Annotated in this window: 46 protein-coding genes and 1 pseudogene (1 of these 47 running past the window's edge); 18 read left to right on the top strand and 29 right to left on the bottom strand. The window is 57.7% G+C overall.

Annotated features, from left to right (window positions below):
* The first annotated feature begins 214 nt into the window (after positions 1–214).
* From VEG30_09750 to VEG30_09760, 3 genes are all read left to right on the top strand, one after another.
* Entirely contained in the window at positions 215–619 is a 405-nt protein-coding gene (locus tag VEG30_09750; protein ID HXZ80202.1) for an energy transducer TonB, read from the top strand.
* Positions 620–658: 39 nt separating this feature from the next.
* The gene (locus VEG30_09755) at positions 659–1,501 is read left to right on the top strand and encodes an amidohydrolase family protein (GenBank protein ID HXZ80203.1); all 843 of its coding nucleotides are present in this window, start codon (positions 659–661) and stop codon (positions 1,499–1,501) included.
* A gap of 142 nt (positions 1,502–1,643) precedes the next feature.
* A complete protein-coding gene (locus VEG30_09760; protein HXZ80204.1) occupies positions 1,644–2,030 on the top strand; it encodes a VOC family protein in 387 nt (128 codons plus the stop codon).
* Positions 2,031–2,117: 87 nt separating this feature from the next.
* Here the strand turns inward: VEG30_09760 and VEG30_09765 are convergent, their stop codons facing one another.
* Positions 2,118–4,232: a S46 family peptidase gene (locus VEG30_09765; GenBank protein ID HXZ80205.1), complete on the bottom strand. Its 2,115-nt coding sequence runs from the start codon at positions 4,230–4,232 to the stop codon at positions 2,118–2,120.
* A gap of 235 nt (positions 4,233–4,467) precedes the next feature.
* Between VEG30_09765 and VEG30_09770 the strand changes: the two genes are divergently transcribed.
* The 3 genes from VEG30_09770 (at position 4,468) to mnmA (ending at position 8,102) form a co-directional block, all read left to right on the top strand.
* Positions 4,468–5,607, top strand: a complete 1,140-nt coding sequence (locus VEG30_09770; GenBank protein HXZ80206.1) for a citrate synthase — start codon at positions 4,468–4,470, stop codon at positions 5,605–5,607.
* A 143-nt stretch (positions 5,608–5,750) separates the two neighbouring features.
* Entirely contained in the window at positions 5,751–6,920 is a 1,170-nt protein-coding gene (locus tag VEG30_09775; protein ID HXZ80207.1) for a cysteine desulfurase family protein, read from the top strand.
* 63 nt (positions 6,921–6,983) lie between these two features.
* Positions 6,984–8,102, top strand: coding sequence for a tRNA 2-thiouridine(34) synthase MnmA (mnmA, locus tag VEG30_09780; GenBank protein ID HXZ80208.1), 1,119 nt, complete (start codon positions 6,984–6,986; stop codon positions 8,100–8,102).
* Positions 8,103–8,266: 164 nt separating this feature from the next.
* Here the strand turns inward: mnmA and VEG30_09785 are convergent, their stop codons facing one another.
* The 3 genes from VEG30_09785 to VEG30_09795 form a co-directional block, all read right to left on the bottom strand.
* Entirely contained in the window at positions 8,267–8,770 is a 504-nt protein-coding gene (locus VEG30_09785) for a hypothetical protein (protein HXZ80209.1), read from the bottom strand.
* A gap of 43 nt (positions 8,771–8,813) precedes the next feature.
* Positions 8,814–9,110 (bottom strand): YtxH domain-containing protein, encoded by a 297-nt coding sequence (locus tag VEG30_09790; protein ID HXZ80210.1) that lies wholly within the window; start codon positions 9,108–9,110, stop codon positions 8,814–8,816.
* 115 nt (positions 9,111–9,225) lie between these two features.
* Positions 9,226–9,957 (bottom strand): SDR family NAD(P)-dependent oxidoreductase, encoded by a 732-nt coding sequence (locus VEG30_09795; protein HXZ80211.1) that lies wholly within the window; start codon positions 9,955–9,957, stop codon positions 9,226–9,228.
* 333 nt (positions 9,958–10,290) lie between these two features.
* Between VEG30_09795 and VEG30_09800 the strand changes: the two genes are divergently transcribed.
* On the top strand, positions 10,291–11,613 hold the full coding sequence (locus VEG30_09800; GenBank protein ID HXZ80212.1) for a hypothetical protein: 1,323 nt from the start codon (positions 10,291–10,293) through the stop codon (positions 11,611–11,613).
* A 95-nt stretch (positions 11,614–11,708) separates the two neighbouring features.
* Here VEG30_09800 and VEG30_09805 read toward each other — a convergent pair whose 3' ends face one another.
* The 4 genes from VEG30_09805 to smc form a co-directional block, all read right to left on the bottom strand.
* On the bottom strand, positions 11,709–11,990 hold the full coding sequence (locus tag VEG30_09805; protein HXZ80213.1) for a helix-turn-helix domain-containing protein: 282 nt from the start codon (positions 11,988–11,990) through the stop codon (positions 11,709–11,711).
* A gap of 76 nt (positions 11,991–12,066) precedes the next feature.
* The gene (locus VEG30_09810; protein HXZ80214.1) at positions 12,067–12,642 is read right to left on the bottom strand and encodes a CvpA family protein; all 576 of its coding nucleotides are present in this window, start codon (positions 12,640–12,642) and stop codon (positions 12,067–12,069) included.
* 52 nt (positions 12,643–12,694) lie between these two features.
* A complete protein-coding gene (locus tag VEG30_09815) occupies positions 12,695–13,606 on the bottom strand; it encodes a phosphoribosylaminoimidazolesuccinocarboxamide synthase (protein HXZ80215.1) in 912 nt (303 codons plus the stop codon).
* 269 nt (positions 13,607–13,875) lie between these two features.
* Complete coding sequence (gene smc, locus VEG30_09820) at positions 13,876–17,826, bottom strand: chromosome segregation protein SMC (protein HXZ80216.1); 3,951 nt, start codon at positions 17,824–17,826, stop codon at positions 13,876–13,878.
* Positions 17,827–18,342: 516 nt separating this feature from the next.
* Between smc and VEG30_09825 the strand changes: the two genes are divergently transcribed.
* Positions 18,343–19,584: a serine hydrolase domain-containing protein gene (locus VEG30_09825; protein ID HXZ80217.1), complete on the top strand. Its 1,242-nt coding sequence runs from the start codon at positions 18,343–18,345 to the stop codon at positions 19,582–19,584.
* A gap of 67 nt (positions 19,585–19,651) precedes the next feature.
* Here VEG30_09825 and VEG30_09830 read toward each other — a convergent pair whose 3' ends face one another.
* From VEG30_09830 to thiO, 4 genes are all read right to left on the bottom strand, one after another.
* Positions 19,652–21,061 carry a dipeptidase gene (locus VEG30_09830; GenBank protein ID HXZ80218.1) on the bottom strand — a complete coding sequence of 470 codons (1,410 nt, stop codon included), beginning with the start codon at positions 21,059–21,061 and terminating at the stop codon, positions 19,652–19,654.
* Between the two features lie 202 nt (positions 21,062–21,263).
* Complete coding sequence (locus VEG30_09835) at positions 21,264–21,668, bottom strand: tetratricopeptide repeat protein (protein ID HXZ80219.1); 405 nt, start codon at positions 21,666–21,668, stop codon at positions 21,264–21,266.
* A gap of 203 nt (positions 21,669–21,871) precedes the next feature.
* Positions 21,872–22,255 (bottom strand): hypothetical protein, encoded by a 384-nt coding sequence (locus VEG30_09840; GenBank protein HXZ80220.1) that lies wholly within the window; start codon positions 22,253–22,255, stop codon positions 21,872–21,874.
* Positions 22,256–22,498: 243 nt separating this feature from the next.
* A complete protein-coding gene (gene thiO / locus VEG30_09845) occupies positions 22,499–23,587 on the bottom strand; it encodes a glycine oxidase ThiO (protein HXZ80221.1) in 1,089 nt (362 codons plus the stop codon).
* Between the two features lie 188 nt (positions 23,588–23,775).
* Here thiO and VEG30_09850 point away from each other — a divergent pair, with 188 nt between their 5' ends.
* A complete protein-coding gene (locus VEG30_09850) occupies positions 23,776–24,621 on the top strand; it encodes a hypothetical protein (GenBank protein HXZ80222.1) in 846 nt (281 codons plus the stop codon).
* Between the two features lie 24 nt (positions 24,622–24,645).
* Here VEG30_09850 and VEG30_09855 read toward each other — a convergent pair whose 3' ends face one another.
* The 5 genes from VEG30_09855 to VEG30_09875 all read right to left on the bottom strand — a co-directional run bounded on the left by VEG30_09855 (position 24,646) and on the right by VEG30_09875 (position 31,329).
* Entirely contained in the window at positions 24,646–24,993 is a 348-nt protein-coding gene (locus VEG30_09855; protein ID HXZ80223.1) for a hypothetical protein, read from the bottom strand.
* A 111-nt stretch (positions 24,994–25,104) separates the two neighbouring features.
* Positions 25,105–25,947: an ATP-binding cassette domain-containing protein gene (locus VEG30_09860; protein HXZ80224.1), complete on the bottom strand. Its 843-nt coding sequence runs from the start codon at positions 25,945–25,947 to the stop codon at positions 25,105–25,107.
* Positions 25,947–26,729 (bottom strand): ABC transporter permease, encoded by a 783-nt coding sequence (locus VEG30_09865; protein ID HXZ80225.1) that lies wholly within the window; start codon positions 26,727–26,729, stop codon positions 25,947–25,949. The genes VEG30_09860 and VEG30_09865 overlap by 1 nt, the downstream gene beginning before the upstream one ends.
* A gap of 252 nt (positions 26,730–26,981) precedes the next feature.
* The gene (locus VEG30_09870; GenBank protein HXZ80226.1) at positions 26,982–28,433 is read right to left on the bottom strand and encodes a sigma-54 dependent transcriptional regulator; all 1,452 of its coding nucleotides are present in this window, start codon (positions 28,431–28,433) and stop codon (positions 26,982–26,984) included.
* Entirely contained in the window at positions 28,426–31,329 is a 2,904-nt protein-coding gene (locus tag VEG30_09875; protein ID HXZ80227.1) for an ATP-binding protein, read from the bottom strand. Before VEG30_09875 ends, VEG30_09870 begins: the two co-directional genes overlap by 8 nt.
* Before the next feature lie 332 nt (positions 31,330–31,661).
* Here VEG30_09875 and VEG30_09880 point away from each other — a divergent pair, with 332 nt between their 5' ends.
* From VEG30_09880 to VEG30_09890, 3 genes are all read left to right on the top strand, one after another.
* Complete coding sequence (locus VEG30_09880) at positions 31,662–32,546, top strand: alpha/beta fold hydrolase (GenBank protein HXZ80228.1); 885 nt, start codon at positions 31,662–31,664, stop codon at positions 32,544–32,546.
* A gap of 38 nt (positions 32,547–32,584) precedes the next feature.
* Positions 32,585–33,241, top strand: coding sequence for a DedA family protein (locus tag VEG30_09885; GenBank protein ID HXZ80229.1), 657 nt, complete (start codon positions 32,585–32,587; stop codon positions 33,239–33,241).
* 212 nt (positions 33,242–33,453) lie between these two features.
* On the top strand, positions 33,454–34,839 hold the full coding sequence (locus tag VEG30_09890; GenBank protein HXZ80230.1) for a DUF58 domain-containing protein: 1,386 nt from the start codon (positions 33,454–33,456) through the stop codon (positions 34,837–34,839).
* 337 nt (positions 34,840–35,176) lie between these two features.
* On the opposite strand, the gene VEG30_09895 is transcribed toward VEG30_09890, so the two are convergent.
* The gene (locus VEG30_09895) at positions 35,177–35,950 is read right to left on the bottom strand and encodes a thiazole synthase (protein HXZ80231.1); all 774 of its coding nucleotides are present in this window, start codon (positions 35,948–35,950) and stop codon (positions 35,177–35,179) included.
* Positions 35,951–36,148: 198 nt separating this feature from the next.
* Between VEG30_09895 and VEG30_09900 the strand changes: the two genes are divergently transcribed.
* A complete protein-coding gene (locus tag VEG30_09900; protein HXZ80232.1) occupies positions 36,149–37,042 on the top strand; it encodes a DMT family transporter in 894 nt (297 codons plus the stop codon).
* 153 nt (positions 37,043–37,195) lie between these two features.
* On the opposite strand, the gene VEG30_09905 is transcribed toward VEG30_09900, so the two are convergent.
* Both VEG30_09905 and VEG30_09910 read right to left on the bottom strand, forming a co-directional pair.
* Positions 37,196–37,564, bottom strand: a complete 369-nt coding sequence (locus tag VEG30_09905) for a hypothetical protein (protein HXZ80233.1) — start codon at positions 37,562–37,564, stop codon at positions 37,196–37,198.
* 183 nt (positions 37,565–37,747) lie between these two features.
* Positions 37,748–39,547 (bottom strand): long-chain fatty acid--CoA ligase, encoded by a 1,800-nt coding sequence (locus VEG30_09910; GenBank protein HXZ80234.1) that lies wholly within the window; start codon positions 39,545–39,547, stop codon positions 37,748–37,750.
* 232 nt (positions 39,548–39,779) lie between these two features.
* On the opposite strand from VEG30_09910, the pseudogene VEG30_09915 reads away from it, so the two are divergent.
* Together VEG30_09915 and VEG30_09920 are read left to right on the top strand one after the other, a co-directional pair.
* Positions 39,780–39,953, top strand: a pseudogene (locus VEG30_09915) (deiodinase-related protein).
* Positions 39,954–39,989: 36 nt separating this feature from the next.
* Positions 39,990–40,316, top strand: coding sequence for a redoxin domain-containing protein (locus VEG30_09920; GenBank protein HXZ80235.1), 327 nt, complete (start codon positions 39,990–39,992; stop codon positions 40,314–40,316).
* A 123-nt stretch (positions 40,317–40,439) separates the two neighbouring features.
* On the opposite strand, the gene VEG30_09925 is transcribed toward VEG30_09920, so the two are convergent.
* The 9 genes from VEG30_09925 to glk form a co-directional block, all read right to left on the bottom strand.
* The gene (locus VEG30_09925; GenBank protein HXZ80236.1) at positions 40,440–41,144 is read right to left on the bottom strand and encodes a response regulator transcription factor; all 705 of its coding nucleotides are present in this window, start codon (positions 41,142–41,144) and stop codon (positions 40,440–40,442) included.
* Between the two features lie 61 nt (positions 41,145–41,205).
* Entirely contained in the window at positions 41,206–41,697 is a 492-nt protein-coding gene (locus VEG30_09930) for a gluconokinase (protein HXZ80237.1), read from the bottom strand.
* 11 nt (positions 41,698–41,708) lie between these two features.
* On the bottom strand, positions 41,709–42,464 hold the full coding sequence (gene pgl / locus VEG30_09935; GenBank protein HXZ80238.1) for a 6-phosphogluconolactonase: 756 nt from the start codon (positions 42,462–42,464) through the stop codon (positions 41,709–41,711).
* Positions 42,465–42,481: 17 nt separating this feature from the next.
* Positions 42,482–43,360, bottom strand: a complete 879-nt coding sequence (locus tag VEG30_09940; protein HXZ80239.1) for an HAD family hydrolase — start codon at positions 43,358–43,360, stop codon at positions 42,482–42,484.
* A complete protein-coding gene (gene zwf / locus VEG30_09945; protein ID HXZ80240.1) occupies positions 43,357–44,916 on the bottom strand; it encodes a glucose-6-phosphate dehydrogenase in 1,560 nt (519 codons plus the stop codon). Before zwf ends, VEG30_09940 begins: the two co-directional genes overlap by 4 nt.
* 125 nt (positions 44,917–45,041) lie before the next feature.
* Positions 45,042–47,927: a bifunctional transaldolase/phosoglucose isomerase gene (locus tag VEG30_09950; protein ID HXZ80241.1), complete on the bottom strand. Its 2,886-nt coding sequence runs from the start codon at positions 47,925–47,927 to the stop codon at positions 45,042–45,044.
* A 186-nt stretch (positions 47,928–48,113) separates the two neighbouring features.
* Positions 48,114–50,198, bottom strand: a complete 2,085-nt coding sequence (gene tkt, locus VEG30_09955; protein HXZ80242.1) for a transketolase — start codon at positions 50,196–50,198, stop codon at positions 48,114–48,116.
* 32 nt (positions 50,199–50,230) lie between these two features.
* Positions 50,231–52,639: a glycoside hydrolase family 15 protein gene (locus VEG30_09960; protein ID HXZ80243.1), complete on the bottom strand. Its 2,409-nt coding sequence runs from the start codon at positions 52,637–52,639 to the stop codon at positions 50,231–50,233.
* 21 nt (positions 52,640–52,660) lie between these two features.
* Positions 52,661–53,707 (bottom strand): glucokinase, encoded by a 1,047-nt coding sequence (gene glk / locus VEG30_09965; protein ID HXZ80244.1) that lies wholly within the window; start codon positions 53,705–53,707, stop codon positions 52,661–52,663.
* A 173-nt stretch (positions 53,708–53,880) separates the two neighbouring features.
* Between glk and VEG30_09970 the strand changes: the two genes are divergently transcribed.
* The 3 genes from VEG30_09970 to VEG30_09980 all read left to right on the top strand — a co-directional run.
* Positions 53,881–54,375, top strand: coding sequence for a DNA-binding protein (locus tag VEG30_09970; GenBank protein HXZ80245.1), 495 nt, complete (start codon positions 53,881–53,883; stop codon positions 54,373–54,375).
* A gap of 146 nt (positions 54,376–54,521) precedes the next feature.
* Positions 54,522–55,052 (top strand): hypothetical protein, encoded by a 531-nt coding sequence (locus VEG30_09975; GenBank protein HXZ80246.1) that lies wholly within the window; start codon positions 54,522–54,524, stop codon positions 55,050–55,052.
* A 328-nt stretch (positions 55,053–55,380) separates the two neighbouring features.
* On the top strand, positions 55,381–57,671 hold the 5' portion of the coding sequence (locus tag VEG30_09980) for a hypothetical protein (GenBank protein ID HXZ80247.1). It continues 253 nt past the right edge of the window; 2,291 of the gene's 2,544 nt are visible here — the first part of the coding sequence; the start codon lies at positions 55,381–55,383; its stop codon lies beyond the right edge, outside the window.

Consider the following 57,671-nt stretch of genomic DNA (forward strand, 5'->3'; position numbering starts at 1 on the left):
TCCCGAATACCGGCGGGAGATGATAAGGTTGTTCGCCAAGCGAGCGGTGCTGGCCGCGGCGAAGAACTGAGCGGGCGAGTTATTATCATTTTTCGGTGTCATCCTGAGCGGAGTGCCGGGCTTCTTTTCGACCCGCATCGCATGCGTGTCGCAGGCACGGAGTCGAAGGACCGTGCGTTATTGTGCTTTGACGGGCGTCGAGCCTGTGAAAAACATGCACAGAAAGTCACTCGTCGCACTGATAGTGGGCTGCTTCATCCTCTGTCTTCCTGGCAATGCCCAGCAGAAGAAAACCAAGCCTGTCGAGGCGCCGGCTTCGCCCTGTGTAGCAGAAAACGAGACGGTATATCGGCCGGACACTAACGGAGTTGTTGCGCCTGAGCCCATCGAGATGAACGAAAAACATGCGCCCAGGTTGGCCAAAGGTTATGTGAGGGTGGAATTTCTCGTAGGTTCTCAAGGCAAAGTGTGTGAAGTGCGTATTCTCGACGCCTCGAATCCCGCCGCCGGCCAGAAGATGGCCGACTACATTCAAAAATATTGGACATTCAAGCCTGGTACCTTCCATGGCAAGCCGGTACCAGTGAGGATGACCGCCAGTTTCGACGAATCCCGTTAGCGCTGGTGTAGGATCGCGATCTGGCCACTGACGGCCAACATGATTACAGACTGCCACGTCCACATCGCACCGGTTGAGATGTTTAAACCCGCGGCACTCGAGTTGATGAAAAAGAAGCGGCCGAATTTCGCCTCTATCGTCGAATACTGCCGCTCGCCAAAATCCTTTCTTCATCACCTCGACGACGCTGGAGTCGATCGCGCCATGCTTATCAATTATGTGGCGCCGGAAATCATTGGATTCACGGCTGGCGTCAATCAATGGGTGGTCGATTACTGCAAGCACAATCCGTCGCGGCTACTGGCCTGCGGCAGCCTGCATCCGCGGCATAGCACCAACATCATGGCCGATGTGGAGCAGCTGGTTCGGCTGGGAGTGCGCCTGATTAAGATTCATCCACCACATCAACTTCTGTTCCCAAATGGCTATTTGCATGGGGTAAAGGAGCTGGAAATCATCTACCGGGCAGCCGAGGCGAACGGTATTCCGGTGATGTTCCACACCGGGACATCCATCTTTCCGGGCGCACGCAACAAATATGGCGATCCCATCCACATCGATGACGTCGCAGTGGACTTTCCGCGGCTTCGGATTCTGCTGGCGCACGGCGGTCGACCCCTGTGGATGAATACCGCATTTTTTCTGATACGGCGGCATGCGCACGTCTATCTCGATATCAGCAGCATCCCGCCGCAGGCTCTGCTGAAGTATTTTCCGCGGCTGGAGGAAATTGCTCAGAAAACGCTGTTCGGCAGCGACTGGCCTGGTCCGGGTGTACCGGAAATAAAAGGAAACATCGAAGCCTTTCGCGCTTTGCCGCTCAGTGAGACCGCCAAGGAGCAGATCCTAAGCCAGACCGCGCTCAGCCTGTGGCCGGCATGATCGCCCTCAGCAGTTTCTGGCGTCACTCTCCCAGCAAGGGCGGAACATAAAGGGGTCGGAATCGAGTGAGACTTGGATTCACAGCGAATTCACCAAAGTCAAATCAAATGAGAGATAAAATTCGCAGCCTCAGGAGGCATTCATGGAGCGCGCAACTGGTATTGGAGGCATCTTTTTCAAGTGCGATGATCCCGAAAAAATGTATCAGTGGTACGAGAAGCACCTTGGGCTGAAGCGAGTTGGTGGAGCAGTCGGGTTCGAATGGCGTCACAAGGATGAGGACAAACCAGGAATGACCGTCTGGAGCCTGTTTCCGCGAACCTCTACCTATTTCGATCCCAGCCAGGCAAACTTCATGATCAATTACTGCGTGGAAAACCTGGACGCGCTGTTAGAGAGGCTGCGCGCGGAAGGCGTGGAAATCGATCCCAAACGCGAGGACCATGAGTACGGTCGATTCGCCTGGATTATGGATCCCGAAGGCAACCGCATCGAATTGTGGGAACCGCCGAAGACCCAGGCAATGTGAGTTTCCCGCCCTGTCGCTCCAAAAACCGGGAGCGACAAGGGCAGGCCACCCAATCTGCAAAAATCTCACGAAAAGGTTGCTGCAGCCCTATTTTCCCTTTGCCGCCCCCGCGTTGCCGTTCATCAGTTCATCGGCCAGGGCGGCAGCGCCGTAAATCTTCCGCAGTGCCTCCTGGATCGCTCGAGCATCCACATGAATGGATCGCGCTTGCTTGTCGCTGTAGGCAAACCGCCATGCCAGGGACTGGATGTTGCCATCAAAGATAATGCCGACTACTTCGCCATCTCTGTTGATCACCGGGCTGCCGGAATTGCCTCCGATAATGTCGGGCGTGGCGACAATATTGAAGGGGGCTTCTAAATCCAGCTTGGACTTGTTCTTCATCCAGCTTTCCGGCAATTGGTACGGATCCTTATTTCCATGTTCCGCAGCATGTTCGTAGGCTCCGCCCATGGTGGTGAAGTAGGGAAGATGTTTTCCGTTTTCTTCGTACCCGCGCACCGCACCGTAGCTCAAGCGCAGCGTGAAGGTGGCATCTGGCGGCACATTCAGTCCGCCTTGAGCAAATCGGGCCTTGGCCAGGATGCCGCCATCCCGTTTCTCCACGGCGTCCACCTGATCGTCATATTGCTTGCGGACTTTGCGGGCCTCGGGATCGATCATGCGCATCAGCACGATCAGTGGGTCTTTGCTGGCTTCGATCGCCGTCTGTCCGCCGTTATAGAGCTGCTTACGATAAGCAACGTCATCGAGTTTAGTGCCTGGGATCAGCTCGTCAGCTCGCTGCGCGGGCGTCTTGCCATTGAGGACTTTGCGCACCAGATCGGCATCTTCCTTTACCAGGCTCTGCATTTCCTGTAGCGACTCCGTCAAAATGGCGGTCTCCAGCGTTTTATAAATGGGTGCGGTGGAGAAGAGGTCCTGCTCGACGGAGGAAAGATTCGATTCCCGATACTCGCGAAGCCGCTCGCCATTGGGCTTGGTTTTTTCGGCCGCAAGGCGTACCAGGTCGCGGGCATAGCCGCACAGATTTCCACGGAAGCCCGCGCGCCGTTCAAAGTAAAACAGCGGGAAGAAAATCTGCCGCTGTACTTGCATGGCATTTTCAATCTCTCCCCAGGGATTTCCGAATTCCGCGCTCTTCTTGGGATCAGCCGCGACATCGTCCCTAAGCTTTTTCTCTTCTTCCTGCTTGCTTGCCAGAAGGCTGGGATCGTTAAGTCCGTCGTTGTAGCCAGTGATGGCCTTGAGGCTGTTTTCCAAGCTAAAGATGCCTTCCTGGGCGATGCGGGCATTCTCCGGTGATTTCGCGGCGAAGTCTTTCAGCCAGGCAATCCGCCGCTTGAGCGATGCCAGCTGCCACGGATACTGCATGTCTTTAAGAAACTTCAACTGCGCCACGGTAAGCAGGCGGCCGGTGGATCCGGGGTTTCCCGAGACAAGAACCAGATCGCCTTCCTTAACGCCGGTTCGCGTCCAGCGAAGATAGTCTTTCAACTGCGCCGGTTTGTCGTTCTCGTAAACACGAAAGAAGGTGATATCCAGGTCGTAGCGCGGATAGTTGAAATTGTCGGGATCGCCGCCAAAAAATGCGGCGTCGAACTCGGGCGCGAATACCAGACGCACGTCTGTGTACTTCTTGTACTTATAGAGCTGGTACATGCCACCGGAGTAGAAAGTGACGACATCACAACGCAAACCGGTGCTGGTGTTGCAGTCACGCTCGATCGCAGCCATGGCAGAACGCATCGCCGCGCCTGCCTGCGCGGAATTCATTTCCTTGGTTACGGCAGAATTGACTTTGTCGGTCACGTCCTCGATACCCACCAACTGGTTGAGCTCGAGATTGGGACACTTTGCTTCCTGGGCCCGAGTGGGGGCATAGAAGCCGGTTTTCATGTAGTCCTGGCCGCTCTTGGAGAGGTCCTGAATACATTCAGCTCCCACGTGGTGATTGGTGAATGTGAGGCCATCGGCAGAAACAAAGGAGCCCGATCCACCGTTGTTGAATCGCACCGAGGACAAACGTACGTGATCCAGCCAAGTTTGCGCAGGTTCGAAACCGTAAGCCGTCTTCACCTTGGCTTTGGGAAAAGCGTTGAACAGCCACATGCCTTCGTCCGCGGCTGCCCTGGGGAGCAGCGCGGCGAATAGGACAGCAAGTAAGCAGAGAGCTAAGTACCGCGATCTGGGAGATTGCATGAGGGCTCCAGGCCCATTCCCTTATCGGGTCCGGGCGAATAGTCAAACGTTTCAATATACGGATTGCCTGCGCTCTCGGGCAATGATTAAGGTGGCAGGCGCTTGTGATCCGGCGCAGGCCCGCCTTGGAAAAGCCAGCTCCTTTCGGGTATAAAAGAGGGTTGGCCGGGCCGGAGCGGAGCTACGGTTTCGGATCTATTCGCATCTCAACCTTAAAGACTCAATCGAGGCGCTTATGTCCACCAGCATGGTAGCCAGCAAGGGTTTGGAAGGTGTCGTTGCGGCGCACTCCAGCATTTGCTTTATCGATGGGGATCGGGGTGTTCTCGCCTACCGTGGATACGACATTCACGAACTCGCCGATCATTCCACCTTCGAAGAGGTCTGTCACCTGCTTTGGTATGGACGCTTGCCTAACCAACAGGAACTGGAGAACCTCGCTATCAGCCTGTGGCGGGAAAGCAAACTGGACGCAGCCATTATCAGCCTTCTGCGGCAGGTTCCGAAGCACGCGCTGCCCATGGACGTGCTGCGGACCACGGTTTCCGCGCTGGCCTATTACGAACCGGAGGAGAAAGCCGGCGATCACGAGGCCAATGTCCGCAAAGCCATTCGATTGACAGCGCAGATCTCGATGATCGTGGCTTACTACGATCGCATTCGCAAAGGGCTGCCCCTGGTTGAGCCGGACCGTTACCTCAATCACGCCGGCAATTTCCTGTACATGCTTACCGGCAATCGCCCATCTGCGACGGCCTCGCGTGCCCTGGATGTGGCTCTGATCCTGCATGCCGACCATGAATTGAACGCCTCCACCTTTGCCGCCCGGGTGACCGCGGCTACCCTCTCCGACATGCATTCCGCCGTGACATCAGCGATTGGAGCCCTCAAGGGGCCATTGCACGGAGGCGCCAACGAAACCGTGTTCCAGATGCTTGAAGGTATCGATCAGGCTGGAGCTGACCCGGTTGAATACGTAAAGGGCATGCTGGCGCAGAAAAAGAAGGTTCCTGGCTTCGGTCATCGCGTCTATCACACCGAGGATCCTCGTGCCACGCACCTTCGCCGAATGTCCCAAGATCTAGGCAAGTCGGCCGGCGAGACCAAGTGGTTTGAGTTCTCTTACAAGATCGAGGAATTTATCCGCAGCGATAAGAAGCTGAACGCCAACGTAGACTTCTACTCGGCATCTACCTACCACACTTTGGGAATTGACCTCGATCTGTTTACGCCTATCTTCGCGGTTTCGCGCATCTCGGGGTGGACTGCGCACGTCATCGAGCAGCTTGACGATAACCGGCTAATTCGCCCCCGGGCGGAGTACGGGGGACCGCTTTATCCGCAGCACTACGTGCCCATCGGCCAGCGCAAGTAGGTCGAGGGATTGGCTGTCTAGCTTCGCGCGGGAAAGCTCTGAAAGGGCGCGGCTTCAGCCGCGCCATATCCCCCTGATTCAGAATTCTCATCCTCGCCATCACATCCGTCATCTCTTGAAGCAAGGGATAGAATCGTATACAGATGCGCCGAGCCTATATCGACAATAACGCGACCACGCCGGTCCTCCTGCCGGTGTTGGAGGCGATGCAGCCGTATTTTCTTGAGCAGTTTGGCAACGCCTCATCCATCCATCACCATGGGCAGCACACGCGGGCAGCGGTAGAGCAGGCGCGGGAATCGATTGCTGAGTTGCTGGGCGCGCGGCCGCCAGAGGTCGTATTTACCAGCGGGGGTACCGAAGCTGACAACCTGGCGCTTTTTGGACTGGTTCGTCCTGGCGATCACCTGATCACTTCGCAGGTCGAGCACCACGCAGTGCTCAATTCTGCCAAGCGTCTGGAAGCGATGGGATGCGAAGTCACATACCTGCCGGTGGACGGCGGAGGGCTGATCGACCTCGAAAAGCTGCGGCGGTCGGTGCGTTCCAATACGCGCCTGATCTCGATTATTTTCGCCAACAATGAAACTGGCGTAACTCAACCTGTAGTCGAGATTGGCCGCATTGCCGCGGACGCCGACGTGTACTTCCACACCGACGCGGTACAGGCAGCCGGCAAGGTTCCGATCAATGTGCAAGACATCGGCTGCGACCTGCTCTCCCTCTCCGGCCACAAGATCCATGCCCCGCAGGGCGTCGGGGTCCTCTATGTGCGCAAGGGGACGCTTCTGCAGCCCATGCTCTATGGAGGGCGCCACGAGCGCTCTCGGCGTGCTGGCACGGAGAATGTTCCGGGAATCGTCGCTCTCGGCAAGGCGGCGGAACTGGCGCGTCTGGGTTTCACCGACGGCAGCGTCGAGCGAATTCGCCAGCTCCGGGATCGCATAGAAACCACGATTCTGGCAGAGATCGATCAAGTCGGGGTGAATGGAGGCGGCGCGCCCCGGGTGCCTAATACGACCAACATCTACTTCGATTGTATTGAGGGCGAGGCGTTGGTGATCGCTCTGGACCTGAAGGGCGTGGCCGTCTCAACTGGGGCTGCCTGCTCCTCCGGCGCCATTGAGCCGTCTCATGTTCTGACAGCTATGGGACTCGCGCCTGAGCGGGCGCGTGCCAGCCTGCGCTTCAGCCTGGGCAAGCAGAATACTTCGGCTGACGTCGATCTGCTGCTGTCCATCCTGCCTGAAACCGTAGCCCGCCTGCGTGAACTTTCCCCGGTTTACAATGGAAAAGAGGCGGTAAGAAGCTAACAGGGCGCTTTTGGGGTGTCCCGGTTTTTCCTACTTCGCAGATCACCCGATCCTAATTCGACGATGACTCCAGGTAGCACTATCGCGGTTGCCATGTCGGGCGGTGTCGATTCCTCGGCCGTCGCCGCCATGCTCCGTTCCGAGGGACACGAGGTAATTGGGCTGACCATGCAACTCTGGAACCAGCGGCGCCTGGCGGGCCAGAACGGTATGCCGGAGGCCGTCCACGGCCGTTGCTGTTCGCTGGATGACGTTTACGACGCGCGGCGTGTAGCCGAGAAGTTGGGGATCCCCTACTACGTGGTCAATCAGGAGCAGCGCTTCGAGAGCGACGTAGTGCGTCCTTTTGTGCAGGAGTATCTGTCCGGGAGAACGCCGATCCCCTGCAGCCTTTGCAACAATCATTTGAAGTTCGACCAGTTGCTGATCACTGCGCGGCAGATTGGCGCGGAACGCCTGGCAACAGGGCACTATGCGCGCGTGGAGTACGATTCCGACCGTGACCGCTGGCTGCTGAAGCGTCCCGCTGACTCGGCCCGTGATCAGACCTACTTCCTGTTTGGTCTCACCCAGGAGCAACTGAGCCGCACGCTTTTCCCACTCGGTCACCTGCAGAAGGCCGAGGTCCGCGAAATCGCGCGTTCCCACGGCTTGGCCCTGGCCGACAAGCCCGACTCGCAGGAGATCTGCTTCGTCCCCGGGGGCGACTACAAGCAGTTCATCGACGCCTACCTGGCCGAACAAAGTGAGGCACTGCCCGACACCTCGGGTGAACTGGTTACTACCACCGGCGAAGTGCTAGGGACCCATCCGGGCATTCACAACTTCACGGTTGGGCAGCGCAAGGGGCTGGGAATAGCGGCAGGATTTCCGCTCTATGTCCTTGGGATCAACGGAAACAAGCGCCAGGTGGTAGTCGGAGAGGATCGTGGTCTCTGGTCAACTACGCTGCGCGCCATTCGTGTGAATTGGATCGCCCCGACGAATGGTGAGCTGCAGCACCCGCTACGTGTTACCGCCAAAATCCGCAACCGCCACCAGCCTGCCGCTGCAACAGTAGAGGCTATTTCAGACGAAGAGGTGTTGGTTACGTTTGACGAGCCGCAGCGGGCCATCACACCCGGTCAGGCGGTGGTTTTCTATCAGGATGACGTAGTGGTCGGCGGCGGCTGGATTACGTGAGGCATCCTGAACTGTGAAAGTGTAGCCGCGCGACCGTGGAGATTCTGCAGGGCTGAAGCCCGGATCCATTGGGCTTTTCAAAGCAGGCCTGAAGGGCTGGTCCACCCCTGGTGAATAGATCTTAGCGAGCTAGTGAAGCGCGTTCTAGTGTTCTGCGCCCAACGTCACACAAACAGTTCGTCCTGCTGGGTGGCGCCGTTGCGCGAGCGCCGCGAGCGTCCCAGGAACACTCCGATTCCGGTGGAGACGGCTTGCAGAATAGCTGAGAGCTGACGCACAGGCGCATTCACAGTGGTTTGCACTGTCTCGCTCGCTGTTTCCACCTTGTCAAAAGTCCGCGACACGAAATCATCAGCCCGCACTACCTGCCGCCGGGTGCGGTCCATGATGTCGGACAGCGTGCTATCGAGCTTCTCCGCCTGAACTTTCAGCAAAGTGCTGCTTTCGGCGACGTTGGTGACCAGCATCTCCACGCGCGGACGTGTGTGCTCCACCAGCGCCTGGACGTTGTCGAGAGTAGGGCCGATGCGACGTTGTACGTCGTTGGCCAGGATTTCCATGCGTTTTCCGGTCTTGCGTAAGGAGATCAGAATCGCCAGCAACACAATAATCTGCATGCCGACAGCGATTCCGACTTCAATCAGAAGGATAGTAAATCGGCTTTCCATCTTTCTTCCGGACCTGCTTTCCCCTCGGGCGCGCGTTCCGCGACTAGGTTCCTTCTCCGGTTGCGGTCGCGTCCTTGTAGGCTTGTCTGCCGGCGTCGTAGGCGGTTTTCAGTTGGTCCTTTTGCTGCTGCACAAAATCCTTGCCCCGATCCACCCACTGGTTGGCCTGTTGCCGCGCATCCCGCGCTTTTCGAGCCACCCGATCGCGCTGCTCCTCGGCGCGATCGCGCACCATCTGACGCGTTTCTTCACCGGAACGAGGAGCATAGAGAATCCCGATCGCAGCTCCGATGCCGAGCCCTGCCAGGAACCAACCAAAACCATTGCCGTTATCCGCCATCTCGACCTCCTTGGATGCCCAAACTGGGCGATGTTAGCATCCGCATTCCGGAATTACAAACCAGCAAGCGAGGGCTGTGCTCTCTACAGTGCTATTGTGAAACAGCACCCTCGGCCTATGGCTTGCGGGTTGGCCGCAGCAAAATCTCGCTCGCAAACGACTGCGGCGCCTGAGTGACCAGCATCGCGACTACGTGAGCTACATCGCTGGGTTGCAGCATTTTTGCCGTATCTTTCCCTTCGTGAGGGCTTAGTTCTGTGTGAACGGACCCCGGGCAGACCACAGCCACGCGGATATTGTGTCCTCGCAGCTCCTCCGCGACCGAATAGCTCAATCCATTCAGCCCCCATTTGGATGCGGCATAGGCGGCGCCGTTTGGCAGCGCGTTCTTGCCCGCCAACGATGAGATGTTGATGATGTCTCCCTGCCCGGCGGAGATCATCCCCGGTACGAATGCCCGCATGCAGTAGTAAGGTCCGCGCAGGTTGGTATTGATCACCGCATCCCATTGTTCAGGAGGAAGCAGGTGCAAAGGCCTGGAAAAACTGCCGATTCCGGCGTTGTTCACCAGGATGGTGACGTCCCCATGAGTTTCCGCAACACGTTTCTGCAGTGCTTCGACTGAGCCGCAATCGCTGACATCACAGGGAACGGCCTCACAGATTCCGCCGCTTTCCTGGATGCGGCGGGCGGTGGTCTGGAGTGGCTTGGCGGTGCGGCCAACGATGACAGTTGTGGCTCCCAGAGTCGCCAGTTTCGCCGCAATGGCAGCTCCGATACCTCTGCCTCCACCGGTGACCACTGCTACTCGTTCTCGCAGTGCGAGTGTTCCGGGGTTTTCGTTCATAGCCAGCAATTTCCGTGGAAGTCCGAAATGAGGTGACGATCGCGGTAGCCATTATCTGGCAACGAACTTGCTTTCCGCCAGCAACCAAGATGGCGTCGATGCCGGGGAGGTTGGCCACCGCTCTCTACCAGCTTGCCTTAGTGGAATCAGCCCCATATAATCCTGCCTCCGCACCTATTGCTGTCGCTTTCTGGCGGGATCGGAGCAGGCGGAATGTTGTGCCGTGTCCGGGTCCGCTTCTGGGTGGCGGTTGCCATGTCAGGCAAGTGCTCGCGGTTCTATTTGCGTCTTGCCGGCCCGTAACAGATACTTCCCTGATCTGAGGAGCTCTTGATGAAGAAGTCGCTAGTGACGCTGATGGTCGCGTTCGCAATTGCCGTCTGGGGTGAACCCTTTCCTCCACAGGCTGCAGCACCCGCCCAGGGTACGCCTGCGCAAGGCGCGCCTGCGCAGAAAAAGGAAATCAAGGATCCGGCGGAATACAACGCCTACATGGCGGCCATTCAGGCGCCGGACAACAACCAGAGGGCAAGTGCGCTGGAGGCCTTTGTCACCCAGTATCCGCGCAGCGTCATGAAGGAAGACGCCCTGGAACTGTTGATGCGCACCTATCAGCAGTTGAACAATGGCCCCAAGACAGCCGATGCCGCGCAGCGTGTGCTCCAGGTGAATCCCAACAACGTCACGGCGCTCGCGATATTGTCCTATACCGATCGCATCCAGGCGCAAAGTGTTGGCGGACCCAATGCCGCGCAATTGTTGGCCGATGCCAGCCGATATGGCCAGACCGGTCTGCAGGCGCTGCAGACTTATACCAAACCCGAGAACCTGTCCGATGCCGATTTCGCCAAGCTGAAGGATCAGCTGGCCGGAATCTTCAATGCTTCCGTTGGGATCAACGCTCTTCAGACCAAAGACTATCCCACCGCGCAAAAGGCGCTTTCTGCTGCCGCGCAGGCTAACCCCAACGACTTTAGCATTGTTTACCCCCTGGCCCTGGCGCAATTGCAGGCGCCGCAGCCTGATTACATCAACGGTCTGTGGAGCGCTGCCCGTGCCGCTACCATCGCACCCACTCCTCAGTTGAAACAGCAGATCACCGAGTACGGGCGCCGCATGTACATCAAATACCATGGCGGTGACGATGGCTGGACGGACGTGCTGGCCGCAGCCCAGGCCAGTCCCGCACCGCCTGCGAACTTCGCTATCAAGCCCGCTCCCACCCCTGCCGAACAGGCTGACAAGCTGCTGGGCAGCAAGCCGGTCGACCAGATGTCCTTTGACGAGTTCCAACTCATCTTGACCTCGGGGAATCAGGCTGCCGCGGACAAGCTGTGGACTCAGATCAAGGACAAGCCTCTGGCCATCGAAGGCAAGCTAGTCAGTGCGACTCCCACCAAGCTGATGATTGCCGGCAGCTATGACGACATCCAGGCCAACCCTCCGGTCGCGGACATTGAATTGACAATGACCGCCACCATTCCCACGCGGCTGATGCCGAAGGAAGGCACGACGATACAGTTCCAGGGAAATCCAACGACCTGGGACCCCAAGCCGTTCCTGGTGCATATGGAGAAAGGGGTATTGCTGACGAAGGCAGCGCCAACCCCGACGCCGTCCCATAAGCCACCAGCTCGACGAACTCCGAGTCATTAATCAGAGCAGGAATAGACAAGAAAAAAGCAGCCGCAATCGGGGCTGCTTTTTATTTTTGCGGTAAGAATTTTTGCTTGCTTGCCGAAGGTGGCCCGCTAACGCACCATTTTTTTCTCGGCTGCGATTGGCGGACGTGCGCTGCGCGGCGGCCGTTTGGCGCCATCACGCAGCGCCCGGACATCTACTTTCAATTCATCCACGGTTCGGCTGAGGGTGTTGCGATGCATTCCCAATTCGCGCGCGGCCTTGCACTGATTGCCGTTGTTCTCCTGCAGTACTGCGATAATGAAGCGTTTTTTGAATTCCCGCACCGCTTCCGAATAAAGAATGCCGCCTTTGTACATCTGCATGACTAGAGCTTCCAGCTGATCTTTCACGGCGCCTCTCTTTTTCTCGAAATCTTGTGGGGGCTTCCCGTCGCGCGCTGGCTTGTGCGCACGGCGAGTGGCTGCGCTATTTGTTTACGCCTGCTCCTGGGGTTTCGGTCACATTAGACCCATTGCCTACAGTTGCCTGATGCTTAATTGTCTGCAGCAGGTCGATTCCTTCTTTCACCCGGTTGCGAACATCCACCGGAGTCAACCAAGTTGCGGCTCGCCCCACTGCCAGCAAATAGGGCGCTATTGCTGAGCGTGCCAGCATCCGGGAACCTGGATAAAATGCCGCTACTGCCAGCACAAATACGATGACCCACAACAGTCCGCGCAAAACCCCAAAGGCCGCGCCCAAAATTCTATCTACCCAGCGCAGACCGGCTTCGCGCATTCCCCGACTCGCGATCCTTCCGAGTATCCCGGAAAGAACCAGGATCGCAAGAAAGATGAGCAGGAACCCGGCAAGTTCGGCGAGCCACCGCTGTTTGACGAAGCTCGAGAACCACTTCGCTGTTATCGGGTATTCCCAGGCGGCCACTAGAAATCCCACAATCGTGCCTGCCAGGGAAAATACCGACTCAAAAAAACCTTGCGCCGCCGCTTGGATGATTGACAGCACTACGGCCGCCAGGATCAACCAATCTGCGATGTTCATTCTCTTCCTGTTGCTCGAACCTTGCGCTGGATACCAGTGTCCGGAGCACCCGTTAACAGTCCAGTTCTTTTCCTGTCAGCCGTTTGTATGCTTCCAGGTACTTCTCACTCGTCCTGGCGACTACATCGGCGCTGAGCGCCGGCGCCGGAGGAGTTTTGTCCCAGCCGATTCTTTCCAGGTAGTCACGCACGTACTGCTTGTCGAAGGAGTCCTGCGCTCGGCCGGGCGCATATTGCGCAGCCGGCCAGAAGCGCGAAGAATCCGGCGTCAGCACTTCATCCGCGAGGACAATTCCCCCTGGCGTCTTGCCAAATTCAAACTTGGTATCGGCAATGATGATCCCTCGGGACGATGCATAATCGGCAGCCTTCTGGTAAATCTTCAGGCTCAGTTCCCGCAGCTGCGCGCTCAATCTCGGACCCACCAGCTTCTTCATTTCCGAGAAAGGGATGTTCTCGTCATGACCGCTCATGGCTTTAGTCGCAGGAGTGAAAATTGGTTCCGGCAACTTGTCGGATTCCTGCAAACCCTTCGGCAAGGGGATCTCGCACACGCTCCCCTTCGCTTTGTACTCTTTCCATCCCGAACCCGAAAGATACCCTCGCACCACACATTCCACCGGCACCATCTCCGCGTGCATCACAAGCATGGAACGGCCGCGAATTTGCTCACCGTACTGCCTGAGAGTGACGGGATACTCTTGCACGTCTGCGGTCACGACATGATTCGAGACGATGTCGCCGAGAAACTCGAACCAGAACAGCGACAGCTGAGTGAGTACTTTGCCTTTACCTGGGATTCCCGATGCCAGTACGTAATCGAAGGCCGAAATGCGGTCCGTGGCTACAAACAGCAGATGCTCGTTGTCAACCCGATACAGGTCCCTGACCTTACCGCTGGCGTACAGTTCCAACTCGGGAAAGTCCGTTTGCAACATCACGTCTTGAACGATGGGAGCATTCACCGGTGGAACTCTGACGAAAGGGTCGTCGCGTATTCTAGTCGTCGGCCCTATTTTGTCAACGCCGTGGAACTCAAACTGTGGAAGCGATGTCACGCACAAATAATGGATTCCAGTTGACAACTGTCCACCTCAAGCGAAAGCCGCTGCAGCAGCCATGTTTCAGCTTGTGGACGAGTGAGGATTTTCCTGAGGGGCAGTCGACTGCAGGGCGCACGCGTGATCACGAGTCGCAATTTTTTGCAACTCAACAGCACGGCGGAGACGGATGACTAGGCAGTCATGGCCTGAGTTTTTTCGAGTCCGCTAAATCGCACCGAGACCAGCTTGGAAACCCCGGGTTCCTGCATGGTCACGCCATAGAGTACCGGCGCGATCCCCATGGTCTTCTTGCTATGGGTGATGATCACGAATTGGGTGTTCAGGCTCATCTCGCGCACCATGTCGGTGAAGCGGCCGATGTTGGCTTCGTCCAGTGGCGCATCCACTTCGTCCAGAATGCAGAAGGGACTCGGCTGGAATTGGAAGATCCCGACCAGCAAGGCAAGAGCGGTGAGTGCTTTCTCTCCGCCGGAAAGCAGCAGCACATTCTGCAGCTTCTTGCCGGGAGGTGAAGCGATGACATCGATGCCGCTCTCCATACTGTTGTCTTCATCGGTGAGACGCATGAATGCCGAGCCGCCACCAAACAACTTGTGGAAACTCGCCTCAAAGTTCTGATTGATTTTCGCAAATGCCTCTTCGAATTTCTCTCGTGATACCTGCTCGATTTCCTTGATGGTTTTCTGCGTGTTTTCAATCGAGTCGAACAGGTCTGTACGTTGAGCGGCGAGGAAGGTGTGCCGCTCAGTGGTCTCCTTAAATTCCTCCAAAGCCATCATATTGACCGGGCCCATGTTCTCCAGACGCGTCCGCATCTCGCGATGGGCTTCGTCTTCCGTAGCCAACTGCTCGCCCGTAACCACGACCAGGCTCTGGTCGGCCAGCAGTTCAGCGGGTGCGACTCCAAGCTCATTGACGGAGGCCTCTGACAGATGCAAGGCATCTGATTCCAGTTTTGCGGCATGTGCGGCCACTTCGCCGCGTTGATCCCGGACTCGGTCCAACGCTTCGCGAGCGGCCTTCAGCTGGTTCTCGATTTCCCCCAGGCGATCACGCATCGCGGTGGACTCGCTCTCTAACTCCACCCCCCGCAGCTCAGCCTGCTCACGCTCCGCCGTCAGAGTTATCAGTTGCTCGCCCAGGGCGACGTTTTCTTCTTCGCGCTGTTGTTTCTCCGCTGTTGCCGATTCGTTCTGTGCCCGCAAACCCTCCAGGCGCACAGCAACTTCCTGGATCAATGACTCCACGCGCTCCAGCGTGACCGCGGCCCCGCGCTGACGCTCCTCCAGCCCTGCCACTCGCGCCATCATTTGCGATGCGTTGTGAAGCGCGGCATCTCGCGAAGTTCTCAAGACTGAGAGGCTCTCTTGCGCAGCTGCAATCTGTCGCTCCAGGCCGGCCCGCTGCTGGTCTCGTTCTTGCAACTCGCTCCGGCGAGCCGCAACGAGTTCGCTCAGTTCTTCTCTGAATGCCGCAACTTGCCCCATCTCCCGCTCGCATAGGGTCGCGCGCTCGCGGCTGCGGGCCACTTCGCTGTCCAGTTGCTGAAGCATGTGCCCCGAGGTCATGGCCTGCTGCTCAGCCTCGCGTCGTTCAGTCTCCAACCGGTCCAGCAGGGAAGTCAGTTCAGTAATTTCGCGGGCCACGCTTCCTGCCAGGCGCTCCTGCTCGCGTAAGGCGTTCTCCAATCCGGCAGCCTGCTTCAATACTTCGCGCAATTCGCGCTTCATGGCCAGGGGTCCTTCGGAACGCTGTTTGCCGCCGGTTACAGTCACGTTATGGAAACACTCGCCGCTGCCGGCGAGGAAAAAGGCATCCGGATTTTCCAGTGCCAGCTCGCGAGCGATCTCAGCTGTGGGCGCCAGATAACCGTCGCGCAGCTTGGGAAGGATCACCTCAAGAGACTTGCCGAAGCCATTCAGCACGCGAATGCAATTCTTCAGCGGAACCACGCTGTCGCGCTGGGGCGATTGGCGGCCATTCTCGTCGACGGAGAAGGAGAACTTCGCCTGCGAATCTTCAGGATGGACCAGGAAGGTCGCGCGTCCGTCCACATCGGTGCGCAACAATTCCAATCCCTGGTCTGCCGTCGCCCACGACTTCACCACGATGTAGTTCAGTTCGTCGCGCAAGAAATCGTCTACCACGTGCTCATAGCGGTCTTCTACTTCCAAGAAATCCGCGAGCACACCTGCCGGGGCAAAGCCGCGGTCGACCGCACCCGACTGAAACAGCCTTCGCACGGATTCGGTTGAATACCCGTGCTCAGCAATCACCGCCTCCAGGGAAGCTTTCTTGCCAAGCGCAGTCGCATATTCTGCGCGCAGCCCATCCAGGCGGCGTTTGCACTCGGCTTCTTCGGCCCGATTTTCGGCAATTCCCGACCGCGTGTTTTCAATGTGCCTGACCAAAGCTTTCACGCGCTCTGCCGACGACTCAAATTCGAAGGCAATCTGCCCGCGTTTCCCTCCAAAAGCTTCGATCTGGGAGGCTGCAACGGCCATTTCACGTTGCAAGCGTTCGGATTCGCGCTCATAGCCCACCATCCGCTCGGTGGCTTGAGTGACTTCATTACGGATGGCGGATGCATCCGACACAAGTTGCATCACTGCAATTCGATTCTGTTCCTGCTGACGTTCGACTTCGGCCAGCGTTTCGGCAGCCCGCCGGACTTCGTCCTGGCACTGCGCCGCCTCCTGCTGCGCTATGGCTACTTCGGCAGCCAGGGTGGCGAAAATTTGCCGATTGGATTCGCGCTCGTTTTCCAGTTCAGAGAGACGGGCGCTTGCTAGCGACATGTCACGTGCTGCCGCTTCGCTGCGAGCCGCCAGTTCTGCGCAGCGCTCCTCATTGATTCGTTGCCGGGAAAAGGCACGGTCCACTTCGCGCGTGATCGCCGCCAGGCGTTCACGGAGACCGCGTGACTCTTCCTCGATGTCGTAACTGCGTTGCCTACCTACGCTCTGTTCATTCTCCAGTTGGGTCGCAGCTTCGCTACGGGTGCGGATTTCCTCATTCAGTGCGGCAAGCTCTGCCTGAAGCTCTGACCGCTGGTTCTCCAAGGATGTCCACTTGCTGGCCAGCACGAGCCGCAGCTTGGCCCGCATTTCTTCCCGCAGCTTGGCATAGCGCTCGGCCTTGGCGGCCTGGCGCTTCAAGGAATTCATCTGCCGCGTCACTTCTTCGAAGATGTCGTTCAGGCGCGACAGGTTCAGCCTGGCCTCCTCCAGGCGCGCTTCCGCCAGACGCTTCTTGGTTTTGAATTTGGTGATGCCGGCAGCTTCTTCGATGATGGCGCGCCGGTCGGTGGGCTTGCTGCTCAGAATCTGCCCGATGCGCCCCTGCTCGATAATCGCGTAAGTTTCGGGACCCAGACCGGTGCCCATGAAGATGTCCTGGATATCGCGCAAGCGGCACAGCTTGCCATTCAGCAAATATTCGCTGTCTCCCGAGCGAAACAAGCGCCGCGTCACTACGATCTCGCCTTTTCTGAATGTGACGCGATTGAACTTACGCCGCCGAATCTTGAGCACCACGTGGGGTTGCGCGGCCGTTGCGCCGCTACCGTCGGTTTCGGTCAGGGTTTGGGGAGCATCTGCGACAGGAGCTGGGGTCGCGGGATCGGAGCGCAAATCATCCGAAGTGTGAGTCAGCGATTCGCCTGCTGCCGATAGCTGATCAGTTGCGCCCTCCATCGTGACAGGATCGGTTTGCCCGGGCCTGACCTCATCAATGTATTCTTCGGCTTCCTGTTCCTCCTTCGCGCGCATCGCAGCTTCGTCCCAGTCGTCCTGCGGCATTTCATTGACAATTTCAATCTCCGGCTCGACGACGTTACCGCTCTCGTACACATCCGGGTCGATCAGCGTCAGCGACACCTCGGCCATGCCCAGTGGCTTGCGGTCGCGCGTCCCGGCGAAAATTACGTCTTCCATGCGGCTGCCGCGCAGTGTCTTGGCTGACTGCTCGCCAAGAACCCAGGTGATGGCGTCGGCAATGTTGGACTTTCCGCACCCATTGGGGCCAACAATGGCGGCAATCCCATCGCCATGAAATTTCAGCTCGGTGCGGTCACAAAAGGATTTAAAGCCGAGAATCTGCAGCTTTTTCAGTTTCAGCAACGCTGACTCCTTCTACGTTCGGACCCGTTGCCCGCTAAGGGGTCAAAGCCGGTTCGCTTTGCATAATCCGCTATGAATGGACGTAGAGCCGTGCCTTTCAAGAGTGACTCCTTGCCGATTCCCATAAATCTAGTCATCGGGGAAGCCGGAGTCAACACAATAAACCCTATATCTTGGGGCCTTCCTGTGGAAACCACCTGATATTGAACCCCTTATGCGAAAGCCATGAGTTTGAAGAGTTCCAAGCCGTTATTCACCACCGCCTGTTTGCTGCACGCCATCAGGATGTTTCTCCAGTAACAGGGGAGGCACCTTAGCCAACGCCGCTATGCATGGGCTCGCAGACACACGGGATACACAATTTTGATGAGGAAAAACCAAGAGGAGGGAGAACCGCCAGAGCTAGTTTGAGCTTAGCGTGGACTCAAGGGAAATGCAAACTTTCGTCAGTAGGCCGCAACCCGGGTGTTGCCATCGGGTATTCTGAAGAGTCTAGAGTCCGGCTGGAGTGTCAGCGTGCAAATCTCGCCTTCCGCACTTATGTCCACCATTCATGGGGCCGTCGAACCGGGCTATGAGGAAGTCCGAGACGAATTCCAGAAAAACTTCCTCCATCGCGGCGAGATCGGAGCAGCTTGTGCAGCCTATGTGCGTGGCCGGAAGGTAGTCGATCTCTGGGGTGGTTTTCGGGACCTCGTCACCCGCGCGCCGTGGGAAGAGAACACGTTGGTCATCATGTATTCGGTCACCAAGGGCATGGCGGGGCTGGCGATGGCACTGGCGCATTCTCGCGGCCTGTTCGACTACGAGGAAAAGGTCGCAACTTACTGGCCCGAGTTCGCACAAAATGGCAAACAGAGCATCACCGTCCGCCAGTTGCTTTCTCACCAGGCGGGGCTGTGCGCTCTCGACCATCGACTCAATCGTAATACCGTCGCCGATTTCGACCGGCTGGCCACGATCCTGGCGCGTCAGAAGCCAGCCTGGGATCCAGGACGCTATCACGGCTACCACGGCATCACGCTGGGATGGTATGAGTCGGAGTTGCTCCGCCGCGTCGATCCGCAGCATCGCACCATCGGCCAGTTTTTCTGGGAAGAAGTGGCGCGTTCCCTGGGACTGGAGTTCTACATCGGCACACCTGCTGAATTACCGGCAACAAGAGTCGCTGCGCTGATTGACTATGCTCCCTGGCGGCTGCTTTTTCATATGAGGCAGCTGCCGCCCGCATTCGTTTCGCGGGTGCTGAATCCGTTTTCTTTGACGCACAAGACGATGCGGAACCCCGATCTCAACCGCCCGGGTGATCTCAACCTGCCGGAATGGCGTTCAGTGGAAGTACCCGCAGGGAACGGTGTCGGCCAGGTGAGAAGCGTCGCGAAGGCGTATTCGGAGTTCGCAACCGGGGGCGCCGCTCTCAAGCTTCGGCCGGAGACTCTGACGGCGCTTGCTGAGCCTGCAATTCCGCCCACGGCAGGAGATTTCGACCAGGTCCTTCGCACCCGAACGTCTTACTCCATGGGATTTATCAAACCATTTTCGGCGTTTGCTTTTGCCGGCCATACCGCTTTTGCAGCCCCGGGACTGGGCGGCTCGATGGGCTATGCCGATCCTGAGGCGGGTATGGCTTTCGCCTACGCCCCGAATCATCTCGGCTTTTATATGTGGGACGATCCGCGGGAACGCGCTTTGCGCCACGCCGTGCAACGCTGCGCCGGGCGGCTCCGGGGCGGAGGCGAAGCGCGCGCCAGTGCCTGATCTCAGACTCGAGAAAAAGAAAAAGCCGGCGCTGATTGCGCCGGCCCGGGAATCCCACTGGAGACTGCTACTTGCGGCCTCGCCCGTCCGACTTCTCCGCAGACGTTCCTCCGACCCGCTGCAAGAAAGTGATGATCGCCTCGATGCCGCGATAGAAGTTGGGTATGTGGAACTTCTCGTTAGGGGCATGAAGATTGTCGTCAGGCAGACCCATGCCCATCATCACACTGGGAATCTTGAGGACGTTCTCGAAGTCGGCCACGATCGGAATCGAGCCTCCCGAGCGGATGTACACGGTGTCTTTCTTGAAGACATCATGCAGCGCTTCGGTAGCCGCCTTGATATAGCGATTGTCGGTTCCTACTACGATGGCCGGCCCTTTGCTGTGTACCTTGATGTTCATCTTGATCCCGCGTGGGGTGAGCGACTGCACGAAGGCGGTGTATTTCTTGAGAATGTCGTCGGGATCCTGATCCGGCACCAGGCGCATGGAAATCTTGGCCGATGCCTTGGCGGGAATTACCGTCTTCGCGCCGGGAGCCACGAATCCGCCAGGCATCCCGTGCACCTCCAGCGTGGGACGGGCCCAAGTGCGATAGAGGACCGGATAATCGGGCTCCCCCGTCAACACGTGAGAGCCAACCTCGGTCTTACGATAGTGTTCTTCGTCGAAAGGGAGCGCCTTCCAGGCTTTCAGCTCGTCCGCGGAGGGCTCTTTCACTGCGTCGTAGAAGCCGGGAATCAAAATGCGTCCGGAATCATCTTTTAGCCGCGAGATGATTCGCGACAGAGCCTCCAGGGGATTCGGTGCAGCTCCGCCGTACATCCCGGAGTGCAGATCGGTCATGGCGCCGACCGCTTCCACTTCCGTGTACACCAGCCCGCGCAAGCCGACGCAGAGCGTGGGCAACTCCGGGGCGAACAACTCGGTATCGCAGACCAGAGCGAAATCGGCCTTCAGGCGATCGCCATGCTTGCGGATGAAGTCGGCAATCGATTCTCCGCCCACCTCTTCTTCGCCCTCGAAGATCACGCGCACATTGATCGGTAGCTTGCCTCCGCCCGACTTGAACAGCGATTCGAAGGCCTTCACCTGCATCCAGAGCTGACCCTTGTCGTCCACAGCGCCACGCGCGTAGACGTTCTGGTTGCGCTCGGTGGGTTCGAAGGGTGGAGTGGTCCATTCGTCCACCGGATCGGGTGGCTGGACATCATAGTGCGCGTAAACCAATGCCGTAGGCTTGCCGCTGGCGTGCAACCAGTCGGCATAGATCAGGGGATGGCCTTGAGTGGGAATGATTTCGACGTTCTCGAATCCAATGCGCTTGAGTTCCGCAGCGACAAACTCCGATGCCCGGCGAATGTCGCTCTTGTGTTCCTCCAGCGTGCTGATGCTGGGAATACGCAGCAGGTCTTTCAGCTCCTCCAAAAACCGCTTCTGGTTTTCGCGGGCGAAGCTGACCGCAGTCGAAGCCATAGAAAAACCTCCATTTCTACTTCCAAAGATGAATAAGTGCGGACTGGCCGGGAAGCAAACAGGAAAGTATAAATCAGGGGAAGAGCTGAAGTCCGGCGTGGGCGGCGGTTTTCTGTTAAGGCGCGAGGCGATCGCTCGTTTCGTTTGTCCTGAAGGACGAGCCAGGAAAACCGTGAGGAACGGTTCCCGGGCGGCAGGAAAATTATCTGATGCCGTGCCGCTGCAGTTGCTCCAGCAGTCGGGGTTTTCCAAGTTCCGCCGCGATTCTGGCCTGCTGCCGCGCCCGCTCGAGGTCGCCCTCGGCTAGGTAGATCTCGCCTAGAGCAAGGTGGGCGTCGGCCAGCAGCGGCTGCTTCTCCAGCGCCGTTAGAAGGTTCTTCTTTGCTTCCAGCGGCTGATGCTGCACGCGCAGTAGCTGCGCCAAATGATAGTAGCCCTCAGCCCAATCGGGATTCCTTTGCAAGGCGGCGCGCTGCTCGGCAATCTGGCGCGCGGTTTCCGCATCCAGCATTTCGCCGGCTACCTGGCGGAAGAAGGGGAGGGAATTGTCCTTGGGGACCATATCCGACTCGCTTAGCTGGGTTGAGTTATTGGTGGAGCAGGCCATTAGGCCTGCATTGAAAAGTCTCGCGAGACGTGGGCTTCAGCCCCAGAGGAAGCCGCAGGTCTAATAGAACATGCCTCAGCGGCTGAAGCCGGAATTCCTGACTGCTGCATAAATTACAGGGCCGAAGCCCTGCTCCACCGAAACCCTCTGCATGATTCATAGTGCGTGCTACCTGCGGAAACGAATGTCACACACGATGCTACTCATCGCGCCGCCAGGGCAGCGTATTCTTTCTCGGCATCGCTCGACATCAATGCCCAAATGGTGTAAATGCCAAGCGCAGTTCCGAATGGCATATCGATCAGGGAGACGAACGCCACTACCAGGGCAATCAGCCGCGCCCAATGCTCGCGCTGCAGCAAACCCCAGCCTGCTCCAACCCCAAGAATGCCTTTCACCACGACCAGTCCGCCTACGAATGACACCAGGGGCTGCACGAATTGCGGAAAATTTCCCGGCATAGGTGGACCGGGAAGGCCACGCGCTCCCAGGTTTGCGAGGACGGTGTTGGCGACGATCAGCATGCCAAGTCCCGCAATTACATGCAGGCCGGAATACACCAGCCACAAGATAGCTAACAGTTGCACATGGCGCTGAACCCTTCCAGCCGAGGATGGGCCAACAGTGGCGAATGCCGCCCTGCCACACGACCCGCAGAACTGCTGTCCTGGTTTCAGCTCAGCTCCACACGAGTTGCAGAACATGAAATATGCTCCTAGCAATTCACGCTGAACAACCTGCTAAGGATACGCCGAAGATTCACGAACGGTTCCCTCAAACTTCCACGCGATCGGAGGCAACGGGCTCCGCTCTTGTGATAGCTGCCGATCTCAAGTGGAAAAACGCCCGGGAGAAAACGGACTCAGGTCGAAATCAGGATTCGCTCCGCACAGCAGTTGTGAGACGACAAGGGCAGTGATCGGCGCCAGGAGAATGCCATCGCGATAATGGCCTGTGCTGATGTAGTAACCTTCCACATCCGTTTGACCGAGGATAGGGAGACGGTCGGGAGTTCCAGGACGCAAACCCGTCCAGCTTTCCAGCATCCGGCACTCGCTCAGCTTTGGGACCAAACGCGCGGCAGAGTCATGGAGCCCGCGGATGATCTCAGGATCCACACGCTTATCGAATCCCATTTCTTCCAGAGTGGACCCGACCACGATCCTGCCATCACTGCGCGGAATGATATAAGTTTCGCCGGCGCGAATCACGTGGCTAACGGGTAGAGATGGCGGATGAGTTGCGCTTGAGCTGGAATGCTCATGCCCGTGCAGATCGGCGGCAAGCTCCAGCATGTGGCCTTTCACCGGACGCGTCGGAATGGCCACGGGACCTATCTGGCCCGCCCACGCTCCCGCGCAATTCACTACCTTGCCGCATCCATAGGTGGTTTTTCGTGTTCGCACTTCAACGACGTGTCCATGCTCGAGCTCGATTTTTGTGACTTCAGCGCCGGCAGCCACATCGACGCCCACGTGCCTGGCTGCCAGGATCATGGCAGCTACCAGGGTGCGCGGATCCACCGTGCGTTCGTGCAGCAGCAACGCCGGCCCAGCCAGCGCCAGTTCTGGCTCCAACTCTCGCAGCTGTTCTGAAGTTACCACCGAGGCGTTGCACCGCGCTGGTACGTTGTTTGGAAAAACGATGGTGCCCTCACTCCGCAGATCGATTTTCAGGCGCGATTCATCTTCGAGGAGTTGCACAAATTCGGGATACATTCGCGCGCTGGCAGCTGCCAAGGGATGGAGAGAAGGCTCACATTCCGAGTCGGCTAGCATTCCGCCGGCTGCCCAGGAAGCTTCGCGGCCGGGCTGGTTCTTGTCGAGCACCAGGACCTTCGTGCCCAGCCGGCGCAGCGAGAGGGAGGTGGCCAAGCCGATTACGCCCCCACCGACCACGATGACATCCCAGGCTTTCACCGGTTCATTGTAAAGCGCGTCTTTCTTAGCGGGCAGCCGGCTTAGCGGGCAGTTGGCGCGCTCAGCGGCGCTGCTGGCGCGGTTGGGACAACCATCATGACTGCGCGCCGCATCTGCTTAGTCACGTTTGACTATCACCGCTTTCTGCTAAACAATAATTGTGTTCCCTAATCAACAAGGAGTGCCGCATGCCGCAAGAGCCAGAGGTGGAGTACGTAGTTCAGGAAGAGACGCAAAGCCACACGCTACGCAATATTTTGCTGGCTGTTGCCGCGATCTACGTCGCGGCATCGTTGTACTTCCTCGCCGACATGCACGGGCGGTTGGGCAAACTGGAGCAGGCTCAAAAGGCTGCCGCAGAGGAAAACGCAGCACAAGTGGCAACTCTCAATAAGCGCGTGGGAACCGCCGAGACTTCTGCTACTGCATTGGCTTCCAAGCTGGGAATGACGCAAAAAGAATTGAGTGCCCGTACCGCCGCTTTGCAGAGAGAGCAACAGGCGTCGCAAGAGAAATTGGCTGAGAGTCAGAAGCAGATTGGCCAGGTAGCGACCGAAGTTGGCGGTGTAAAGACCGAGCTGGGCGGTGCCAAGACTGACATCGCCTCCACCCGCACCGACCTGGAAGCTACCAAGACGAAGCTGGAGAAGACTATCGGCGACCTCGGAGTGCAGAGTGGTCTGGTTGCCCATACCCGCGACGAACTCGAGATCCTGAAGCACAAGGGCGACCGCAACTATTACGAATTCACGCTCCTGAAGGGAGCTAAGCCTACTCCCGTTTCCACGGTGAGTCTGCAATTGAAGAAGGTGGATGCCAAGCGAGGGCGTTTCACCCTGAACGTACTGGCTGACGACCGCACCATCGAGAAGAAGGATCGCACGGTCTCAGAACCGATGCAGTTCTACACCGGTCGCGACCGCAACTTGTACGAGGTGGTGGTCTTCACTACGGACAAGAGTAAGGTGACGGGTTACCTGAGCACTCCCAAGAACGCGCCTGTACCCGCAGTTCAACAGACGAGCTCTAATTAGTCCGGTGCTGGAGCGGGTCAGGCCCTACGCCATGGCGCAGGCCTCTATCACTTTATCCAGAATAGATCGCAGTACTCTGCGTCTCTGCTGCAGGAGTTCGTTGGCTCCATTACCGGAATTGCGCAGGTCGTCTCCGAGCCTGCGGTTTTCTTCGCTCAGGATTTCCACCAGCTTGTCGAGCTCATCACAGCCAAACTCGAATTTACCGTCGATTACCTGATCAAGCAGATCTTCCACCGTGGGCAGCCGCCTGTCCGCCGTGGATGGATCGCTGCCTGCTGGATTGGGTGAGGCGCTGCGCAGCTTGAAATCCAGCTCCTCCAGGATGTCAGCCAGCAGTTGCCGTTCGTCCCGCGTAAATCGAAGTTGCATGATGGCACCGCGTATCCACTCAAAAGTATGTCGCCACTGCTGGCGCATGAATAGGAAACTCCAGCCGGGCGGTGAGCCAAATCCCGAAAAGGGACGAACCGTGCCGGCTCTTCAGGAGATGTATTCGCGCAGGTATTCGTCGGTGGAACTGGCGAGTTGGCGGATATCGCCGTCGAAGATGATCTTGCTGTCGCGCAGGACGAGGAAGGTGCTCCGGGCCTCGATCGTGCTGCCATCGGGGATAGGCAGCATCTTGTTGGCCTTCTCATCGAAGTAGTGGGTGGCCATGGTCAAGGTGTCGGCCAGCCGATGTGTCGCCATGAGCGCGCTGGTGTGGTAAACGTCGCGCTGCTTCACCAGCAGTTCGATGATGGTGGTGGAGGTAACCGGATCCAGCCCCGCGGTAGGCGAGTCGTAAAGCAGGACTTCCGGCTTGGTGATGATGGCGCGGGCAATGGCCACGCGGCGTCGCATCCCGCCGGAAAGCTCCGCCGGGAAGAGGTCAAGCGTGTGTTCGAGTTCCACGAAGCGCAGGGCCTCTCGCACCCGGGCTTCGATCTCCTCCGGAGCGACGTGTTCCTCGGTCAGCGGGTAGGCCACGTTTTCGCGAACGGTCATCGAGTCAAACAGAGCGCTCTCCTGGAAGACCATCCCGATACGGCGCCGGAGTTGAAAGAGTTCTTCTTCTTTCATTTGGTTGACGTGCTGGCTGAGCACCCAGATGTCGCCGCGGTCAGGCTTAATTAATCCAAGGGCAAGCTTGAGAATTGTGCTCTTGCCGGAGCCGAGGACACCAAGAAGCATCTTGGTCTCGGCACGGGTGAGTTCAAAGGAGATATCCGTAAGGACCTGATTCTGGTCAAATGCAATGGAAACATTCTGGAAGATGATGGTCTGCGGCGCACTCTCGGGTGCAGAAGGCGCGGATGCAGTTTGGGCGGCGGCACCAGGCATCAATGCACCGCAAAGACCGCAATCAGCAGCTTGGTGTAGAAGAAGTCCACCACCAGGATGAGCACGGAAGCCGCCACCACCGCCTGGGTTGTAGCCCGGCCCACTCCCTGCGTGCCTCCTTTGGCCGAGAGCCCGTAGAAGCAGCCCACACTGGCAATGATAAATCCGAAAAGCAGAGGCTTGGTCAGACCCATGAACACGTCGGAGAAGACCAGCGACTGGTAGGCGGTGGTCCAATATTGGTTGGAATTAAGGCCGAGAAGAAAATAAGAAATCAGCCAGCCGCCTGTCAGGCCCACCAGGTCGGAAATAATGGTCAAAAAGAACAGCATTACCACGCTGGCCACAACCCGTGGAGTCACCAGCTTCTTGGTGGGGTCAGTTCCCAGAGCACGCATGGCATCGATCTGCTCGGTCACTTTCATGGAGCCGAGCTCGCTTGCCATCCCCGATGAATTACGACCGGCCACCATGAGGCCGGTAAGAACGGGCCCCAGCTCGCGGACCATGGACAGGGATACCAGTTGTCCGGTCAGGGAAAGAGAGCCAAAGCGCTGGAGAGTGTTGGAGCTCTGCAACGCCAGTACGGCGCCGGTGAAAAACCCGGTGAGGACCACGATCGGCAGAGAACCAACCCCGATAAGGTCCGCCTGCAAAAGGGTATCGGAAAGATAGCGGGGCCGCTGGAAAAGATTGCTGATGGATTGCCAAGCCAGCAGCGAGTAGTCCTGAACCGCAAGGACACTCTCCTTGGCAATATCTGTCGGCGAGACAAGTTCCATGAGCTGGGAGGGCGAAGCGCCGCCGCGGAAAACTATAACAGAAGCACTCAGAAATCAGCACTCAGCAATCAGTGATCAGCAGTAAGCCTCGTTAGACACACCTGGAATCAACGCTGCCAGCGCTCAGCGCCGCCTTCAGAGTTCACCGGGGAAAGAGGCCGACCCCTTTAGCGGCGGCGCAGATAGCTTCCGGGTGCTGGCTGCTGATGACTGATGGCTGATTGCTGATCGCTGATCGCTGATCGCCTACAACTAATTGCTGAGTGCTGAATTCTCGCGGTTCTTCTTGCGGATCTCAATATTCAGGCGCTTGATCTTCTGGTTGAGAGTGGAAAGCGGAATACGGAATTTTTCTGCCGCCTCTGTCTGGTTCCAGTTGCAGCGTTCCAGCATGTCCACAATCAGGCGGCGCTCACCATCCTCCACCAGTTCGAACAGGGATGCATCGGGGCGGGTTTCCAGGGGTCGTACGCTGTGATTGCGCCCGACAACGTTGTCTGGGAGGAGATCGGCCCCAATGGTCAAGCCGGAGGAGAGAACCACGGCGCGTTCCATGACATTCTCTAATTCGCGAACGTTGCCCGGCCAGTTGTAATCCATCAGCCAGCGCAGCATATCTGGAGATGCCTGCCGCACTGCCCGGTCATTTTCTTCGGCGAATTTCCTGAGGAAATAATCGACCAGCAAAGGTATGTCTTCGCGGCGCTGGCGCAGCGGCGGGAGATCGATGGTGATCACGTTCAACCGGTAGAAGAGGTCTTCACGGAACCTGCCCTCCTTCACCATCTGGCGCAAATCGACATTCGTGGCCGCGATGATGCGAACGTCCACCTGGATTTCCTGTACTCCGCCCAGGTGCATGAACTTGCGGTCTTGCAGCACCCTGAGGATTTTGGCCTGGGTTTCCAGGCTCATGGTTCCAATTTCGTCGAGGAAAAGCGTGCCACGATCGGCAATTTCAAAAAGCCCCTTCTTGGAAGCTACGGCGCTGGTGAACGCGCCTTTGACGTGACCGAAAAGCGTCGACTCCAGCAAGTCGGCCGGCATGGAGCCGGTGTTGACCGGCACGAAGGGGCTATCCTTGCGCGGCGAGTGCATGTGGATGGCCTTTGCGATTAACTCCTTGCCGGTCCCGCTTTCGCCTTGCAACAGCACCGTCGAGCGGCTGGGCGCCACCTGCGCTACCAGGTCGAAGATGCGAAGCATAGGTTCGCTCTTGCCAATGATGTTTTCGAAGTTGTAGCGCTGCTTCAGGGCCCGCTTGAGTTGAATATTTTCTTCCTCTGCCCGGCGGCGGGCCACAGCCGTACGCACATCGGCCAGCAGTTTCTCGTTATCCCAGGGCTTCTGGATGAAGTTGTTAGCCCCGCCCTGCATTGCTAATACGGCGTTTTCCACGGTGCCATAGGCCGTGATCATGATGACGGGAAGCTGGGAATCGCGGTCGCGAATCTCGCGCAGCACTTCCAGGCCATTGCGATCGGGCAGAGCAAAATCGAGCAGCACCAGATCAAAAACCTTCTCCGCGATCAGGTTCAGCCCTTCCTCGGCCGTGGCCGCACTTTCTACCTCGTAGTTCTCCAGCTCCAGCAGCGTCTGGAGTGACTCGCGGATTGCCATTTCATCGTCGATGATGAGGATTGATCCCTGAGCCGCGGCGCCGTTTCTCTGTGAGCGACGTGCAATGACGGCAGCTTCAGACATTGACTACCTTCCTGGTCAGCGGAAATTCCAGGTGGAACGTGGTGCCCTCCCCAACCCGGGTCTCCACATGGATCTTTCCCGCATGCTCCTGGATGATTCCATAGGTCACTGAAAGGCCTAAGCCGGTACCGCGGCGGCCGTCCAATCCGTTGGTTTTGGTGGTGAAGAAGGGGTCGTAAATCTTACGTATGTGCTCCTGCGCGATGCCCGTGCCGGTGTCAGATACCAACACATGAACCCCAGATCCGTTGGATGTCTTGATGCGGAGAGTACCGCCATTGGACATCGCATCCTTGGCGTTCAGAAACAAATTCAGGAAGACCTGCTGCAGCTTGCCTGAGTTTCCGTAAATCGTGGGCAATTGCGTATCCAGAGCCTCTTGCACTTGAATTCGCGAGATCTTGAACTGATGTTCCAGCAGGGCGAGAGTTTCATGAATAATCCGGTTGAGGTCGACATCGCCGAATTCGGCGGCGCTGGTGCGAGAAAAATTAAGCAGGTTGTTGACAATTTCTGACGCCCGGAAGGTTTGCTTGGTGATCTTCTCCAGCAGGGCGGTTTTCTTCTCGTCGCTACCCAACTGCTTGGCCAGCATCTGCGCATAGGATGAGATTACAGCCAAGGGTGTGTTGACCTCGTGGGCCACACCCGCGGCCAGCAATCCGATGGACGACAGCTTTTCTGCCTGCGACAACTGCGATTCCAGTTCGATACGCTCGGTGATGTCATCGACGATGATCAGGCGGCCGATGACGCTGTAGCTCTTGGTAACCAGCGGCGCGATGGCCACGTTCGTCACCCGGGTGTCGCCGGTGAGGGTCTGCAAGCGGAACTTGTAGAGGTTGTGGATGCCAGGGCTCTGGCGCACTCGATAGAACTCTTCCACGAATGCGGAAGGGAATACCTTACTGATCGGCTGCCCGAGAACGCTGGCCCGCGGCTGGGCGAACATCACTTCCATCTGCGAATTCCAGAACTCGATACGGTCGTTGAGATCAACGGCCAACACTCCTACGCTGATCGATTCAACGATGTTTTCATTGAATTCCTTCAGCCGCTCGTACTGCGAGACTTTCTGTTCGAGCGAGGCGTAGAGATATGCGTTCTGGATGGCGATGCCGATGTAGCCCGCCAGGGTCTCCAGCAGCTCGACATCTTCACTCGATAAAAAGTCGCCTTCAGCGGTTTTCCCTAAACCAAGGACCGCGATGGTGTAGCCCTGAACGGTGCAGGGAATGAAATAGTTGAGATCGAGCTGGGCAATCGTATTTTGTGCGCTAGGACTCTCACGCACCACCTGGTGCGTGTTGTCGAAGAACAGGTGTCCGGCAGCGGCCTCGGGACGATTGATGCTGAGAAAACCCAGGTCCAAAACACCCAGGTCAGCAATGCCAAAAGATTTCGCCAGCTCAAATCCCCCGCCCCTTTCCTGTTGCGCCAGGAAGATGGCCATACGATCGACAAGCAGGGTGCGGGTCAGACGATCGATAACCGAGCTGAGCATCTTATCCAGATTCACCTGCGCGCTCAGCTCGCGCCCGAATTCAATCAGCGTTCTGCGGTAATCGTAGCGCTTGCGATAAAAGAACTTGTCCAGCCGGTCCTGGATCCAGTTCTTCATGGGATCGAACAGCAGGGCGGTGACGATGATCGCGATGATCAGACCCGCCGGACCAGCACTGGGCATGCGGGTGTGTACAAGCTCCGCCGCCAGTCCGATAACAGCAAAGTAGAAGCCGGCAATTGCCGCCGCTGCCAGGGTGTACGCCATGCCGCGCTTGAAGATCAGGTCCACGTCCATCAGGCGGTAGCGGAAAATGGCGTATCCGAAGGTCAGCGGGATGAACACCAGGCAGAGCACCGAAATCCGCATCAGCGCAGAAGGAGTACTGCCGTTCAGATAAGGGATCACATAAAACAGCGTGAAAGGAACGATGGCCAGGGTTGTGCCGCGGGTGACCCACTTCATCTGCTGGCGGAGGATTGGAGTGCGAGCCGATTTGTAGCTGTGCCACAAGACTCCTGCCGCCGCCAGGAAGTAGAAGGTCAGATAGGACATCTCCACTTCATCCAGCCGGTGCCGCAGCAGTTCACTCGGCTCGAGCATGCGAAGCGTACCAAGATGTGCGCCGAGCAGGAGGACAGCCGGCAGATAGATCAACCAGCCCAGCCAGCGATTCTTCTCGATCACTTTCTTGCGCTCCGGAAACATCAGCACGAAGTGAAGGAAGAGCGCCGGCTGGAGCAGTTCGGCCACGACATTGCCCCAGTAAATGATCCAATCAAAATCGTTCAGCTTTCCGGTGTAGTGGAAGGAGTAAAAGATGAAGGACGTGAGACAGAAGAGATAGAAATGAGTGGCTCGCGGTGCGGTCCACCGCCGCAGCAACACATACAATCCGATTCCGAGGTAAATCAGCGCAATCAGGCGCAGGCCGGTGTTGACCGACCGGTCATAAGGGACGAGGATGAGGGGAACATTCACCGGCACGCCCGCGCGCTCCAGTCCGTAGGTAGCGCGCGCATAGGTTCCGGTCCGGTAGAGCTGGCGGGTCAACGTGCCAATGCTGTTAACCGCATGGTCGTTGACGGAGCTCAGGATGTCGCCAGGCTTAATGCCGGCGCGTGCCCCTGGGCCATCGACGTCCACGCGACGGGCTTGTAGATGGCCAGCGTGCTCCGCCCACCACACCCCGTCGTAGGGGCTGACATATTCCCGTTCCTTTTGAAAATTGATCCAGGCGAAAAAGACGGAGGTAACAGTCAGCAGCGCAAGCACTACTGCCAGGGACCGGACTGGAAAATCCTTCGTCATGGGCCGGTGCGAGGAAGTGGCGCTGGGTAAAATTCGCCGCTGTTCCTGTCGTTGCAACTCATCTGCCAGTCCGGTTTCCATATGTGGAATTGTAAGCGCTTTTAATGCTGACAGTTACAAGATGATAGCACCATGAAATTCACGCAAATACGTTTTTTGGAATTTGCATGCGGATTTTTGTAAGTCAACGGTTTGCCATGGGTTAATTCAATGACGTTTGGAATAGTGGGCCGGGTTACATAGGCTCCGTTTTCGGCCTATGGATTCCGCAGCTTGCAGATTTCATAGGCTCAAAAAATAGGGGAGTTCTAAGAAACTCCCCATACAGAAGCGACAGAGGCGATATCGTTAGGTAAGGATCGCTTCTTACTGGCTTCGGTTGCCAGGGATCCTCGAAGACGCAGAAAAACAAGGTGTTGCATCGAACACAGACCGTGGCCTCCGTTTCGCCTGGTGCGGAGGAATGCTGGATCGATCTTGGCGGACATCGCTTGCGCTACCTGAAAGCGGGTAGTGGTCCCAATCTTGTGCTGATCCACGGTTTGCTGGGGTATTCGTTTTCATGGCGCTTCAACATCCCCGAACTCTCGCGCCATTTTACGGTCTACGCTCCCGATCTGCTGGGGGTGGGATTTTCAGAGCGTGTCCCGGGGCTGGATTGCCGATTGCGAGTTTCGGCGGAACGAATGCTGCGCTTTCTGGATGAGTTGGAAATCGAGTCAGCCGACGTGCTGGGAACCTCCCACGGAGGCGGCATAGCGGTTCATATGGCGGCTCGGGAGCGTGAGGCGGTCATAGAGGGCAAAGGCCGAATCCGAAGGCTGATACTGGTTGCACCAGTCAACCCCTGGTCACCCCATGGACGGTTGTGGGCAAGAATCGTAGCCAGCGGGCCGGGATGCTTTCTGTTTCGCAATCTCTTTCCCCACGTGCGGCCGGTGTACCCCTACTTTCACGCTCGCATGTACGGCGATAAGGCGCGCATCCCTTCCGATTCGGCGGAGGGCTACCGGAAACCGCTCAGGATTCGTGGCACAGTGGACACATTGCTCAAAATAGCTGACTGCTGGAATTCGGATCTCGATGCCCTGAAAGACGCGCTGGCCGCAATTGCCAATATGCCCACGCTGCTGATCTGGGGGGACCGTGATCGGGCGGTGCCGGTCACGTCAGCGCAGGATGTTGCGGCTCAATTTCGCGGGGCGGAGCTGGTAATCATGAAAGGAGCCGGTCATCTGCCCTACGAGGAGAGGCCCGAGGAGTTCAACCGCATCCTACAGGAGTTTCTCGAACGCTGATGTGCATTGCGTTTACCAGATAAAGTACTGACTCTCTCATGCACGATATCCTGCAGGTCCTGAAGCAATGGTTGACAGATTGGGGCTATTGGGCGATCGCAGGCGCCTTGCTCCTGGAGAATGCCGGTCTGCCCCTCCCAGGAGAGACGATCCTGATCCTGGCCAGCGTCCTGGCGTATAAAAGCGAGTTGAAGCTGCCAATCATCATGCTCGTAGGCACGGTCGCGGCAACCCTGGGCGACAACATCGGATATTGGATTGGTCGCGAGGGTGGAAGGCCATTGCTGGAGAAATGGAAAAACTTCTTCCGCGTTCGCGAGGAACACATACAACGTGGCGAAGAACTGCTGGAGAAGCACGGTCCGGTGGCGATTTTTTTCGCACGCTTCGTGGCGGGCGCTCGCATCGTGGCCGGACCGCTGGCCGGTGTTCTGCGCATGCATTGGCCCCGCTTTGCTCTATTCAACTTTCTGGGAGCGGTGGTTTGGGTCAGCGTGATTTCTTCTCTGGGATACGCATTCGGCAGCCAGGCGGATCGGCTGATCGTGCTGCTGAAGAGGGTCGATCTGCTGGTGCTGCTGGGGGTTGTCGCGGTGAGCCTGGTGATGTGGCTGCGTTCCAGAAGGCAGCGGCAAATGGCAGAGAGGAGATCGAAGGCTGCGAGCACAGCGGAAGGGGATGCTCGTGAGAAATAAGCGTCGGAGCAGTCCAGCAGGCAGCGATCACGAGCAGCATGGGCAGGCCCGCTGCCGTCAGCGCGAGGGTGGCTGCGGCGCGGGTAGAGAAACGCGCCAGACACCGGGGGGCGCGCCGAAAGCAGCCGTCGGACAGCCGTCGGCGGTCAGTAAAGAAGGATATTTGCGCTAGCCATTTGAGATGACACAATAGCGACGTAGCTTACGTCGCAATGAAGCAGTTTCTTCGAAACGCGCTGGCGAATCTGGACCGTGAGGCGTGGATACGTTTCTTTGGAGCGCTGATCGGACTGTTTCTGGCATTTGCCGCAGCCTTATTTTCGACCGTAACGCGGCAGCAGGGTAATGAGCTCGCTACCGCGGTGCTGGCATCCTTCTCTCTTCTGATGGCAGGGATCGTAGGCCTGACCACGGTTCCCTATCTCGCACGTCGAGTAGGCTTCCGCAGGATGCGTGACGCTCTGGATTACGAGGTCACGCGTGAGGGCCTGGCTTACATGGCCGTGGTATTCCTGATCGGCGTGGCCGCTCTCAATACCGGCAACAACTTGCTGTTCATTATCGTTTCAGCATTGCTGGCAGCGATTCTGATTTCCGGGGTCGCGTCGGCGGTGGTGCCGCGATCACTGCAGCTGGAAGTCACCCTCCCGGAGCATGTCTTCGCCAATCAGGGCGTGCTGGCGCGCATTGTCTTGCGCAACGTACGCAGGTTTCTGCCGGCGTTTTCGGTGAGCGTGGTTCCCTTGAAACTGCGGAGAAGGAACAAACTCACCTGGGAAAGAAGTCTGTTCGCTTTTCCGCCACACGCCAAGCCTGAGAAGCAGTGGTTTCGGCTGCCTGATCTGGCCGCACGTGTGGTGTCGTCTGCGCCGGAGAAGGCAGAGATTCTGGCTAGTCCGGTCTATTTTCCTATGATTCCAGCCGGCCGTTCGGCTTATGCCCAGGTGGAACTCTGCTTTACGCTTCGCGGCAGATACGTGCAGGACGGCTTTGGTCTCTCCACACGCTTTCCTTTTTCTTTTCTCGTCAAGACGCTGAGCCTGCCAACCTCGCGTGAAATGGTCGTTTACCCTCCGGTTGAACCCACGGATGAATTATTTGAAGTATTACCCATGATCACCGGGGAATTCGAATCCTTTCAACGCGGCCGTGGCTATGACCTGTATCGTATTCGCGAGTATTCCGACCATGACTCCGCCCGTCACGTGGATTGGAAGGCCACGGCAAAGACCGGGTCGTTGATGGTCCGCGAATTCACCCGTGAGGATGAGCGACGGCTACGGCTGGTGTTCGACAATCCTCCTCCCGGGCAGGTCTCAGCGGAAGGGTACGAACGGGGCGTGAATCTGGCGGCATCGCTGGCGTGGCACTTTGCCTCCGAAGACACCGAACTGTCCTTTGCCGCTCCTGGTTACACAGGCGGGGCCGAGGTGTACGACTTCCTGCGCTATCTGGCTTTGATCGCGCCGCAGCCCAGCAACGACATTCTGGCTGATCTTCCGTTGAGCGACGATTTCAACCTCGTCTTCACTTGGCGGCCGCAAGGCAGCATCTCCAGCGCGCTCTGGGCGTGCTCTTACGTGGTGTTTCTGGAGTAGGGAGCTGCCCCCGACCACTCCGCGGATTATTTCGGTGAATGGCCTCCTCCCAACGCAGATCTCTCTCGCTGAGCAGCCATTGGCGCGATTGCCGGCGGAGCTGCGGGTGCAGGCACACAGGTCTTAACTCGCAGCAAGGATCTGAATGTTCCGGCGGAAACCCAATTGACCTTTCGACTGAACCAGGACCTGCAGATGAGGGAAAGTGGGCAAGGATATGAGGAGCGGCACAGGCTGCCACCACAGCAGTAATAAGCTTCGGCCACAGATAGGCTCGATGCACACGGGATCTCTCTCGCGATCCCGGTCCGTGTGCATCCGTCAAATCCGTGGCTTGCTATTTCACTACGCCTTCTAGTGGCGAACTGGCGGTGGCATAGAGCTTCTTAGGCATGCGGCCCGCCAGGTAGGCTTGCCGTCCGGCAATCACTGCATGTTTCATGGCTTCAGCCATGAGCGCGGGATCCTCGGCGTGGGCGATGCCGGTGTTCATGAGCACGCCATCTGCACCCAATTCCATCGCAATCGTCGCATCGGAAGCCGTGCCCACTCCGGCATCCACGATGAGTGGCACGCCTTCCAGCATCTCCCGCAAGATGCGTATGGCAGCCTGGTTCTGAATACCGAGTCCGCTGCCTATCGGCGCACCCAGCGGCATGATGGCGGCCGCTCCCGCATCGAGGAGTCGCTTGGCAACCACTATGTCTTCATTGGTATAAGGCAAAACCGTAAAGCCTTCCTTCACCAGAATTCTGGTGGCTTCGAGCGTTGCCTGCACATCCGGATAGAGGGTCTTCTGGTCGCCAATGACCTCGACCTTCACCCAATCGGAGAGACCAACCTCGCGGCCAAGCCGCGCCGTACGGACGGCCTCATCCGCCGTATAGCAGGCGGCAGTGTTAGGCAACAGGAAGATTTTTTGCGGGTCGATAAAGTCGAGCAGAGATTCTTTGCTGCGATCCAGATTGACGCGGCGGACGGCCACCGTCACCATCTCAGCGCCACTGGCCTCGATAGCGCGCGCGGTCTCGGGTCCGGATTTGTACTTGCCTGTGCCAACGATCAGGCGAGAGCGGAATTCGCGGCCAGCAATAATCAGGGGATCAGTCATGATTCTCTATTCTAGCGAAGGATGACGAGTCACGATGTGATGAGCGAACCCATGCGGGAGTGAGAGGTGAGTCAACCAGATTCTTGATGCTGCACCTCGGATCTTATAACTCCCCCAAAGAAGGTCCGCCAGCCAGCGAGGTGATCGGGAATCCTGCATGGTCGTTGTTAGAATCGAACATTGTGTTCGACAGAGCCGATGAAGCTTCGCTTCTACATAGCCCTGATCGGTCCGATGGTGCTGTGGGCATCGGGCTTCGCTGGAATCCGCGCTGGTCTGCTGGGATATTCGCCGACCCACTTAGCGGTGCTGCGCTTTCTGGTCGCCTCGGTGACCATGGCTGTTTATGCCCTCTTGGCGCGCACGCCGCTGCCAAAATGCAGTGATATCCCTTTTCTTCTGCTCACCGGGATTATCAGCATCACCTGGTATCACCTCGCGCTCAACAAGGGGGAACAGACGGTCAGTGCAGGTGCATCAAGCATGCTGGTGGCTTCTGCCCCTATCTGGGCGGTGTTGATCGCACACATCTTCACCAGAGACCGGCTGCATGCGCGCGGTTGGATCGGGATCATGCTTGCGTTTGGCGGGGTGGGGCTGATTGCCCTGGGTGAAGGCGGAGGTCTGCGCTTCAGCCCGGGAGCATGGCTTGTCCTGTCAGCGGCGCTGGCGACCGGGATCTCGGTGATCCTGCAAAAGAATTATCTGATTCGCTACTCGGCGGCCGAATTTTCCTGCCATCTGGTCTGGGCAGGGACCATTTTTTTGTTGCCGTTTGCCGGCGGCCTGGTGCAGCAAGTTATGCATGCTCCCTTGAGCGCCACGGTGGCCGCCATCTACATCGGTGTCTTTCCCGCCGGCATCGCATACCTCGGTTGGGGATATGCCTTGTCACGTATTTCCGCTTCCAATGCCGCCAGCTTCCTCTACACCATTCCAGTGTTCTCGATCTTCATTGCCTGGATCTGGCTGCGCGAGGTGCCGCATCTGCTTTCGCTTATGGGTGGGGCGCTCGCCCTCGCTGGAGTGCTGCTGGTAAACACTGGCGCGAAACCGAGGTTCGAACCGGCCGTCGTGGCGGAAGGGGACTAATAGCGCGCCTGGCAGGTTGCGGAAAAACTCGCTTCTCGCGAATGGTTTTAAAAGGGAAGGCGTTCGGGCCGTCCGTAGGGATTGCAAAATCAACCGGGCTTCAGCCCCCTGACGGAAATTCATTCCTCGCAAAGGGGCTTCTTCCGCAGCCTCCTAGGGAATGGAATAGTTGCGGCCAGCGGTGGCTGCGACCGCTCCAAAGTGGGCGACAGAAATCGCTCGTTCCAGCTTGTGATGATGGGTCTTGTGCAGGATGTACGCTGCCTGCATGTTTAATCCCGCCAGAGCAAAGCTGTAGCCAATGAAGGCTGGTTTGTTGGAAACCAGCGATGGCGGTAGCTGCGTCTCGTAGTATCTGGCTTTAAGGCAACGCGAGGTGGAATGCACGTCGAGCAGCCTGGACCCGGCTACGGCAGCGAACAAAGAAATATTTTTGGCGTCGAAGAATGAATGTTCGCCCGGCAGGTCTTGGGGGGAGCAGGTTGACGCCAGGAAGAACAGCATCACGATGTACTTCTTCATGGGCCGATGATCGGTGCATGGGTGAGCACCAAGGTGTGATTGCAGTCACTCAGGAAGATAAACAGCGCTTCCGTTCGGTGCAAAAAGCGGCTCTCAGCAATCGCGATGCCGGTCAGATGACATTTGCAAGACGAACAGGCGACTTCTACTCAGGCGGGAATTCGAAATTGGGAGAAGTGCAGATCACCTGCCGCCCGAGACGGGTGCGGCTTCGGGGTCGGGCGCGGCCTCCTTGTAGAGATTCTCGATCTGGTCGTGGTAGCGCTCCTCCAGAACCCGCCGCCGCAGCTTCATGGTGGGGGTCAGAATACCGTTGGCGATGGTGAAGTCGTCAGAGATTAAGAGGAACTTCTTGATCTTCTCGAATTGTGCCAGCTTGGCATTGACCTCTCTCAGCATGTTCTCGTAGAGGCCCCTTGTCTGCTGCAGCTCCACCAGCTGCTGCCGAGACTGGTACTGAAGGTTGCTGTTGCGGGCCCATTCTTCCAGGACATCAAACGCAGGGGCGATGATCACCGCCGGGAACTTGCGCCGGTCACCCACGATGGAGGCTTCGGCTACAAAGGGATAGCTCTTAAGAAGGCCTTCGATCGGCTGGGGGGCGATGAACTTGCCTCCGGAGGTCTTGATCAGGTCTTTCTTGCGGTCGGTGACACACAGAAATCCGTCGGAATCGATGTGACCGACATCGCCAGTCTTGAACCAGCCATCGACGAAGGCGTTCTGAGTTTCCTCAGGACGATTCCAGTAACTGCGAAAAATGGAGGGACCCTTAACCAGGATCTCGCCGTCCTCGGCAATGCGAACTTCGACGTTGGACATCGGTCTTCCAACCGTCCCCAGCTTGTAGACGGAAGGGGTATTGACGGCGATCACAGGCGAGGTTTCCGTAAGCCCGTAGCCTTCATTGATGCGGACGCCAATATCCGCATACCACTCCGCCAGTTCGCGTCCCAGAGGCGCGCCCCCGGAGATGAATGAGCGCACCCGTCCTCCCAGGCCTGCCAGCACTTTGCTGTAAAGCAGACGGTTAGCAATCTTCCAGGTCAGGCTTGAGGGCGTTTTGCCAGTAACGATTTCGTTGCGATGCTGGCGGCCAACGGCCATCGCCCAGTGGTAAACAAGCCGCTTAATGCCGGAGTGAGCCTTGGTTTCCACCTGCGTCCGGACCTTTTCGTATACGCGGGGCACGCACACCATAGTGGTGGGCCGAACCTCGTTGACCACCTCCACCAATTTCTCGATACGCGGGCAATAAGCAATGGTCGTACCCATGTAGAAGTGCACGTAGTCCACATGGCGGGCAGTCACGTGCGACAGGGGCAGGAAGGAAACATGCACTTCGCCGGGACCAAACCAGCTTCGCCACTGGTGAACTTCCGCTTCCACGTTGGAAGCAAGATTGCCGTGTGTGAGCATGACTCCCTTGGAGATACCGGTGGTCCCGGAGGTGTACATGATAGTGGCAAGGTCATCAGGTCCTATGGCCTGCGCGGTTGCATCGAAGGCGCTATCCGCGGAAGTGGGGCCGCCGTGCATGAGGCGGTGCATGGGTATGGCATCGGTCACGCCAACGTAATCCATCACTACGATGTGCTCGAGATGAGTCTGATCTTTGATGGATTTGATCTTCTGAAGCTGTTCGGTAGTAGAAACAAAGATGACGCGCGTGCCGGAATCGTTGAGCAGGAAGGCGATTTGTTCGCCGGTGAGCGTCGGATAGAGTGGAACGACCACGGCGCCAATAGCCATGGTGGCAAAATCTGCCACCGCCCATTCCGGCCGGTTTTCACTGAGTATGGCGACTCGATCACCCTTGGCGATACCCCATTGCATAAGCGCCCGCGCGGTACCCACCACGTCGCGGTAGAGCTCGCGGGAGGAGATGGGAATCCATTTGACAGTCTGCTTGAAAAGCATGACCTGATCGCTGTTTCGAGTGACCGGGGCGCGGAAAACGTCGTTGACTGTGCGCAAGCTCATGGCAAAGCGTGGAATCCCGGCCGACGAGATTCCGCCTGGGTGTCCTCCTGACCTCCGCATGTATTTTATTCTTCCAGACGATTCAGATTCCATTACTAGGAACCAACGACGATAGCATTCCCGAATTAGAATGTACGCTGCGCTGAGCAGTGGATTAGCGGAAGGAGAGAGGATGCCCATGAGAATTCGCCAGGGAGTCAAGTTGGCATGCCTGGGGCTGGTGCTGGCATGCATGCTGCTGTCTGTAGGGAAAGCCAATGGCCAAGCCAAACCAGAGCCGGCAGCCCCAAAGATCAAGGTGGGAGACACGGCGCCGGATTTCACCCTGCTGACGTTTGATGGCAAAGATCTGACCCCGGTTTCGCTGCACGATTTCCGCGGGAAGAAGAATGTCGCCCTGGCATTTTATGTGTTCGCGTTCACCGGCGGTTGAACCCAGGAGATGAAGGCCTTCCAGCAGAATCTGCAAAAGCTGGAGGCGGCCGACACCCAGGTCCTGGGTGTGAGCATCGACAGTCCTTTCGCCAATCAGGCTTGGGCACAACAGAATGGCTTAACGTTTCCCCTGCTGGGAGATGTCTCCGGCGCGGTTACGCGTGAATATGGCCTGCTGAAGCCCCTGGAGGTTAAGGGAGTAAGGCTGGAGTCCGCCAGGCGAGCCACGTTTCTCATCGACAAACAAGGCAAGGTCGTGGAGATGCAGGTGGACAAGGAGGCTGTAGATCCCAGCAAGATTGTGACCGAGTGCGAGCGCAGGAAGAAGACGTAGGAAGCTCAAGGAAAACGCGAGATCTTTCGACTCGGACGAGGATTTGTAAACCTCGTCCTCGCTCAAGATGACATCCAGAGGGCGAGGCTACCTTTTGGGTGGCTCCGCACACGTGCTGAAACTTCACTCGCCAGGTTCGAAACGGTATCCGACCCAGGGTTCGGTAAGGATGTAGCGGGGAGAGCTGGCCTCAGGCTCAATCTTTTTCCGCAGTTGGCCGACAAAAACGCGGAGATACTCGGGTTGCTCGACGCTGTTGGCTCCCCAAATAGCACTTAACAATGCGCGATGTGTAATGACCTTCCCCGGGTGCTGGGCCAGGTAGACGAGCAAATCAAATTCCTTGGGTGTAAGGCGCACCGGTTGTCCGCCGACGATGACCTCATGGGCGGCCAGGTCGATGTGAAAGTCGCCCACCTCGATGACTTGCGGTGCGGCCGTCTCTGGAGCGGGCGTGCGCCGAAGATGGGCTCGTACCCGCGCCACCAGCTCTTTCATACTGAAAGGCTTGGTAACGTAATCGTCTGCGCCGGCATCCAGCGCTTCCACCTTGTTGCGCTCCTGTCCTCGCACCGAGAGAACGATGATGGGCAGCTGTGACTTCTCGCGAATCTTCCGGCACAAAGCGATACCGTCCAGATTCGGCATGGCGAGGTCAGTGATTACCAGATGGGGCGTCCAGTCGCGGAGCACCTCGAGTGCCTGTTCGCCGTCGTTGGCGGTGCGGATGTCGTAGCCTTGGGCGCCCAGAGTCGTACGCAGCACGCGCGTGATCTGGGGCTCGTCGTCGACTACCAGGATGCGCCGATGATCAGGGCTGGGATTCAAACGGCAAAATTCTACCCGAGGACATCAATCTCGGATATGAGAGCTTGGCAGGCATGCGCAGTTACAGGCCAAGGCGGGAACGAATCTTGGCAACAATGTCGGGGACCGTATCGTTCACATCGATCGCGATGGCGTGCTCAGGCTCCAGGGGCTCTTCCAGAGCCTCGAACTGGCTCTCGAGCATTCCCGGCTTCATGTAGTGTCCATGCCGCTCACGCATGCGCTCCTCGATCAGGCTGAACGATCCGCGGAGATAGACCAGCCGGACCTCCGGGTTGATCATCAGCACCTCCCGATAAGACCGCTTAAGAGCCGAGCAGGCGAGAACGGTATTTTCTTTGGCCCCAAGCCAGGCAGCGATTGCCCGTCGAAGGGACTCGAGCCAGGGAGCGCGATCCTCGTCCGTGAGTGGAATTCCAGCTGACATCTTGGCGATATTGGCGGCAGGATGGTAGTCATCGGCGTCGGCGAATTTCCAGCCGAGTTGTTGTGCCAGCGTTTCGCCGACTGTAGTCTTGCCGGATCCCGACACACCCATCAGGAGGATGATCATCCGATGGGTGGCTACGCCACCGCCGCCGGCAGCAGGTTCGCGGCTGGCTTATCTACTAACCAAATCAGCATGCCTTGATCGAGCTTGATGAGCTGCGCAGGGAGCTCTTCGGGCTGGTTCGGTCCAGTGAGCACTTCCTTCAGCACCGCAGCTTTGCCGGAACCGGATACCAGAAAAATGCCACAACGAGCGTGGTTGATAAGCGGAACGGTCATGGTGATTCGATAGAGGTTAACTTCCTGAACAAAATCCGCAGCTACCAGGCGGTTCATCTCATGAAGCAACGGAGAATGCGGAAACAGCGAGGCGGTGTGACCATTTTCTCCCAAGCCAAGCAGGATAAGGTCAAAACGCGGTGTTTCACCTTCCTTCGCGCCACATACCTGGCGGATGGTCTTTTCGTAAGCCGCGGCGGCTTCCTCCGCTTTGCCCAGTTGTGTGGGAACTGCATGGACGTTCCCTGACGGTATCGGGATCTTGGATAGGAGGGCTTCGTTCGTCATGCGGTAATTGCTTTGCGGATTGTCCTGCGGAACGAAGCGCTCATCTCCCCAACAAAGATGCGTTTTGGACCAATTGATGTTGTTGCGCCATTCCGGCGTGGCCAGCAACTGATACAAGGCCTTGGGAGTTGACCCGCCAGACAACGACACCAGGAATCTCCCGCGTGCAGCGATGGCCTCGGTCGATAAGGCGGCAAACCGCCGAGCGGCTTCCTGGTTCAATGCTGCGTTATTGTCGCAAATCACCACGTTGGGCTTACTCATGAGTGTGCTCCTAAGCATCAGGATCCGCTGGGCGCAATGGAAGGCGTATTCTCTTCTGCGCTTCGCGGCGCAGCAGGCAGGATAAAGCGCTCCATGGCCAGGGCGAATCCATCCTCTTGATTGGAATTCGTGACAAATTGGGCAGCTGACTTCACCTCGCGTGAAGCATTGCCCATGGCAATGCTCATTCCGCTCCGCCGGAACATAAGCACATCTGTGGGCATATCCCCCAGGGTGGCGATATTGGCGGTATCGATTCCCAGCAACTTGGAAAGCGACAGGATGGCATTGCCTTTGTTGGCATCATAATGGGTCACGTCAAGATAGAAGTCTGCCGAACGCGTGGCGGAGATGTGGGTGTCACTGCGCGTTCGCAGATCACGCTCGCAGAGCGTTATCAGATTGAAGTCGTCGCTTACGCCTACCAGTTTGTCAACGCTGTTCAGCACGGCATTGGTAAAGGGCTGCGGTATGAGTCCCGTGTGCTCGCTATGTGACGCGACATGCTCTCCCTTGAGATCGCCAACGTACCAGTCGCGATCGGCATATGCCCACAACCCCAGCTTGTGCTCGAGGATGACGGCACACACCAGGCGGGCATCGTCCGGATTCAGCGGCCTTCGGCGGAGCACCTCGAGCCGGGGTGAGACGATCATTCCGCCATTGAAGCAGGCCACCGGATCCACAATCCCCAACTCATCAATCAGAATTTTCACGGCCAGAGGCGGGCGTGCGCTGACTATGGAGAACCGGATGCGAGCCTCTCGTACCTTGAATACAGCTTGAATGGAACGTGGGGAGAGCTGTTTCTGCTCGTCGAGCAGGGTGCCGTCCACATCCGTGACGACCAGCCGAATTTGTGGCTGCAACTCCGGAATTTGTTGGCTCTGGCTCACAAATCGCGATCAGTGATGTGAATCGTTCGCCAGCGGTGACGGTCGGAGGCCATCAGATTCTTGGCTTCGTCGGGTCCATCGCTGCCGGCGGAGTAATTGGGAAATTTTGGCGGGGGCAATTGCGCCCAGGCCTCTTCGATAGGAGTGATGATCTTCCACTCTGCCTCGACCTCGTCGCGGCGGGTAAAGAGCGTGGCATCACCGCGCATGGCATCGAGCAGCAGGGTCTCGTAAGCGGCAGGCGTATTCGCGGCAAAGGCATTCTTGTAGGAGAAATCCAATCCCACGGAGGCGGCTCGCATCTGCGTTCCGGGGATCTTGGCCGCAAAGCTGGCGGTGATACCTTCGTTGGGCTGGATTCGAAGACTGATGACATTGGGCTCGATCTGTTCGTCCGGAGTACGGGAAAATAAAGCCTGCGGTGTGCGCTTGAAATGAACTTCGATCTCCGTCAAGGGGCGGGCGAGACGCTTTCCGGCCCGGACGTAAAAGGGAACACCGGCCCATCGCCAGTTATCGACACCGAAGCGGACTGCGGCATAGGTCTCGGTGTTGGACGTTTTGCCGACCCCGGGCTCTTCACGATACGCCGGCACAGCCTTGCCGTCGATCTTCCCCGCGCCGTATTGCCCGCGGGCTGTGCTCTTGGCGACCTCTTCCACGCTCATGGGGCGAATGGAGCGCAGAATCTCCACTTTCTGCTCGCGGACGGAGTCTGCGTCGAAAGCCACGGGTGGTTCCATCGCCGTCAGAGTGAGCAGCTGAAGCATGTGGTTGGCAACCATGTCGCGCAACGCCCCAGTTTCTTCGTAGAAGGCGGCTCGGTTCTCGACACCGAGCGTTTCAGCGGCCGTGATCTCGACGTAGTCGACGTAGTTGCGATTCCAAACGGGCTCGAAGATGGAATTGCCGAAGCGAAACACGAGAATGTTCTGGACCGTTTCTTTGCCGAGATAGTGATCGATGCGATAGACATCGCGCTCGTCAAAAACACTCGAAACAATCTGGTTGAGTTGCTGGGCACTGGCCAGATCGTGGCCAAAAGGTTTTTCCAGGACGATGCGCGACCAGCCTTTTTGCTTTTTCGCCAGCTTCACCGAACCCAGGCCCTCGACAATTGGAGGAGCCAGCGAGGCAGCTACAGAGATGTAGAAGAGAGTGTTCGGGCTTGAACCCGATTCTTCCATTTTCTTCAAATGTGCGGCCAACTGGGGATAAAAAGCACGATCGTTGGCATCACCGCGAAAATAGGAAATTCGTTTTTCGAAGTCGCCCCACCGTGCATCGCTGTAATCGCGCGCTTCCTTGGAGGACGAGACAGCCTGCCGCATGCGCGCGCGAAATTCCTCCGTGCTTAACGGAGTGCGTCCGATGCCCAGAATCTCAAACTGGTTATGGGTGCAGCCGAGGCAGGCCAGGTCGAAGAGCGCGGGTAACAGCTTGCGATGCGCCAGATCACCGGTGGCCCCGAAAATCACCAGCACACAGGATTCGCCCGGGGGAAGGGAAACAGCAGCCGGTTTTTCCCGAGGAACAGCCTGCACCAGGGTGCTCATTTTTGTCCTCCCGTTTTCTTCTCTCCTAGTAAGGTGAGCCAATCAGTGTGGACGAATCCCGCCTGCGGGCGATCGGCGAGTCCGACCATGCCAAAATCTGCAGTCACGGTTGACATAGATAGCTCCTATCGCCGGACACCCGTCTCCAGGGCAGGGGAAACAGTTCCCTGCACGACGGCGAGCAACTGTTTGAGACCTACTTCAACATTGCGGCCAAGATCGATGCGAATCGCCCGGCGATGGCGACGCGACAGCGACTCAAAATCACCCAATGCCTGCGCCTGCTTCAGGATGCCGAAGGAGAAAACCTCGCCGGGAATCTTGACGTCCTCGACATCTTCGGAAGTGATCTGGATGAAGACGCCACTATCCAGGCCGCCTTGGTGGAGCTGGCTGGTGGAGTGCAAGAAACGCGGGCCATAACCAGTGGTAGTGGCAGCGTGAGTCTGATTGCGAATCAGCACTCGCATCTGTTGCAGCAGATCGTCGTACTGCGGCAGCTCGTCGATGTATTGGGTGATCGCTACGTAGTCCCCGGGTCGGACTCGCGCCAAGTGCGCTTGTATGGCGTCCGACAGCGAGGAACTCCCGTTGGCCAGTGCGGAGCGATTTTCAGAATCACTGAGCACATGAATGGATCCCTCAGTAACAATCAGCTCCTGCTGTGCGAGCTTGCCGTTCTTGGAGTATTCCGCCAGCAGGCGCCTGGTGTTGTCCTTGGACTCCTGCACATTGGGCTGGTCGAAAGGATCGATGCCCAAAAGCTTGCCGGCAACCGGCGTGGCAAATTCCCATAGGAAGAATTCCTGGCCCAGATCCTGCGAATCGAGGAGGATGTGGCGAAGCACGGGATGGCCGGCAGCTTGCAGCGCTTCCAGCTTGCGCTCGATGTCAGGTGAGGTAACCGACTTTGTGCGGATGTAGACGAACACGCGGTCATCGCCGTAAATCTCAGGAGGACCTAAAGGCTCGCCGGCAACCGGCACGATGCCCTTGCCTTCCTTGCCCGTACTCTCGGCGATGAGCTGCTCGATCCAGAGGGCGAGTGAGTCGATCGGAGGTGGAGTGATAAACGTCACCTTGTTACGCCCGGCGTTCGCCAAAGCTCCGATAGCGGCGCCGAGGCGCAGGCCGGGATTCTCATTGGCAGGAACAGCAGCAGAGCACGCATGCATGGCTTCGACAGCATGGCCCAGCAGAGCTGAAAACGGCCCTCCCATTACGGCCAGAGGGACCATGCCGAAGTAGGAGAGAGCAGAGTAACGCCCACCGATGTCCGCCGGGTTGAGAAAAACTCGCCGGAATCCGTTGCGCTCAGCTTCCTGCTGCAGCTGGGTTCCGGGATCGGTGATGGCAACGAAATTCTCTCCCGCCTTCTTTCCGCGAATCTGCTTCACGCGATCGAAGAAGTACCGGTAAAACATTTGCGGTTCGGTCGTGGTGCCGGACTTGGAGGAGACGATGAACAGCGTCTTCTGCAGATTGATCTGCTGCTCGAGATGCAGAATGGCGGCAGGAACCGTGGAATCGAGCACGTGCAGTCGCGGAGAGCCATTACGCCTGCCGAATGTGAGGCTGAGGACCTCAGGACAAAGGCTGGAGCCGCCCATGCCGAGAACTACTGCATCCTCAAATCCGGCTCCGCGGACTTCCTCATCGAAAGCAGCCAGATCAGGCAAGTCTTCCGTGACGAGCTGGGGTACGGTAAGCCAGCCGAGAGCGTTGGAGATGGTCTTCTGATGTTCGGGTTCAGACTTCCAGACAGTGGAGTCTTTCTTCCAGGCGCGAGCAACATAATCCTGTTTTTCCAGCCCCTTGAGGGCTTCGTCCACTGTGGACTGATATTTGCCCAGCGCCGCAGTGTGGCGCTCCAGTATGGCGCTGACAACCTCGTCGCGCCGGTCGCGAATCACTTCCAGCAACTGCTCATAGGATTCAGCGAAAAGCCTGACACCATCAACCGTGAGCTTGTCGGTAACGGCCTTGAAGTCAATCCCAAGAGCCTTGAGTTCGGCGAAGACTTTGTGCGCTTCGTCGAGGCCTTTTTCCAGTGTGAGTGTGGGTTTTCCATGGTCACGGTAGGCGTCGATGGTTTGCGGAGGCATAGTGTCCACGGTATCGGGACCGATAAGCGTCTCCACGTACATCACATCCGAATACTTGGGATTCTTGGTGCTGGTGGAAGCCCACAGCGGCCGCTGAACTCGCGCACCCCTGGCCTTGAGCGTGGCAAATCGAGACGAATTGAAAATGCGTTTAAACGAATCGTACGCCAGCTTGGCGTTAGCTATCGCCGCCTGGCCGTGAAGAGCGGAAATGCGGTTCTTAAGGGCCTGATCTGTCGTCTGGGCAAGCCTCTTATCCAGTTCCTTGTCGACCGCCGTGTCGATTCGGCTTACGAAGAAGCTGGCTACCGAGGCGATATTGTTGATCGGCTGCGCCGCGGCTACGCGCCTCTCCAGGCCCTTGATATAGGCTTCCGTGACCTGCTCGTAGACTTCAACCGAAAAAATCAGGGTTACATTGATGTTCAGCCCGGAAGCAATCAACTCCTCGATGGCCGGCAGTCCTTCCGCTGTGCCCGGCACCTTGATCATGACGTTAGGGCGATTGAGTTGAGTAAACAGGGCCTTTGCTTCCTTGATAGTACGGGCTGTGTCGTGCGCCAGCAGGGGCGAAACTTCCAGGCTGACATAGCCGTCATTGCCCTTATGGCGGTCGTAAACTCCGCGAAAGGAATCTGCCGCGCCTGCGATGTCTTCGGTGACCAGTGCGTCATAGATCTCTGTCACACTGGCGCCTTTTCGAGCCAGGGCGCGCAAGCTGTCGGCATAGTCATTGCTGCCGCTGATGGCTTTTTCGAAGATGGTCGGGTTGGAGGTGAGTCCGCGCAGGTCATCTTCGCGAATCATTTTCTTCAACTCACCACTGGTCAGAAGCGCGCGACGGATCTGATCCATCCAAACGCTCTGCCCGAGGGCTCCGAGTTGAACCAGTGGATTGGGGTTCATAGGACTCCTCGCAAACCGTTGTCAGTATCGGGTTAAGCCACACCGACGTTCAGTTCCGGGTCATGCTGAGCGAAGCGAAGCATCTCTGGGTTTTGATCGTGCCCAGTTTCTAGCCGTCCTTTGGCTAGTGAGGGAGGTCGCGTCATAGAATCGACAGCCGATGCCAACTCCTGCCGCGGAACCCGGCTAACCGTTTTTTACTGTCTGCAGCGCAGCTTTGGCTTCGGCGACCACGTGTTCAACAGTAAAGCCGAAGCCTTTCATCACATCCTTGATCGGAGCGGATGCACCGAAATCGCTGTGGGTAACGGTGCGTCCTTCATCCCCGATGTATTCGCGCCAACCCAAGGCGGTGCCAGCCTCCACCGCAACGCGGGCAGGAACCGCGGCCGGAAAAACGCTTTCCTTGTATTCCGCAGATTGCTTCTCGAACAGACGCCAGGAGGGGAAACTTACTACCCGGCAGCGAATTCCTTCCGCCGTCAATTGCTCATAGGCTCCGATACAGAGCTGAACCTCCGAGCCGCTCGACATCAGGATCACTTCAGGCTGGCCTTTGGAATCCGCCAGAATGTAAGCGCCATTGCGCAAGCCCTCCGCGGAAGCATATTTCGCGCGATCGAACGTAGGTATGGCCTGACGGGTAAGAACGAGTGCGATGGGCTGATCCTTGGTGGTCATGATCACGCGCCAGGCCTCTGCGACCTCGTTGGCATCGGCAGGACGAATCAGAATCAGGCGAGGCATCGCCCGCAGGGACATCAGTTGCTCAATGGGCTGGTGCGTTGGTCCATCCTCACCGAGGCCTATGGAGTCGTGAGTATAAATAAAGATGGACGGGATATCCATCAGCGCCGCCAGGCGCACGGCGGGTCGCATATAGTCCGAGAAGATGAAAAAGGTTGAACCAAAAGCACGCAGCTTGGACAGGGTCATACCGTTAACGATTGCGCCCATCCCGTGCTCACGGATTCCAAAGTGAAAATTCCGGCCACCATAGCTTCCTACTTCGAACGACTCAGCGCCGGAGATTAAGGTTTTTGTTGAAGGCGCCAGGTCAGCGGAGCCGCCCAGCAGCCAGGGCACATGCTTGGCAATCGCGTTTTCAACTTTGTTAGAGGAGTCGCGGCTCGCCACGCCCTTGGCGTCTGCGGGAAACTTCGGGATGTCGCTCTCCCATCCCGGAGGCAATTCTCCTGCCTGAATGCGGTCCCACTCGGTGCCTAGGTCAGAGTAGGTACGTCGATACTGGGCCAGCTGCGCATTCCACTCCTGCTCCAACTTTTGGCCGCGATCGATCGCCTGGCGCATGTGTTCGCTGACCTGCGCCGGAATCAGGAATTTGGCGTCTACCGGCCAGCCATAAACCGCTTTGGTGAGGCGAACCTCGTCCTCTCCCAGGGCCTCGCCGTGAGCTTCCTTGGTGTCCTGCTTATGCGGAGAACCCCACCCGATGTGGCTGTTGACGATGATCAACGTCGGACGGGACTCTTCCCGCTGAGCGGCGCGCAAAGCCGTGTCGAAGAGGCTAAGATCATTGGCATCGGGAACGCGAATGACATTCCAGTGATAACCGTTGAAGCGATTGGCAACATCGTCGCTATAGGCTAAGGCGGTGTCGCCCTCAATGGAGATATGGTTGTTGTCGTAAATCCAAATCAGGTTTGAAAGCGCCAGATGTCCCGCAATCGAGGCCGCTTCGTGAGAGATGCCCTCCTCCAGGTCGCCATCGCTGCAGATCGCGTAGACGCGATAATCGATCAGCGTTTGGCCGGGCTTATTGAATTGAGCCTCGAACCAGCGCTCGGCGATGGCCATGCCTACCGAGGTTCCGACTCCCTGGCCAAGGGGCCCGGTCGTGGTTTCGGCTCCCGGAACCAGGTGATATTCGGGGTGCCCCGGGGTCTTCGACCCCCACTGCCGAAAACGTTTGAGTTCATCGAGCGACAGGTCATATCCGGTCAGGTGAAGCATCGAGTAGAGCAGCATGGAGGCGTGGCCGGCGGAGAGCACGAAGCGATCACGATTGGGCCAGTGCGGGTTGTGTGGATTGTGACGCAGGAAGCGGTCCCACAGTACGTAGGCCACCGGCGCCAAGGCCATCGGGGTGCCAGGGTGTCCGCTGTTTGCTTTTTGCACGCCATCCATCGACAGGGTGCGAATGGTGTTGATGCAGAGCAGATCCAGTTGAGCCGGAGTCAGATTGGTGCCGGGCCAATTGGCATCTACTTCAGGGCTGGGGGCGACAGGAATTTCTACTTGGTGTGCCACAGGTCTCCACCTTTCCGCTGCTTACGGTTGTCTTATGGGCGAATCTCCACCTTGAAGTCCGCACCCTGCCAGGCGTTCTCCTCAACCCAGCGGAAGGTGAAGCGAACCGGAGACTTCTGCCCAGATGAGATGGCGATGTCCACAAAATGGATTCCGATTGATGTTGCCGTCGAATGGGTGTCGTTCGCGGTTTCCCATTCGTCCTTTGTCCAATGAAGAATGAATTCCGAAGCCGCCAGAATTCGTAGGCGTCCTCCGGCGGGGACCGACCGCACCTGGCGATTAAACTTCCAGACCTCTATGGATTTCCGCTGGCCACTCCCGCCAGCGTAGCGTTCATGGATCAGAGGAAGGCAATCGAAAACCCTCCCCTCCGCTTGTGAGCGTAGAAGCTTGATGTATTCCGCGTGTGCCCACATCAGGGGAATGGCAGCACCTGTGGGGCGTCCGAGAAACAGACGCCGTTTGGGGTTATCTGGCTGGTCCCAGACCTGTTCCGGAATCAGTCCAATGCCATTGGAAAAGTTTTCCATGGCATGGATATAGGGTTCGGCGTCGCGTCCGGCAGCTATCTCGTAATGCCCACGCTCTCCGGTCAGCAACGGCCAAAGGCGTCCGACACCCCACCCGGAGAACGAAGAACCGTCGTCTCGGTCGCCATAACCATCATGATTGTATCGATGCCAGGAGGGCCCCAGAGGTGTCTCAACTTTCAGAATGGCATCGCAAACCCGCAGAGAGTCGACGATGAGAGGGTCGTCTGCGCGCCGTATGCCAAACCGAACCAGCTCCAGAAAACCGGGATCAACAATGTCCCTAGCCGGGAAACGAGTTTGGGTCCCAGGCGGACGATTAGCGAGAGTGACGATGCCGGTGTTGGGATCTTCGTCGCCGGTTGAACCCTCACCGCTGCTGGCTGGGTTAATGCGAATGTAATGGCGAGAAATGCCGGGCACCAGTGTGCCTTGCGTGGTCACCGTCCAGGGCTCTACGTGCGCCTCAAGAAAATCGGCGTATTCACGCACGAACTCGGCAGTTGCGGAGTCGCCGTGTTCTTCTATAAAGTCCGCGGCGCAGATCAGGGCAGTAATGTTCACCGCGAGCGTGTAAGGAGAGTAGCCACCCGCTTCCTCCCAGCGATCCTGCTTGGTAGCTGGCCCCTTGCGGATCAGGTATTCGCAAGCACGCAGTACCAGTAAATAGGGATCAAAATTCTCCAGGGCTTTGGCTTCCTTCAGCCGCCAGGCAAGAAGGATCGGAAAGGACACCTCATCGAGCTGCACACCTGTCCAGTAAGGCCTGCCGTCGATCCAGAAGTTCTGATAGAAACCGCCGTCCGCACGCTGCGAGACTGCCAGATAGATAAGGGCACGAAGCGGGGTGTTGACATCGCCAACGGCGAGCAGGGCACTGGCCAAGTTGACCATATCGCGTGTCCACACGAGATGGTAACCCCCCAGTTCGTCGTCTCCCTTGTCCTGTCCCCAGGGAATGCTTAGAGAGGCAATCATGGCCCCGGGGTAAAGCTTGTCTTCGTGTGCCAGCAACAGATTCACGCTGCGGGAGAAAACACGATAGTGGGAGTCACCATCAGAGAGCTTAGAAACCAAGCTGAAGCGTCGGCTCGTGCGATGCCACTGGTCGACGAAGTGCTCGTATGCGGTGGCGAACGGAATGCTGATGGACTGCACCAGGCAAGTGACGGCGTCGTGCCGGGATTGGCCGAAAGCCAGCCCCAGCGTGAACTCGGTACCGAGGCTGAGATCGAGCTGGGCGGTGAGCGCTATATTGCCGTCGAGAGCCTGGGAATACTCCCAGTCCATCTTGTAGTTGTTGTTGAGGTCAGTCCAGCCGTCGCTTCTTCCGACATAACCGCAAGAACACTTCAGGAATGGAAAGTTTGTTCCTCCCAACGCCAGCCATACGCCGTCTTTGTAAGCGACCAGTATTTTCTTGCCTTTGATATCCAGCACTTCGCCATTGTTGTGCCAGCCGCCAATCTGAAGATGAGGAGCGCACAGCACGAAAAGCTGGAGACGAGAAAGAAGTTCGGGAGCAGCGCTCAGGCGGGCATGAGTCAGGACGCAATTTTGGTGCGGATCACCGATGATCGTCTTGCGGATGCAATAGCGCTTCTGAGGGTCGGTATTGACGATTTCAAATCCCAGGGCGGATTCGGAAATGCAATCCAATTGGGTATCCAGACTGCGGCGTTCATCGTGAAAGAAGCTCTCACCGTCGGTGATCATGAACTGCATATCACGAATCTGGGGCTGGTCAATGGTGGGGTAATAAACCTCGGTAAGAGCGCCGCTGGCCACGGTGTACCAGACACGGCTGGAGGTAGAGTATGCCGTTCCGACCGCATCCTTGGCGCCACGGGTCCAGCGAGGTTCGATTCCGGGAGCGCCGGGGGCGAACGAGTTTTGCTCTTTGTTCAATTGGGTTCCCGATCTCGGTACTCACTCCAGGGTGCTTGCCTGATTCTCCGCCAGATCCGCGTCTGGGTGACGAGTGATAACCGGCAGGCTTTGATCACCTGCCGCCAACAAGGTGTATCGGGCTGCTCCATATAGCCCGGTGCTCGGGTTCAGAATCACGTGAACCGGGATTCGTTCCAGCAAGCTGCCAAGCCGTCCCTTGTCCACAAACGACCGCATGAAAGTGCCATCCAGAAACTTCGTCGCGATCTTGGGAGCAATACCACCACCAACATAGACTCCGGCGACAGCCATCGACTTCAGGGCCAAATTTCCTGCCTCCGAACCATAGAGCGACACAAAAAGATCCAGGGCGTCGGAAGACAGCTTATCTTTGCTTTGCAATCCGAGTTCTGCGATGACCGCGTTGGGATCCTGGGAACGCATTCTGTCTGCTACCCGCGGGTCCTCTTTCTGGCGCCCCGAGTCTCGCAGAAATTTATAAATATTCGATAAACCTGGACCGGAAAGGATTCGTTCCCAGCTGACGTGTCCATAAATTTCGATCAGATAGTTCAGCAGGTCGATTTCCAGAGGGTCACGCGGGGAAAAGTCGCAATGCCCGCCTTCGGAAGGGCTGGGAACGTGGCGTTGACCATTCCAGAAGAGGATCGACTCTCCCAGGCCGGTGCCGGCGGCAATCAGAGCGGCGTTGCCCGTGCCGCGTGCGCCTCCATTCAATGTTTGTAGCTCATTTGGCTGAAGCACACCGATACCCCACGCGGTGGCTTCCAAGTCATTAAGCAGCCATACTTTCTGTACTCCGAGATGATCGCGCAGGACATTTGCGTTTAAGGACCAGGGAAGATTCGTGATGCGCGCCGCCCCATCGACCACGGGGCCGGGCACTCCCAGGCAAATGGCTTCCGGAACGTCGCGTGCCCCGACAAAGGTAGTGATCAGTGCTTCCAGGGTAGGGAAGTTGGCGCTAGGCAACAAACGATCCAGAATCAGATCCAATCCGGTGGGGGTGCGCGCAAACAGCGCCAGGTGCGCCTTGGTTCCGCCGATATCGCCAGCCAGTACCATCACAGGCAATCGACCTCTCAAAGAATTCAACACCGTACTCGTGCGGTGACTTCTGTGTCAACCGAGGCGCGGCTAACCCCTTATTCCTACAGGAATCTACGCATGCGATTACCACATGTGCTCGATAGTTTTTTGTTGCACTGATTTCTAAGCTCGTAAGCAGGAGCATGTTTATGCCGGAAAAAGAAACCATTGAGAGAGCACAGGAAGATGCGCGGGAAGGCAAGTCGCCAAGCACGCAGGCCGGCGAATTTGTCCGCGAGGAAATGCATCACGTGCGGGAAGGGAAGCACGGCGCACGCAATACCAAGCAGGCGATAGCCATCGGGCTCTCGAAGGCGCGCCGCGCGGGAGTAACCCTGAAACCACCTGCTAAGGGCAAGGCGTCTGCTAAGACCCGGAAGCAGGCTGAACGCGCATATCGTCGCGGAAAGAGTTTTTCACGGCGCAAGCCGTCGAGCACCCGTTCACGGGCAGTCCGAGGTGCACTGAAGAGAGAAGGCAAATCGGCAGCCTCGCCCGGCTCGCTATCGCGGCAGGCGCACACCGCCGCCCGGAAACGCGGAAGCACTGCCCGCAGCCGCGCCGCCAAGAAGGCTGCCCGTACCCGTCAACGCCGGGGAAGCGGCAGGTCAACACGGAGAACGGCAAGCACACGCTCTCGTTAACTGGGCACGCTTGGGCTAGGTAGTTTGGCTAGCTGAGATTGATTTTTTCTGCGGGAGCGAATCCACGGGTGGAAATTGCGGGTATTCTTAATACAGGTGATGCGAGCAAGATCAGTCCGCGGCATCGTTGGAAGAAGGAGTGCCCGATGCGCCATCGTTGGCTGTTGTTTTGTCTAGTAGGCCTGAGCGCGATCACTTATGCGCAAGTGACCGTCACCTCACAAGGTTTCGCCACCAGTTCGGGCTGGGCCGTGCCCGGAGCCCCGATTTCACCGCCGCTGCTGTATACCCCTTCGGTGCATCTCGGCGACGTCTCAACTGCGACGGTTGAGGTCCCTCCAGGAGTGGTAAACACTTCGTCATCTCAAATTGAATATCCCGCCGGCCTGCAATCCTGGGGAACAGCCTGGCAGGTTGCCAGTGCGCAGCCGGGCAGCGAGAACATACTCACGGCGGAGCAAGCGCCGCCGTCGGCGCCAGTTCAAGCTCCTATTAGTGCTCAGGCCGCCGGTCAGTCACGCTTCAATTTCGGCGTCGCACAGTTCGACTCGCCATATTCCAGGTTCTCCAAAGACGAGAGCCGAAGTCTTGCCGAGATCGCTGCCGCTGCCAAAAAGCATAAGAAACCCGCAGTACGTACCTATTCGAACGAAGATATAGAGAAACTGAAGCGCTGAGTCGATCGACTCTGACGCCAACCTGCACAGAGCTGCGCGGCATAGTTCTGGTAGAGCCTATCTCATAAACCGACTCCAGTCCGTCTGGCGATTCGCAAAATCCGTCACGCTCTCCACGACGACGGCGAGCGCCTGCCCTCGGAATTAACAGACCCCAAACAAGCCCATGACAACTCCGCCCCGTCCGCAGGCATACCGTTAGGGCCGCGCCACAGCCGACAAAGGAGATCGCAGAATGTACGTCACCCCAGCGTTTCATCCGTCTTCCCGGGCTCTCTCACGGCACCGCTCACCCGGCGAAGCCGCCTTTTCAATAAGGAGACAAGAAATGAGAATGTGGAATATGCGTTGGTTTGTACTTGTCTTTGGGTGCGCTGCCTTGATGACCTTGTCGTCGAAGGCATCCGCCCAGAACGTACCCTTCAAGGTGTACATCACCGGGCTGACACAGCTTGATACAGGATTCGATCCGATTGATGGCCCCATTGCAGATTTCTATGCCAAGGTCACCATTAACGGCGTTCAGCAGGACAACAAGAATGGCAGCGGCGCCTGCAATGACGGCAATGGACTGGGTGGGATTATCGTACCCTTCCCGTTGTTCAACTGGTTCCAAAAAATTTCGGAGTGCAACCTCCCAACTCCCTGGGTCTTCACCCAGATGGTGCCGGCGGGGCAGCCGGTTCACGTTCATATTGAAATCTGGGACTTTGATTCGCTTACAGGCGACGACCAGGCCGACATCAAGGTCGGCCCGGGGAACGCACTCGACTTCGTCGTAGACCCGAGCGTGGACGGCGGCAAGTGGGGCGGCGATATCAATTGGCCGCAGGACTGCAGCCGGCCGGACAACGCACTTGGCGGCAGCAACGCCAATATGTGCTTCCAAATGGGTTTCGACTCCGATGACGACGGTCTGCTGGATGTCTGGGAGCAGTTCGGCGTGGACACCGACAACGATGGCGTGATTGATCTGGACCTGGCATCCATGGGCGCCAATCCCTTGCGCAAGGATGTGTTCGTTGAGTCCGACTTCCTTCAGGCCGCTAACCACACTCATGCACCGAACAAGAGCGCGATTGTGCAGATTGTTCAGTCGTTTGCGAATTCGCCGGTGCAGAACCCCGATGGAACTACAGGCGTACAGCTGCACGTAGATACTGGATCGCAGTTTGGAGCAGGACAAACCTTCTCCCTGGCCGGCCCGAACGGTGTAACGGGAACCTACGGCGACATGGGCGGCGGCGGCACTGCGATACCGGAGGCCGGAAACGAGATCATTGATGGGTTCGGCAAAAACACTCCAAACGTGACGCAGTTCGCGGATCTGAAGAAGGCCAACTTCGACCCCAAGCGCGAGCCAATCTTCCGCTATCTCATCTGGGGACATCAGACCAACGTGCGTGCCGCTTCCGGTGACTGCACGACTGGGGAGACGGATAAGAGCAGGCGCAACTTCATGGTTACGCTCGGTGGTACGCACAGCGATGGTACCCCGTGCTGGGACACAGTGAACGGCTTTTCGGTAGGCACTACCGAGCAACCGGGTACGTTCATGCACGAGTTGGGACACACGCTGGGCCTGCAGCACGGCGGCAATGAGACAACCAACAATAAGCCCAACTATCTGAGCGTGATGAACTATTCCTTCCAGTTCTGCACTGTTCTGTCTAAGGCCGGTCTCCTACCAGGAGGGTGCGACTACTCCAGATTTGGCCCCGGCGGCACCGACATCATCGATCTCGACGAGACAGACCTCGACGAGTGCGTTGGTATCGGAGCGGCATTCGGGGTTCGCGACTGGAACGGGAACAAGATAAATGAGGGCGTCTCGCGTTGCGGGCCGATCTTCACCAACGTGTCCGCCGACACCAACAACGACGGCATCTGCATCACTGCCGGGTCAAACAAGACTCTCGATACCCTCACACTGGGTAATGATGACTCGGTGGACGCCAACACCAATTCAATCAACGATGGTCCGAACCGGTTCTGCGACACGACCGCCAAACCCGACGATCTGCAGCTGGTTCAGGTCGGCTTTACTCCTCCTCAGCAACAGGTGTTGAAAAGCTTCAACGATTGGCAGTCGCTTGACTACAGCCTGCTTACACAGGAGTCTGGATCCGGAAGTGGTGCTTTCGAGGAACAGGAAGCCGACCCGGATACTATCAATCAAGCCCGTCAACATATGAGGACGACCTCGCAGCCGGCCATCACGTTGTCCGACACAGGTCCGGCAACGGCGAAACCCGGCGATCAACTGAGCTACCAGGTCAAGGTCACCAACACTGGACAAGGGCCGGCAGTCTCGGCGGTACTGCAGATCACCAACCCCGATGGCACGGTGCAAACCTCACCGCTCGATGTCATCAAGGTTGGCGACACGCCAAGCCAGACGGCAAACTTCACCGTGCCAGCCAACGCCTGCCCGGGGACCTTTACGGGAGCCGGCGCGTCGCTGAACTTCACGAACATCGCCGGTGATGTCCAGACCGTTTCGGCAGCATCTCCCCTGCAGATTCTGGACGTTCAGCAGCCCTCAGTTAGCCTGTCCGTGACGCCCACCATTATCTGGCCGCCGAATCACAAGTTCGTGGACGTAACGGCCACGATTAC

It is taken from the genome of Terriglobales bacterium, assembly GCA_035624455.1.
Lineage (GTDB): Bacteria > Acidobacteriota > Terriglobia > Terriglobales > Acidobacteriaceae > DASPRM01.

What these genes read in the sequence shown, in the direction of transcription:
- VEG30_09750 (HXZ80202.1), top strand. Translation starts at nt 215, where the DNA reads ATGCACAGAAAGTCACTCGTCGCACTGATAGTGGGCTGCTTCATCCTC.
- VEG30_09755 (HXZ80203.1), top strand. Translation starts at nt 659, where the DNA reads ATGATTACAGACTGCCACGTCCACATCGCACCGGTTGAGATGTTTAAA.
- VEG30_09760 (HXZ80204.1), top strand. Translation starts at nt 1,644, where the DNA reads ATGGAGCGCGCAACTGGTATTGGAGGCATCTTTTTCAAGTGCGATGAT.
- VEG30_09765 (HXZ80205.1), bottom strand. Translation starts at nt 4,232, where the DNA reads ATGCAATCTCCCAGATCGCGGTACTTAGCTCTCTGCTTACTTGCTGTC.
- VEG30_09770 (HXZ80206.1), top strand. Translation starts at nt 4,468, where the DNA reads ATGTCCACCAGCATGGTAGCCAGCAAGGGTTTGGAAGGTGTCGTTGCG.
- VEG30_09775 (HXZ80207.1), top strand. Translation starts at nt 5,751, where the DNA reads ATGCGCCGAGCCTATATCGACAATAACGCGACCACGCCGGTCCTCCTG.
- mnmA (HXZ80208.1), top strand. Translation starts at nt 6,984, where the DNA reads ATGACTCCAGGTAGCACTATCGCGGTTGCCATGTCGGGCGGTGTCGAT.
- VEG30_09785 (HXZ80209.1), bottom strand. Translation starts at nt 8,770, where the DNA reads ATGGAAAGCCGATTTACTATCCTTCTGATTGAAGTCGGAATCGCTGTC.
- VEG30_09790 (HXZ80210.1), bottom strand. Translation starts at nt 9,110, where the DNA reads ATGGCGGATAACGGCAATGGTTTTGGTTGGTTCCTGGCAGGGCTCGGC.
- VEG30_09795 (HXZ80211.1), bottom strand. Translation starts at nt 9,957, where the DNA reads ATGAACGAAAACCCCGGAACACTCGCACTGCGAGAACGAGTAGCAGTG.
- VEG30_09800 (HXZ80212.1), top strand. Translation starts at nt 10,291, where the DNA reads ATGAAGAAGTCGCTAGTGACGCTGATGGTCGCGTTCGCAATTGCCGTC.
- VEG30_09810 (HXZ80214.1), bottom strand. Translation starts at nt 12,642, where the DNA reads ATGAACATCGCAGATTGGTTGATCCTGGCGGCCGTAGTGCTGTCAATC.
- VEG30_09830 (HXZ80218.1), bottom strand. Translation starts at nt 21,061, where the DNA reads ATGGCTTCGACTGCGGTCAGCTTCGCCCGCGAAAACCAGAAGCGGTTT.
- VEG30_09835 (HXZ80219.1), bottom strand. Translation starts at nt 21,668, where the DNA reads ATGGCCTGCTCCACCAATAACTCAACCCAGCTAAGCGAGTCGGATATG.
- VEG30_09850 (HXZ80222.1), top strand. Translation starts at nt 23,776, where the DNA reads ATGCCGCAAGAGCCAGAGGTGGAGTACGTAGTTCAGGAAGAGACGCAA.
- VEG30_09855 (HXZ80223.1), bottom strand. Translation starts at nt 24,993, where the DNA reads ATGCAACTTCGATTTACGCGGGACGAACGGCAACTGCTGGCTGACATC.
- VEG30_09860 (HXZ80224.1), bottom strand. Translation starts at nt 25,947, where the DNA reads ATGCCTGGTGCCGCCGCCCAAACTGCATCCGCGCCTTCTGCACCCGAG.
- VEG30_09865 (HXZ80225.1), bottom strand. Translation starts at nt 26,729, where the DNA reads ATGGAACTTGTCTCGCCGACAGATATTGCCAAGGAGAGTGTCCTTGCG.
- VEG30_09870 (HXZ80226.1), bottom strand. Translation starts at nt 28,433, where the DNA reads ATGTCTGAAGCTGCCGTCATTGCACGTCGCTCACAGAGAAACGGCGCC.
- VEG30_09875 (HXZ80227.1), bottom strand. Translation starts at nt 31,329, where the DNA reads ATGGAAACCGGACTGGCAGATGAGTTGCAACGACAGGAACAGCGGCGA.
- VEG30_09885 (HXZ80229.1), top strand. Translation starts at nt 32,585, where the DNA reads ATGCACGATATCCTGCAGGTCCTGAAGCAATGGTTGACAGATTGGGGC.
- VEG30_09890 (HXZ80230.1), top strand. Translation starts at nt 33,454, where the DNA reads ATGAAGCAGTTTCTTCGAAACGCGCTGGCGAATCTGGACCGTGAGGCG.
- VEG30_09895 (HXZ80231.1), bottom strand. Translation starts at nt 35,950, where the DNA reads ATGACTGATCCCCTGATTATTGCTGGCCGCGAATTCCGCTCTCGCCTG.
- VEG30_09900 (HXZ80232.1), top strand. Translation starts at nt 36,149, where the DNA reads ATGAAGCTTCGCTTCTACATAGCCCTGATCGGTCCGATGGTGCTGTGG.
- VEG30_09905 (HXZ80233.1), bottom strand. Translation starts at nt 37,564, where the DNA reads ATGAAGAAGTACATCGTGATGCTGTTCTTCCTGGCGTCAACCTGCTCC.
- VEG30_09910 (HXZ80234.1), bottom strand. Translation starts at nt 39,547, where the DNA reads ATGAGCTTGCGCACAGTCAACGACGTTTTCCGCGCCCCGGTCACTCGA.
- VEG30_09920 (HXZ80235.1), top strand. Translation starts at nt 39,990, where the DNA reads ATGAAGGCCTTCCAGCAGAATCTGCAAAAGCTGGAGGCGGCCGACACC.
- VEG30_09930 (HXZ80237.1), bottom strand. Translation starts at nt 41,697, where the DNA reads ATGATCATCCTCCTGATGGGTGTGTCGGGATCCGGCAAGACTACAGTC.
- pgl (HXZ80238.1), bottom strand. Translation starts at nt 42,464, where the DNA reads ATGAGTAAGCCCAACGTGGTGATTTGCGACAATAACGCAGCATTGAAC.
- zwf (HXZ80240.1), bottom strand. Translation starts at nt 44,916, where the DNA reads ATGAGCACCCTGGTGCAGGCTGTTCCTCGGGAAAAACCGGCTGCTGTT.
- VEG30_09950 (HXZ80241.1), bottom strand. Translation starts at nt 47,927, where the DNA reads ATGAACCCCAATCCACTGGTTCAACTCGGAGCCCTCGGGCAGAGCGTT.
- glk (HXZ80244.1), bottom strand. Translation starts at nt 53,707, where the DNA reads ATGGTACTGGCTGGCGATATCGGCGGAACCAAGGCGCACCTGGCGCTG.
- VEG30_09970 (HXZ80245.1), top strand. Translation starts at nt 53,881, where the DNA reads ATGCCGGAAAAAGAAACCATTGAGAGAGCACAGGAAGATGCGCGGGAA.
- VEG30_09975 (HXZ80246.1), top strand. Translation starts at nt 54,522, where the DNA reads ATGCGCCATCGTTGGCTGTTGTTTTGTCTAGTAGGCCTGAGCGCGATC.